The sequence below is a fragment of the Pseudomonas ceruminis genome, from assembly GCF_021602025.1.
Taxonomy (GTDB): domain Bacteria; phylum Pseudomonadota; class Gammaproteobacteria; order Pseudomonadales; family Pseudomonadaceae; genus Aquipseudomonas; species Aquipseudomonas ceruminis.
In genome coordinates, this window is record NZ_BQHW01000036.1 from 1 (window position 1) to 43,936 (window position 43,936).

Sequence of the window (43,936 nt, forward strand, 5' to 3'; positions counted from 1 at the left end):
CGATTACATCGAAATGTTCTATAACCCTAAACGCCGACACAGCAGTGCTATGCAGCTGTCTCCAATAGAGTATGAGAAACGCTATTTCCTGAGCTTGGAGAGTGTCTAGGAAACCAGGGGCGATTCAGTTGCACCCATTGATGAAATCTCTCCTGCTCCGCTAGCAACCAGCGCATATCAGATTTATCACTGCTTTCTAGGCTCTCGCCCCACGTCATCCCACCAAGAATGCTGAGTGTTATCAGGGATCAAGGCCCCTGCGACCTGTGGGGGATGTCCTCTACGCTGGACTGGTGGCTCCTTACGTCCGGGAGCAAGGGCATCTCATGATCTGGTCTCCTGAGCACCGTTACCGGTGGGCGGGTGGAGGCAGCATTGGCTGACGAGACCAGCGCCTGGAGATCCTGAGTCGGGTGAACACAGCGATGCGATGACCGGGGCATGCCTGACTGTCAGTCAGGTGCAGTCCATTCCTTGGTCTGCGGCACCATCATCTGCATGGCTGTTGCTGGTGACATCGGCGTTTGTCACGCCGATTGTCACGAGTGGAGTAGCCGCAAAGCCAAGAGCGATAAGGGCTGCAGCAGTGTCATGAGCGCCCGTCTCTTTCCAGTGAAAGAGACGGGCGCAGGTTGGCGCACGGGAAATGGCCAAGCGGATAGGTTGCTGCTAAGCAGATGGGTAGGGTGGTTGCCGCAGGGGCAACGATATTGAGTTGGCATCCATCACATGGGTAGTGATCGTACGAGCTGCCGGACGCGAATCGTACTTGCGGGAGAACCACCGCGGGAGCGGCGTGATCCTTAAGGCTCGGGTCACCTGGGGTGCTGTCATCGACAGCTCTTGCGATTCCCGATCTACGCCTGTGGACAATATTCGTCAAGCAGCGCGATATCAGGGGTTTAGCGCCTGTGGATAAAACTATCCCCCAGTGGACATCAGTGGTTTTCCGCAGACGTACGTTGTGCCGGCATTTTTCTTAGGTATGGTCCTTTCAATCGGGTCGGCTTTGCGGCCCCGTTTGAAAAGGCCCGCGAGGAGGAGCGTAATGCGGTGCTGTGGGTAACTTCACAGCGAGTTTGATGCGATGGTGCGGCGGGCTACCCGGTCCTCTTGGCACTGCGAAGGCTCGTGACGTTCTCGCCCATCTGCTTGGCAAACTCATGCGGCGTCACATGGTCCTCGCGGTTCGCCCCAGAAACCGGCTCCGCCAGTCATGATCATCCGGCGTTCTTCGAGGAACTCGGCCTTGCGGGTATAAGCGGCCCGCACGTTGTTGCGTTCCTTGTGGCTCATCTGCCGCTCGATAGCCGTCTCCGACCACTGCCCGGACTCAACCAGCGCACTGCACGACATGGCTCGGAACCCGTGACCGCAGACATCCACCTTGGTGTCGTGGCCTATCGTTCTGAGCGCGGCATTCACTGTGTTCTCGGACATCGGTTTCCACGGTTTGGCATCTCCCGCGAACACCAGTTCGAACTTGCCGGTGATCGCATGGATCTGCTCGAACAAGGCCACTGCCTGCGGCGATAAGGGTACAACGTGAATGTCCCCGGCCATCTTTGTGCCCCTCGTGGAAAGGGCACTCCGTCCAGCGCCGCGTGGGTGTCGGGTATCTCCCAGATGCTGCGCTTGAGGTCGAACTCGTTCCAACGGGCGAAGCGCAGTCCACTGGAGCGTACGAATACATCAACGACAGCATCACCGTGAGGCGCGTAAGCGGGCGACCTCTGTAGCCCTCGATCTATGCCAATAGCTCTAGGAGTCGCGATAGGGGTAGTGCGGGTCGGTGAGTTACCCGTGGTGTCTTGATTGAGCCATTGAGGTCGTGAGCCGGGTTCGCCGTGATAAGTCGCAGCCGTTTGGCTTCGCGCATGATGCTTTGCAGGTAGTTCTTGATCCTGAGCGCCACGTCGATGGTACCGCGCTTCGTCACGGCTTCCAGTGGCTGCATGAGGTCGTGGGTGTCTAATTCAACGATTGCTCTGGCACTGAGCAAAGGGAATACGTGAGTCTTCAGCCGGCTGGGTACAGTGTTGGCGTGGCCGGGCACCCAGTTGGGCACCATGCTGGCATGCCAGTCGAGCACGACACTTTCGAAGGTGCGACCGTTGATCACGGCTTCGGCATTGGCTTGCTGTTTGGACTGGATGGGGTCTATGCCGTTGGCAAGCTGCTGTTTGAGCCCGAAGCGCTTGCGGGGTGCCTCGGCCAATCCGGCTACCGGGTAGCTACCAAAGGCGGTCAGGCCTTAGCGTCCATCGGGTTTCTCCTACCTGAGCCCCCAGCCTTTGCGGCTGTTGGGTTGCAGGAGCAGGCAGAGGCATTAGCGCTGGCTTACCCTCGGAATCCGACGGAACGCCAAAACGAAAAAACCCGCCAGAAGGCGGGTTTTTCGGGGGTTCCAGAGATTATGAAAGCTTTCTATGGAACCTTGAATGGTGCCGGCACCAGGAATCGAACCCGGGACCTACTGATTACAAGTCAGTTGCTCTACCATCTGAGCTATACCGGCAATGGGGCGTCATTATAGCGATCGGTTGGCGCCTGTAAACCACTTCCTTTCGATTAAGCGAAAATGACCTAAGTCACCGGCCTAAAAGGAGAATTTTCCTACCAGCCGCGGTGGATGGTATTGACGCTTGGCTCGGTCTTGCCCGGATTGAAAAACAGCTTGTCGTTGTCGCAGCCGCGCTTGCGGCAGGGGCTTTCGACGCGCAGGGGCAGGCCGTTGTCGCCACCCAATTGCATGCCTGGGGTGTTCCAGTCCAGGGTGCTGGTGTGATGGGGCGCAGGGTCGCTGGCGCAGGCGGTCAGGGCCAGGGCAAAGGACAGCAGGGCAAGGGGCTTGGCTTGGTGCACGATGTCTAATTCCGTTAGTCCATGTCGGTTCTGGCGCAACGCCAGACGGTCGCGGGGCTGGCGGGCAGCGCGCGACGTAGCTTTTTAAGATTTGGGGGGCGGATGATACACCGTTAAGCCGGGTTCGCGGCGCATTCACTGGCATTGTGTTGACTGCGCAGCCCGGATTTAGGCGCCTCTGTAGGGTATTTCTGAAATTGAAACCAAATGCTTCATGTTCGATTAGTTTGGGAATTATCCTACGTGCGCTACCGAAGCTTCATTGTTGGCGGGGGAATGGCCCAAGGATAACGTTCCTGGGTCGCCAATTTCCTGGTGACCGGGTGTGAGAACCCGATTGTGAATGAGCGGTAGCCTATGGTGGCCGTACACGGGCAGGCTTCGGTCTGGCCGAGCTTCCTTATTCCCTCGGTTTCTCACCCCGTGTACGGCTGCCACCCAAATCCGTGAGAAAGATTCGGGTGGCATGCATCTCCATCGGAATAAGGATTCAATCATGAAGAAAATCGTTCCCGATCCACCCCGCCCCCTCATTTCCACCCCCTATTTCACCATCCACAGCGACATCTCTCCCCGCGACGCCATCGCCCACGCCTGCGAGCTCATGCGTGTGGTAGCCGAAACCCTCGATAACCACTGCCGTGACAACGCCGGCGTGCCCGGCCTCAACCTGCTGGCGAACGCTGCCCATGCGGCCGACTCGGCGTGCGTCCTGGCCGAACATGCAAAGCGCCGTTTGGAAGACGCTCAGGAAAAGGGGGCGCGGTCATGAGTGAAGCAAAGCCCATCACCACCGCCGGCATCGAAACGTTTCTTGAAGTCGGCAACCCGCCGCTGGGGCTGTTCCGCGTACAGGCCGGCATCCCTGTCGACCATGCCTATGAACAAGTGTCCGTGCTGCTGGGCTACATCAAGCACCTGGTGCGCGAAGGCGACATGGAGGATGACCACAAGCTACTCGGCGCTGCGGACTATCTCAGTGCCCTGGCCAAGGCATTGATGAACGATATTGAAATGGCCAAGAACAAAGCGCACTGAGTTAAAAGGCCCTTGTGGGAGCAGCAGTCTTGTTTGTCTGTGCAGGGCTCATCAACGACAAGCAGCTCCCACAACCACGCAGCGGCTGTACAGATCCAGCGGTGTTTGCCTAATCGAAATTTTGTTTATGCACAAGAGGCATTATCGCCGTGCGCGAAAGGCATGCCGCCGCTGCGTACCGCCTGTCTTTGCGCAAACGCCTGTTTTTACTGGGCTTGCAGCCCCTTTGGGAATAAGCGCCTGGGCTGAAATAGCGGTTGGCTCCAACCAGTCATCACAAGCTTGTTCACAGACTTATCCACAGGTTGTGCTGTGGCTAACGGTCGCGTTCGGCAAGCAGCAACAGGTTGCGTGGTGTAAGCGGGTAGTCGCAGAACGTGCCAACGCGTACCGCATAGCCTTGTTCCTGCAGGAACAGCGCACGGTCGAGCACCAGCCACAGCTCCAGTGGCCTGCGGAACAGGTTGCGTACCCGTTCGAGGTTGCGCACCTCGGCCAGGCGTTGCCAGCCGGCCGCCTCCAGGGCGTCCCAGTCTGGGTTTAAGGTCAGTTCCAGTTGGCGCTGGTCGGCCAGGTCACGGCAATACTGTTCGAAGGGTTTCTCCAGCCATGCCACCGGCAGGGAGGGGGTTGGCAGGTACTCATCGCACTGGCGCTGCTGGCGTTGCAGCAGGTCGAAACCCAGGCGCCTGGCCATGGACCGATCACGCTGGTGGCGGACCCGCGCGCCAGCCGTGACGGTTTCGCTCAATGGCAGGCCAAGGTCGATAATCGACAGCTGCAGCAGCGAGCGTTGCGCGGCGGCGGACATCGGCTGGTAGTGCTCGCCCTGGGTGCGGTTGTAGCAGCAGGGGGCCACGGCAAGGTGGCGGCAGCCTTGCTCGCTGGCTACGCGCAGCAAATGCACATGCAGGTCGCCGCAGGCGTGCAGGGCCACCACGCTTTTGTCGCGGTCGAGATGGCGGCGGCTGTCCGCAGCCATTACATCCTGGTGCACGTGGGTGGCGGGCAAGTGGTGGTGATCACTCAGCGCCTGGCCTGCGGCGACCAGGTTTGCGTCGTATTCCAGGCAAGTCAGGTGCTGGCCAGGTTGCAGAAGGCGGCGGCCGAGGTAGCCCTTGCCCGAACACCAGTCCAGCCAGTGGTGGGTCTGTGTGCGAAAGCTCAGGCGGCGGCTGAAGGCTTCGATCTGCTGCCATTTGCGGCCTGGTACGTTGACGTCGAGGCGGTGGCGGGCAGGTGCAAGGCCGGTGTCGGGCAGGTCGCCCAGGGCACTGAGCTGTTGGGCTTGCTGGGCCAGCTGGGGGAAGGGCGCGGGCAGGGTGTGCGGGGCAGGTTCAGCTTCGGCATCGGCCAGGGAGCACTGGCGCAGGTGGGCGGCGAGCTCGGGGTGTGCAGTTTCCCATTCCAGGCGCAGGGCAGTGAAGGGCCTGGGTTTCCACAGCGCCTGGTGCTCGATCAGGAACTGGTCGAGGGCTTGGAAGCGGTCGCTTATAGGGTGGCTGTGGAGGAACGTGGGCATGGGTTCAGCCAATGGGTCAGTGGGAGGGCCTTACCCGGCAAGGCGCTCCCACAGGTGTATCACTGCTCTGGTGGGAGCTTGCTTGCCGGCGATGGGTTCAACGGCCCTGGCAGGCGTCAACGCGCAACCAGCGCTCCAGCAGTTTGAAACCTTGCACCAGCACGAACGAGATCACCAGGTAGAACACCCCGGCGGCGAAGAAGATCTCCACCGGCAGGTAGGTCCGGGCGATGATGGTCCGCGCCATGCCGGTCAGTTCCAGCAGGGTGACGGTACTGGCCAGGGCGCTGGCCTTGAGCATCAGGATCACTTCGTTGCTGTAGGCCGGCAAGCCGATGCGGGTTGCCCGCGGCAGCATGATGTAGAACAGCGTCTTGCCGCGCGACATGCCCAGCGCCCGCGCAGCTTCGATCTCACCCTTGGGGATGGCCTGCAGCGCACCGCGCAGGATTTCGGCAATGTAGGCGGCGGTGTGCAGGGTCATGGTCAGCACCGTGCACCAGAACGGATCGCGCAGGTAGGGCCACAGGCTGCTCGAACGCACCACATCGAACTGCGCCAGGCCGTAGTAGACCAGGAACAACTGCACCAGCAGCGGCGTGCCGCGGAAGAAGAAGATGTAGCCGTAGGGCAGGGCGCGCACGTACCAGTGGCGCGACGAGCGGGCGATGCCCAGCGGGATGGCCAGGATCAACCCGGCGACGACCGCGATGGCGACCAGCTCCAGGGTCAGGGTGGCGCCCTGCGCCAGGCGCGGCAGCCACTTGATGATCACTTCCCAATTCATTGTTCGGCCCTCGCAAAGCCGCGAGCGGCGCGTTTTTCCATGAAGTGCATGCCGGTCATGGCCACGATGGTCAGGCTCAGGTAGATGCAGGCCGCGACCATGTAGAAGGTGAACGGCTGCTTGGTCACGGTCACGCCGATTTGCGCGTGGCGCATGATTTCTTCAAGGCCGATGACCGACACCAGCGCGGTGTCCTTCATCAGGATCATGAACAGGTTGCCAAGGCCGGGCAGGGCGATACGCCACATCTGCGGCAGGATCAGCCGGGTGAAGATCCGCCCCTTGGACAGGCCCAGGGCGGTGCCCGCTTCACGGTGGCCCTTGGGGATGGCGAGGATGGCGCCACGGAACACTTCGGTGGCGTAGGCGCCGAAGCACAAGCCCAGGGCGATAACGCCTGCGGCGAAGGCGCTAAGTTCCAGGCCGGGCATGTTCAGGGCGTCGCCAATCCGGTTCATCAGGTTGACGGTGCCAAAGTAGATCAGCAGCACCCAGAGCAATTCGGGTACGCCGCGCACCAGGGTGGAGTAGAAACCACCAAGCCACTGCAGCGGCTTGTAGGGCGATGTTTTCGCCAGGGCGCCAAGCAGCCCCAGTACCAGCCCCAGACAGAGGGCCGACAGCGCCAGTTTGACGGTCATCAGCGTGCCGGCCAAAAGGGCCGGACCGAATCCGTAAAGATCAATATTCATGGGTAGGTTTGTTCAAGGGACAGGCATCGCCATGGCGGCGATGCCTGTCGGGGCGAATCAATAGATGCTGAACGGGAAGTACTTGTCGTTGATCTTCTTGTAGGTGCCGTCGGCGACGATTTCCTTCAGCGCGGCGTTGAGCTTGTTGCGCAGCTCATCGTCACCCTTGCGTACAGCGATGCCGACCTTGTCGCTTTCGTTGACCGGCTCACCCTTGAACTCGAAGTTCTTGCCAGCGTCGGACTTCAGCCAGTCGTAGTTGGCGTACTTGTCGGCCAGGATGGCGTCGAGGCGGCCGGAGGTCAGGTCCAGGTAGGCGTTTTCCTGGCCGTCGTACAGGTTGACCTTGAACTCGCCGTCCATGCCGCCGTTGTCGTCCAGCCAGGTTGCAGCCTGGGTTGCGCGCTGGGTACCGATGGTCTTGCCTTTGAGCGAGGCGCGGTCGGTCTTGAAGTCGACGTTTTTCGGCGCGATGAACTGCTGCTTGTTGGAGTAGTACGGGTCGGTGAAGTCAACGGCCTGCTTGCGCTCGTCGGTGATCGACAGCGAAGAGATCAGGAAGTCGAACTTCTTGGCGTTCAGGGCGGGGATGATGCCGTCCCAGTCCGAGGTGACCACTTCGCACTCGACTTTCATCTTGGCGCACAGGGCGTCGCCGATGTCTTTGTCGAAGCCGACCACCTGGCCGCTGGCATCCTTGTTGTTGAACGGCGGGTAGGCCGCCTCGATGCCCATTTTCAGTTTTTCGGCTGCCATGGCATTGGCCGAGAAAACCAGGGTGGCGGCAGCGGCCAGGAGGAATTTCTTATAGGTCTGCATTCGTGTTGCTCCATTAGCGGTGGCTGGACATGAATTGCTTGCAACGCGCCGAGGTCGGGTTCTCGAAGACCTGCTGCGGCGATCCTTGCTCTTCAACCAGGCCCTGGTGCAGGAAGACCACTTCACTGGACACCTGGCGGGCAAAGTTCATCTCGTGCGTCACCAGCAGCATGGTACGGCCTTCTTCGGCCAGTGCGCGGATAACGTTAAGCACTTCCTGGACCATTTCCGGATCGAGCGCCGAGGTTGGCTCGTCGAACAGGATGACCTTGGGGCGCATGGCCAGGGTGCGGGCGATGGCAGCGCGTTGCTGCTGGCCACCGGAAAGCTGGGCGGGGTAGCTGTGGCGTTTTTCGTAGATGCCGACCTTGTTCAACAGCGCTTCGGCGGCTTCGATGGCTTCGGCCTTGCTCTGGCCAAGCACACGGCGCGGCGCCTCGATGATGTTGTCGAGCACCGACATGTGCGGCCACAGGTTGAAGTTCTGGAAGACGAAGCCGATTTCGCTGCGCAGGCGGTTGATCTGGCGGTTGTCGGCGGCAACCAGGTCGCCGTTCTTGGCGGCCTTGAGCTTGAGCGACTCACCGGCGACGATGATCTCGCCCTTGTGCGGGTTTTCCAGCAGGTTGATGCAGCGCAGCAGCGTGGACTTGCCGGAGCCGGACGATCCCAGAATGGAGATCACGTCACCATCGCGCGCAGTCAGCGAAATGCCCTTGAGAATTTCCTGGTCGCCGTAGCGTTTGTGCAGATTGCGGATTTCCAGCGCGGGCGTGGCCTGGGCCATGTGCGGTCCTCATGTGTTCGGGTGCGTTCCCAGCTGTTGGCGGCCTTCCTGGCGTGCGCCAAGCTAGCATAGCGGCATTATGGCGGCCAACAGGGGCGCGGGGGGCTCGGGGCAATGCCGGGGCAGTTTGTCGCATCGCTGCAGTGCAACGTCGCGCAGATGTCCGCGAAGGTCTCGCCCAGCTCCAGAGCCTTGATGAAAAAAGGCGCGATGGTGCCAGTTTTGGCCTGCGCTTGGAAGCTATTTTGCCCCTTTCGCGCATAAACGCCTGCCCGCAGCCAGCGCCTGCGCCGGGGGATTGTACCCAACCCTGGGGGCAACAGGTTCACCTGCAACGCGGCAGTTGACGGCCTTGGGGTTGTACCTCTGGGTTGCACTTTTATGCATTGCAGCGGTGCAAGGGTGTTACCGAGGAGCACCTTTGGTGCGTTTGTAAGTGGGTATTTCCGTAATCCAGACTTGGCATGTGGATTTGGCGAGCATTCGGTCAAAGTTTGGCCGAATGCCCGGCAAGCCGCGTGCCTTACGGGTCGCCAGGGTTATCTGACGAATGCATTCAGCATATGGCCCGCTTATTGCCGTCTGGAAACCGCCGATTGCAGCGGTGCCTAAACCAACCCCAGGCTCGCTTCGTCCAGCAATCGGGTGGTCCACTCCTTACAAAGGTAGTTTTATGAGCGGTAACAATTCCAATGACCTCGCTCAGGGGCTCAAACAACGGCATGTGACCATGCTGTCCATTGCTGGCGTCATCGGCGCCGGTCTGTTCGTCGGCTCCGGCCACGCCATCGCTGCTGCCGGCCCTGCCGTACTGCTGGCCTATGCCGCCGCCGGTACGCTGGTGGTGCTGGTGATGCGCATGCTTGGTGAGATGGCTATCGCCTCGCCAGACACCGGCTCGTTCTCCACCTATGCCGACCGCGCCATTGGCCGCTGGGCCGGTTTCACCATTGGTTGGTTGTACTGGTGGTTCTGGGTGCTGGTGATCCCGCTGGAGGCCAACGCGGCGGCTGCGATCCTGCATGCCTGGTTCCCCGCCGTCGATCTGTGGGCGTTCTCCCTGCTGATCACCCTGGCGCTGACCCTGACCAACCTGTGCAGCGTGAAAAACTACGGTGAGTTCGAGTTCTGGTTCGCGCTGCTCAAGGTGCTGGCAATCATCGGCTTCATCGTGGTCGGTTGCATCGCCATGTTTGGCCTGGTGCCAGGCAGCCAGGTCAGCGGGGCCAGCCACCTGTTCGATACCCAGGGCTTCATGCCCAACGGCCTGGGCGCTGTGCTGGCGGCCATGCTGACCACCATGTTCTCGTTCATGGGCACTGAAATCGTCACCATCGCTGCCGCCGAATCGAAAGACCCGGGCAAGCAGATCAGCCGCGCCACCAATTCGGTGATCTGGCGTATCTGCCTGTTCTACCTGGTGTCGATCTTCCTGGTGGTGGCCCTGGTGCCGTGGAACGATCCGGCGTTGGCCGAGACCGGTTCCTACCAGACCGTGCTGAGCCGCATCGGCGTGCCCAATGCCAAGCTGATCGTCGACATCGTCGTGCTGATCGCCGTGACCAGTTGCCTGAACTCGGCGCTGTACACCTCTTCGCGCATGCTGTTCTCGCTGAGCAAGCGTGGCGATGCGCCGGCTATCGCGCAGCGCACCACCAAGGCGTCGACCCCGCATGTGGCGGTACTGCTGTCGACTGCTGCAGCGTTCCTCTGCGTGTTCGCCAACTACGTGGCGCCGGCCCAGGTGTTCGAGTTCCTGCTGGCCAGCTCTGGCGCGATCGCGCTGCTGGTGTACCTGGTGATCGCCATTTCGCAGCTGCGCATGCGCAGCCAGCGGGAAGCCCGTGGTGAGAAGATCGCCTTCAAGATGTGGCTGTTCCCGGGGCTGACCTGGGCCACCATTGCCTTCATCGTTGCCGTGCTGGTGGTGATGGCGCTGCGTGAGGATCACCGCGCGGAGATCATTGCGACTGCGTTGCTGAGCGTGGGTGTTGTGGCGGCAGGCTTGCTGGTGCATCGCAAGCGTGGAGCTGCTGGGCGGGTGGCGCTGGATAACTGATCCGCGCTGGCTGCAATGAAAAGGCCGCGTCCTGGGTAGGGCGCGGCCTTTTTGTTTGTCTGTGCGGCCCTATCCTTGTTCGCGCTGGCGATAGGGCCGGTGAGCTTTAGCCGAACTGCTTCTGCTGTTGCTGCTGCTTGGCGACCAGCTCGGAAGCGGTGATATAGGCCTCCTGGAACTCGTCGCTTTCCAGCCAGGCCATGGTGGTGTCTTCGTCGGCGCCATCGAGCCAGGTGCGGTAGGCGTTGAACACCAGCACGATGTAGTCGGTGGCGTGCTCTTCCTTGTGGCCCTTGAGCACCAGTGCCAGCAGCGGGTCGACCAGGAACACCGAGATCATCGCAACCAGGCTGGTTTCCTGCGCCGCCTTCATCTTCACGAACAGCTCTTTATAGCTGTCCGACTCCATGGCCTTGTTGAACACCTGTTCGATGCTGGCGCTGTCGCCGGCGCTGGTCTTGACGGCCTGGCCGCTGCGCACCATGCGGTTTTGCTTGGCCTTGCTGGCAGCGCGTTTGGCGCGTTTCTGTTGCTTGGTAGGGGTGGCCATGGGCGAATCCTTGGGTGTGTCCGAAATTGCGCGTATTGAAGCGCAGTTGCCTGCGAAACCCAAGTGTTGCCTATAACCACTGACTGCCGGCGATGGGCTGCGCAGCAGCCCGCAGCCAGTCAACTGGCAAGCGCAGACCCTTCGTCTTCCTCGAAGTCACGCGAAGCGCGGCCGACCAGCATCGGGTCCGGCGCATGGGCCACACTGTGGTCCTTCCCCGGGTAATCCAGCGAATGCAGGAAATGCCGGATGCAATTGATCCGCGCCCGCTTCTTGTCATCGGACTTGATGACGGTCCACGGTGCGTCGGCCGTGTCGGTATGGAAGAACATCGCTTCTTTGGCGGCGGTGTAGTCGTCCCATTTGTCCAGCGACTTGATGTCGATGGGCGAGAGCTTCCAGTGCTTGAGCGGGTCGTCGCGACGGGAAATGAACCGGCGCAGCTGCTCTTCGCGGTTCACCGAGAACCAGTACTTGAACAGCAGGATGCCGCTGTTGCACAGCATGCGCTCCAGGTCCGGCGCCTGGCGCATGAATTCCAGGTACTGCAGTGGGGTGCAGAATTCCATCACCTTCTCGACCCCGGCGCGGTTGTACCAGGAGCGGTCGAAGAACACCATTTCACCGGCCGTGGGGAGGTGCTGGATGTAACGCTGGAAATACCACTGGCCCTTCTCCTGCTCGGACGGCTTTTCCAGCGCGACGATCCGCGAGCCACGCGGGTTCAGGTGCTCCATGAAGCGCTTGATGGTGCCACCCTTGCCCGCGGCGTCACGCCCCTCGAACAGGATCACCACGCGCTGGCCGGTGTCCTTGACCCAGCTTTGTACCTTCAGCAGCTCGATCTGCAGTGCATGCTTGGCCTTTTCGTATTCCTGGCGACGCATGCGGGTGCGGTAGGGGTAATTGGCCGGCAGGCGCGCCGAGGTGCTGTCTTCATTGCTGCCTTTTGGCGCGCTGGCCACTTCCAGTGCGGTTGGCTGCTGGCTGACCCGGGTAATGGAAGGTTCGGGTTTGCGTTGGCGCGGGCGGCGAGGGCGAGGTGTGGGTGCGGAGGTGGGCTCGCCGGAGGAGGGGAGCAGGGGGGAGGATTCTTCGCTCATGGTGGTCCTTGCCAGGTCGGTCTAATGTCCACCTGCAATTGTGAATCTGAGCGAGTGATAGCATGTTGATGCTAGTCAACGGCGAAGGGGCTGGCCGCTTACGCAGATGAATCTGCCGAGCTGGTGTAAAAAGCGCAGACAACAAAAAACCCGCACTGGGCGGGTTTCTTGTGTCGCTTCGGGTAACTTTGCAACCACCAGAAGCTGAAGGTGGTGCCCAGAGACGGAGTCGAACCGCCGACACGAGGATTTTCAATCCTCTGCTCTACCGACTGAGCTATCTGGGCGACGAGGTGAATTAAATAGATTTCCAGACCGCTCGTCAACGACTTTTTGAAAAAATTTTAAATTAATTCCGTCGCTTACGATTTTTGTGGTCATTCGGCCGGTGGAACGTAGCCTTCCGCCTGGGCGTAGTCTTCGCCGGCAAAAAACTTGTCCATCTCGCCCTGGAGGAACTTGCGGTCCTCGGCGTTCATCATGTTCAGGCGCTTCTCGTTGATCAGCATGGTCTGGTGCTTCTGCCAGTCGGCCCAGGCTTGCTGCGAGATATGTTCGTAAATGTCCTGGCCCTTGGCGCCAGGGTACGGCGGGCGCTCAAGGCCTGGCAGTTGTTCTTTGTACTTGCGGCACATCACGGTGCGGGTCATCGGGCGTCTCCTGCAATCAGTTCGTCGGCCGCGCGTTTGAGCAGCTTCTTGACCGGGGCGGCGAGGCCCAGGCGCGGCGGGGTGGCCAGGTTATACCAGAGCCAGTCAGGCTCGGCCACGTGCTGGCCAACGGGGTCGACGCGCACCAGCCACGGCTCGATTGCCAGCTGGAAGTGGCTGAACGTGTGGGTCAGGCCGTCTAGCGCACGGCTGTCGGCCAGGCGCAGGCCATGCTGATACGCCAGGTCATCGAGCTGTTCGATGGCGTCCAGCTCCGGCAGGCTCCACAGGCCACCCCACAGGCCGCTGGAGGGGCGGCGATAAAGCAGGATGGCGCCTTCGTGGTTGGCCAGCAGCGGCATCAGCGTGCGCCGCTGCGGCAGAGCTTTGCGCGGTTTGGGCTCGGGGTAGCGGGTTTCTTCGCCGTGCAGGTGCGCTTCGCAGCCGCGCTGCAAGGGGCAGATCAGGCAACTGGGCTTGCTGCGGGTGCACAGCGTGGCGCCCATGTCCATCATGGCCTGGGTGTAGTGATTGGCGCGTTGCTGGGGGGTAAAGCGCTCGGCGGTGGCCCATAGCGCATTGGCCACCTTGGGTTCGCCGGGGTAGCCGGCCTGGGCGGTGAAGCGTGCCAGCACGCGCTTGACGTTACCGTCCAGGATCGGTGCCCGGATGCCCATGCTGATGCTGGCGATGGCGCCGGCGGTGGAGCGGCCGATGCCCGGCAGCTCGGTGAGCTGCTCGACACTGCGCGGGAATTCGCCGCCGTACTGCTCGACCACGATCTTCGCCGCCTTTTGCAGGTTACGCGCCCGGGTGTAGTAGCCCAGGCCGGTCCACAGGTGCAGCACCTCGTCTTCGGGCGCTTCAGCCAGGGCCTGCACGGTGGGCAAAGCCTGCATGAAGCGGTCGAAGTAGTTGAGCACGGTGCTGACTTGGGTCTGTTGCAGCATGATTTCCGACACCCACACCCGGTAAGGGTTGATGCCCTGTTGCCAGGGCAGGTCGTGCCGGCCGTGCTGGTCGTACCAATCCAGCACGGCGCTGGAGAACTGCGCAGGGGTCATCGCTTGAACAGCCCCTTGAGCGCGTCTTTGAGTTCTGGGCTCACTTTGTCTCCGAGTTTTTCGTTGAGCTTTTCATCGATCTTGTCTTTCAGGCGGTTGCCAGCCAGTTTGGCTGCGACCTTGCCCAGGCCGTCCTGGTCCAGGCGGCAGGCCTTGGCGCCCAGTTCCAGCGGGCCCCGGCAGCGCAGCGGCACTTCGACGCCCACGTAGCGCTCGTTGACCTGGCAGGCGGGGTCCGGCATGGCGCGCTGGTCGCCCTCGACGATCACGCCAACGTTGTAGTCCATGCCCAGCACGCGCAGGTCGAGGTCGCCATGGCCGTTGACGGTCAGGCCCGGGATGCGCGCCTTGAGGTCGGGGTTGCTGGCGACGCCATTGCGTATCACCAGGCTGCCGCGCAGCTCTTCGAACGGCGTGTCCTTGCCGCGCGGCTCGCCGCTGAGCGACTTGCGGTTGAGGGTGGCGATGGCCTGGCAGAGTTGCTGTTCCAGGTTGGCGTTGACCAGCACACCGTCGTTGATGGTGAAGTTTGCGCTGCCGTTGAGGGTGTCGACCAGTGCCTTCTGGCTGTTGCCGGTCGCCGTCAGGTTGCTGGCCAAGGTCAGCAGGCCCTTGACGGGCGGGGTCTGCTCTTTGCCTTCGGCCTTGATGAAGCGTTCCACCGGCACCCGGTTGATCCGGGTGCTGACGCCCAACTGCGGCACGGCAGGGCGCACGTCGACCGTGCCCTTGGCCTCGAAGCTGCCGTTGTAGAGCCCGCCGCGCAGGGTCTGCAGGGTCACCAGGCCGCCTTGGCCGGTGGCCTGCAACTGGGCATCGCTGATGGGCAGCTTGTCCAGGGTCAGCGAGCCGAATGCCAGGTCGGCCTGCAGGTCAAGAACACGCAGGCGGTCGACCGGCAGCAGTTTGTCATTGCTCCAGGCGACCTGGGTCGGCGCGTTGGGCAGCGGGGAGCTGCCGGCACCGGCCACGGCGCTGGCTTCCTGTTGCGTGACCTCGCTTTGACGCGCCGCCGTGGCACCCTTGGCTTCTTCGCTTTTGGCCGGCAGGTAGCGATCGGCGTCGAACTTGTCGCCTTTGAGCTGCACGCGCAGGGCCTGTTTGGCGAAATCTTCAACGGCCACGCGCCCGCTGAAGGTGCTGTCATCCAGTTTTACCGCCAGGTCTGCCAGCGTCAGGCTGTTGGGTGTGCCCTGCAGGCGGCTGACCAGCTCCAGCTTGCTGAAGGCGGCCGGGTCAGTGGTGGCCGGCAGCGGGTGGCCAATGCCGTCGAGGAAGGTGCGCAGGTCGAACTGGGCAATGGACAGGCCGCCACTGAGTTGCGGCGCCTTGTCCAGCTCGCGCAGGTTCAGCTCACCCAGGGCGCGCAGTTGGTTGGCCGATATTTTCAGGCCGCTCCAAGAGGCGACGTTGGCGGCCATGTCGACCAGCAGTTGGCCTTGGGCGGCGAAGGTCATGGTCTTGCCGGCCAGCGGTTCACCCGAGGTTTCGCCCGACAGGCGCATGTCTTCGAAGTTGTAGCGTTTGAGCTTGCGATCGAAGCGCAGCTCGCCGGTGAGCTCGGTGCGAGCCTTGAGGTTAGGCTGGCTGGCACTGAGGAAGGCGCTGGCCTTGAGCGGGATGTTCGCGCCTTCATGGACCGGGCCGGTGCTCAGCTGGATGCTTTCGGCACTGTAGCTCTTGCCGCTCTGGGCATCGGTGTACTGCACCCGGGCGTTGTTCACGGTCAGGCTGTCGATGTCGAGCTTGACCGCCCGCTCGCTGCCGCTGTCGGCCGGTTTGCCTGGCTGCTCGGCAGTTTTCGGCGCATTGGCGGTGGCACCGTCCTGCGTGGGCAGCGGCTTGCCGATGTCTTCCCAGTTGCCGTGGCCTTGCTGATCGCGGGCCAGGGTCAGGTTCAGCCCCTCGACGCGCACATCGCTCATCTGCACTTCGCGGCGCAGCAACGGCAGCACGCGCACCGACAGGCCGAGCATCTGCAGGTCGGCGAACGGCTCGGTGGGTTTGGTCAGCGTGGCGATGCTGGCTTCATGAAGCTCCAGGCCCAGCCAGGGGAACAGGCTCCAGCCGATGTCACCGTTGAGGGTCAGCTCGACGTGGGCCTTGTCGCGTGCCAACTGGCGGATTTCATCTTTATAGTCGTTGGGATCGAAGAGGTGGGTCAGGGCAAAGCCCAGCGCCACAATGATCAGCAGCAACCCGAGAAGCCCCAGTCCCAGGATTTTGCCGAACGCTTTCATGGGCGAGTCCTTGTGGTCCGATTTTGAAATTCAAGCGGCTGAGTATAGCGCCGCAGCGGTAGGCCCTGAGTATCAGACAAGAGATACAGAGCATTTCCTACTAATTGATCAGGTGTTGCGCCTTTCGACAATGGTGGTTCGTGCGGTTCCTTTTGTGCCGGCTTGTTCGGGAGCAAACCCGCTTCCACACCCAGGGCGCCGCGCTGGGCACGGGACGATGCCCGTTCAGCTGCGCAAAAAATAACGATATCAGATTGCTTTCTCGCAAGAAGCTAACTGCTACTCTTTCGCCGCTTTCGGAGCGTCCGCGGCCCATTGTCGCGGGGCGTTGCCCTGAAAGGCGACCTAGAAAAGGATCGAATCCATGAGCAGCAGTATCACGACAGGCGCGGCCGTCAGCCCACCGGGCTTCCTGTCCAAGGAGCGCATCATCGCTCGCCCGGGTTTCAACCGTTGGTTGGTCCCCCCCGCCGCGCTGGCCATTCACCTGTGCATTGGCATGGCGTACGGTTTTTCGGTGTTCTGGCTGCCGCTGTCACAGGCCCTTGGTATCACGGCCCCGGTCTCCTGCGGTGCAGACATAGGGTTCATCGCCCGCCTGTTCAGCGCCGAGTGCGACTGGCCGATTTCCATGCTGAGCTGGATCTACACCCTGTTCTTCGTATTCCTCGGTTGCTCGGCTGCAGTGCTGGGCGGCTGGCTTGAGCACGCCGGCCCCCGCAAGGCAGGCCTGGTGTCGGCCCTGTGCTGGTGTGGCGGCATGTTGATTTCGGCGCTTGGTGTAAAGACGCACCAGCTGTGGCTGATGTGGCTGGGCTCTGGCGTGATCGGCGGCATTGGCCTGGGCCTGGGGTACATCTCGCCGGTTTCGACTCTGATCAAGTGGTTCCCGGACAAGCGCGGCATGGCCACCGGCATGGCAATCATGGGCTTTGGCGGCGGCGCGATGGTAGGGGCGCCCTTGGCTGCCACGTTGATGGGGCACTTCGCCAACGCGCAGGAAGTCGGTGTGTGGCAGAGCTTCGTCGTCATGGCCGCCATCTACTTCGTGTTTATGGTTGCAGGCGCTTTGGCGTATCGCGTGCCGCCCACCGGCTGGAAGCCAGAAGGCTGGACTGCACCGGTGAAAAAAGCCAGCGCCATGGTCACCGACCGCCACGTGCATGTCAGCGTGGCCTGGAAAACCCCGCAGTTCGCGCTGATCTGGCTGGTGCTGTGCCTTAATGTGTCAGCCGGCATCGGCATCCTGGGCATGGCCTCGCCGCTGCTGCAGGAGGTGTTCGCCGGCAAGCTGCTGGGCAACGAGCTGAGCTTCAGCCAGCTCAACGCCGCGCAACTGGCGCAAATTGCGGCGATTGCCGCAGGCTTCACCGGGCTGCTGAGCCTGTTCAACATCGGTGGGCGGTTCTTCTGGGCGTCGTTCTCGGACTACATCGGCCGCAAGAATACCTATTTCGCCTTCTTCGCCTTGGGCGTGGGCCTCTACAGCCTGGTGCCGAGCATGGGCCACCTGGGCAATGCGGCGCTGTTCGTGGCGGCGTTCTGCATCATTCTGTCCATGTACGGCGGGGGTTTTGCCACAGTGCCGGCCTACCTGGCCGACCTGTTTGGCACGCAGATGGTCGGGGCCATCCATGGCCGCCTGCTGACCGCCTGGGCTGCCGCTGGTGTGCTGGGGCCGGTGTTGATCACCTACCTGCGCGAATACCAGTTGGCGGCGGGCGTGGAGCGCGCCGCAGCCTATGACATGACCCTGTACATCCTCGCCGGCCTGCTGGTGCTGGGCTTTATCTGCAACATGCTGGTACGCCCGGTGGCCGACAAGCACTTCATGAGCGATGCCGAGCTGGCGGCCGAGCGTGCCTTGAGCCACGACAAAGGCGCAGATGGCACGCGTTCGCTGCAGTGGCATGCCGCGCCGGGTAGCCTGCCGCTGGTGCTGATTGCCTGGGCGGTGGTGGTGGTTCCACTGGCGTGAGGCGTGTGGGTTACCTTGCAGAAGACGGCCGCGCTGTTCCATTGAGGTGCCTGACGGGGGCTGCCAAGCAGCCCTTGCATTGCCATATGTCATCCGCGTTTCAAGCTGGCGCGTTCTGGGCCTATAATGGAGCCCTTTTCGCCCAATGATTTTGCGGAGCTGGTGATGGTCGAACGTAAGGCTTCCGTCGAGCGCAATACCCTGGAAACCCAGGTCAAGTGCTCGATCAACCTCGATGGCAGTGGCAAGGCCCGATTCGATATCGGCGTGCCTTTCCTTGAACACATGCTCGACCAGATCGCCCGACATGGGCTGATCGATCTGGATATCGAGTGCAAGGGTGACCTGCATATCGACGATCACCATACCGTCGAAGACGTCGGTATCACCCTGGGCCAGGCATTCGCCCAGGCCATCGGCGACAAGAAAGGCATCTTCCGCTACGGCCATGCCTACGTGCCGCTGGACGAAGCGCTGTCGCGCGTGGTCATCGACTTCTCCGGCCGCCCAGGCCTGCAGATGCATGTGCCGTACACCCGCGCCACTGTGGGCGGCTTCGATGTCGACCTGTTCCAGGAGTTCTTCCAGGGCTTCGTCAACCATGCCCTGGTGACCCTGCACATCGACAACCTGCGTGGCCACAACACCCACCACCAGATCGAAACCGTGTTCAAAGCCTTCGGCCGCGCCCTGCGCATGGCCGTGACCCAGGACGAGCGCATGGCCGGGCAGATGCCTTCCACCAAGGGATGCCTGTAAATGCAGACGGTAGCCGTAATCGACTATGGCATGGGCAACCTGCACTCGGTGGCCAAGGCGCTCGAGCATGTCGGCGCCGGCAAGGTGCTGGTCACCAGCGACGCTGCGGTCATCCGCGAGGCTGACCGCGTGGTGTTCCCCGGCGTTGGCGCCATTCGCGACTGCATGGCCGAGATCCGCCGCCTGGGCTTCGACAGCCTGGTACGTGAAGTCAGCCAGGACCGCCCCTTCCTGGGTATCTGTGTCGGCATGCAGGCGCTGCTCGACCACAGCGAAGAGAACGACGGCGTCGATTGCATCGGCCTGTTCCCTGGCCAGGTGCGCTTCTTCGGTAAAGACCTGCGTGAAGACGGCGAGCACCTGAAAGTGCCGCACATGGGCTGGAACGAAGTCAGCCAGACCATCGACCACCCGCTGTGGCACGACATCCCGGACCGTGCGCGCTTCTATTTCGTGCACAGCTACTACATCAATGCCGGCAAGCCGGGCCAGGTGGTCGGTCGCGGCCACTATGGCGTCGACTTTGCCGCCGCGCTGGCTGACGGTTCGCGCTTTGCGGTGCAGTTCCACCCGGAGAAGAGCCATACCCATGGCCTGCAGTTGCTGCAGAACTTCGTCGCCTGGGACGGGCGCTGGTAAATGAGCAGGTCGAAGACCAAGGCCCCGATCATCACCCTGGCCCCTGAGCAGGAGCGCGAAGCGCTCGATACGCTCAAGCGCTTTCTCGAAGACCGTTTCGAGTTGCAGTTGGGGTCGTTCGAGGTGGCCGAGGTCCTCGAGCTGTTCAGCAAAGAAATTGCACCCCACTACTACAACAGGGCGATTGCCGATGTTCAGCTGCACCTCAAGGAGCGGTTCGAGAGCATCGAAAGCGACCTGTGGGCACTCGAGAAGCCCTGAAACTCAACAATTAGACAGGTTCCCAAGATGCTGATTATCCCCGCTATCGATCTGAAGGACGGTGCCTGCGTGCGCCTGCGCCAGGGCCGCATGGAAGACTCCACGGTATTTTCCGACGACCCGGTGAGCATGGCCGCCAAGTGGGTCGAGGGTGGCTGCCGTCGCCTGCATCTGGTCGACCTCAATGGCGCCTTCGAAGGCCAGCCGGTCAACGGCGAAGTGGTCACCGCCATCGCCAAGCGTTACCCGAACCTGCCGATCCAGATCGGCGGTGGCATCCGTTCGCTGGAAACCATCGAGCACTACGTCAAGGCTGGTGTGAGCTACGTGATCATCGGCACCAAGGCGGTCAAGCAGCCTGAATTCGTTGCCCAAGCGTGCAAGGCGTTCCCGGGCAAGGTCATCGTCGGCCTGGACGCCAAGGACGGCTTCGTCGCCACCGACGGCTGGGCAGAAGTGAGCTCGGTGCAGGTGATCGACCTGGCCAAGCGTTTCGAGGCCGATGGCGTCTCGGCGATCGTCTACACCGACATCGCCAAGGACGGCATGATGCAAGGCTGCAACGTGCCCTTCACCAAGGCGCTGGCCGAAGCCACGCGCATTCCGGTGATCGCGTCGGGCGGCATCCACAACCTGGGTGACATCAAGGCCCTGCTGGACGCCAAGGCCCCTGGCATCATTGGCGCCATCACTGGCCGTGCCATCTACGAAGGCACCCTGGATGTCGCCGAGGCCCAGGCCTTCTGCGACAACTATCAAGGCTGAGGACTGAACCATGGCACTGGCCAAGCGCATCATCCCTTGCCTGGACGTGGACAACGGCCGGGTGGTCAAGGGCGTCAAGTTCGAGAACATCCGTGATGCCGGCGACCCGGTGGAAATCGCCCGTCGCTACAACGAGCAAGGTGCCGACGAAATCACCTTCCTCGACATCACCGCCAGCGTCGATGGCCGCGATACCACCCTGCATACCGTCGAGCGCATGGCCAGCCAAGTGTTCATCCCGCTGACCGTGGGGGGTGGTGTGCGCACTGTGCAGGACATCCGCAACCTGCTCAATGCCGGTGCAGACAAGGTCTCGATCAACACAGCGGCCGTGTTCAACCCGGAGTTCGTGGGTGAGGCAGCAGACCGTTTTGGTTCGCAGTGCATCGTTGTCGCCATCGATGCCAAGAAAGTGTCCGGGCCAGGTGAAACGCCGCGCTGGGAAATCTTCACGCATGGCGGGCGCAAACCGACCGGGCTGGATGCGGTTGAGTGGGCGAAGAAGATGGAAGGCCTGGGTGCCGGCGAAATCCTGCTGACCAGCATGGACCAGGACGGCATGAAGAACGGTTTCGACCTGGGTGTGACCCGCGCCATCAGCGATGCACTGGGGATTCCAGTGATTGCTTCGGGGGGTGTGGGTAACCTGCAGCACCTGGCGGACGGCATTCTGGAAGGGCACGCCAGCGCGGTGCTGGCAGCGAGCATCTTCCACTTTGGTGAGTACACGGTGCCGGAAGCCAAGGCCTACATGGCTTCGCGCGGAATCGTCGTTCGCTGACAGATTGCCGGGAGGGCTTTGCCCTCCATTCGCAGCACAAGGCTGCTCCTACAGGGATACGCATTCCCCTGTAGGAGCAGCCTTGTGCTGCGAATGGCCCGCAAAGCGGGCCCTCGGGCATCACCCGTGGTTCTTGCCGAGCAGTGCGTGATAAAGCTCGGTATCCCCAAGTATCCCCACCACCCTGTCGTTATCCTGCAACACCAGCTTGTTGCCGGTCTGATAACGAATCTGCAGCGCCTCGCGCATGCCGATGTCGGCGTGCACCACGGTCGGCCTGCGCTCCAGCAGCTCCACATCCTGCCCTGGCGCCCAGTTCTGCATGTCCAGCCCGTTCTGGCCCTGGCGTGCACGCTTGAGCGCGCCACCTTCGCCCAGGTCCAGCCACGAATCGATACCCGGGTCCAGGCACACCGAGCCATTGACCCGCTTGCAGTTGTCCACGCTGCGCATCAGGCTGCGCCCGCACAGCACGTTCAACGGGTTGGTATGGGCAACGAAGGTGCGCACGTACTCGTCCGCCGGGTTGAGCACGATCTCTTCGGGCTTGCTGTACTGGATGATCCGCCCATCCTTCATGATCGCAATGCGGCTACCCAGCTTCAGTGCTTCGTCCAGGTCGTGGCTGACGAACACGATGGTCTTGCTCAGCTTGTTCTGCAGCGCCAGCAACTCGTCCTGTAGGCCCTGGCGGATCAGCGGGTCGAGGGCAGAGAACGGCTCGTCCATCAGCAGGATATCGGCGTCCATCGCCAGCGCTCGGGCCAGGCCCACGCGCTGCTGCATGCCGCCGGAGAGTTCGTCCGGTTTCTTGTTGCGCCATTGGGTCAGGCCCACCAGCTCAAGCTTTTCGTCGACCAGCTTGCGCCGTTCCTTCTCGGGGCGGCCCTGCATTTCCAGGCCAAAGCTGATGTTCTCGCGCACGGTCAGCCAGGGCATCAGGGCGAACTTCTGGAACACCATGGCAATGCGCTTGGTGCGCATCATCTTCAGCTCTGCCGGGGTGCAGTGGGCGATGTCGATGTGCTTGCCTTCATGCTCGACGAACAGCTTGCCGCGGCTGACGGTGTTGAGGCCGTTGATGCAGCGCAGCAGGCTCGACTTGCCGGAGCCGGACAAGCCCATCAGCACACAGATCTCACCCTTGTTGATGTCCAGGTTGGCCTTTTCGACACCCACCACCAGGCCGGTCTGCTTGAGGATCTGCTCGCGGGTCTGGCCTTGGTCCAGCAGCGCCAGCGCCTCGCGCGGCTTGTTGGAGAAGATGACGTCGACGTCTTCGAAACGAATGATGCTCATGCCTCACCCCTTACCGTAACTTCCGGTTGCTTGCAGATTCGGTCGAGCATGATCGCCAGCAGCACGATCGCCAGGCCCGCTTCGAAGCCCAGGGAAATATCAGCGGTGTTCAGTGCGTTGACCACAGGTTTACCCAGCCCGTCAGCGCCTACCAGCGCTGCGATCACCACCATCGACAGCGACAGCATGATGCATTGGGTCACGCCGGCAGCGATGCTGGGCATCGCGTGCGGCAGTTCGATGCGTGTCAGCAACTGGCGTCGCGAGCAACCGAAGGCCTTGCCGGCATCCAGCAGCTCCTGCGGCACGTCGCAGATGCCCAGGTAGGTGAGGCGAATCGGCGCGGCAATGGCGAACACCACCGTGGAGATCAGCCCCGGCACCACACCCAGGCCGAACAGGGTCAGGGTAGGGATCAGATAAACGAAGGTCGGCACCGTCTGCATCAGGTCGAGTACCGGGCGCATGGCGGTATAGAACATCGGTTTGTGCGCGGCAACGATGCCCAGCGGTACGCCGATGGCCACGCACACCACCGTGGCGAACGTGACTTGCGCCAGGGTTTCCATGGTTTCCTGCCAGTACCCCAGGTTGAGGATCAACAGGAACGACAGGGCCACGAACACGGTCAGCGCCCACTTGCGCTGGATCAGGTGCGCCAGGGCGGCGAACAGGGCGATGAGGACGAACGGGTTGAACCAGGTCAAGGCACTGGTGACGCCATGGATCATGAATTCCAGGCCTTGGGCGATGGCGTCGAAGTAAGCGGCGCCGTTCTGGGTCAACCATTCGACGAATGAGGCGATGTACTGCCCCAGGGGTATTTTCTGATCGATAAGCATGATAGCGAGCTTCCACCTGCAAAGATTGAAATCAGTCCGGGGCGGGCACGGTCCCGCCCCGCGGTGTTGCTATTGCGTCTTGCGTTATTGCGTCAGTTTGGCCTTGGCCGCCTCCAGGCCGGGTTTGCCGTCCACAGTGGTCACCCCGGCGAGCCAGGCGTCCAGCTTGCCTGGGTTGTCCTTGAGCCACTTGTGCGCGGCCGCCTCGGGTTTCATCTTGTCGTCCAGGACGTAGCCCATCATGGTGCTTTCATCCTTGAGCTCGAACGTGAGGTTCTTCAGCAGTTGGCCTACGTTGCTGCATTCCTGCGCGTAGCCTTTGCGGGTATTGGTCAACACAGTGGCCTTGCCGAATTCGGGGCCGAAGAAATCGTCCCCACCGGTCAGGTACTGCATCTTGAAGCGGGTGTTCATCGGGTGCGGCTCCCAGCCAAGGAACACGATCGCCTCGCCGCGCTTCTGCGCACGCTCGACCTGCGACAGCATGCCGGCCTCGCTGGACTGGACGATCTTGAAGCCGGCGTCCTTCAGGCCGAAGGCGTTCTTGTCGATCATGTTCTGGATGGTGCGGTTGCCATCGTTGCCTGGCTCGATGCCGTAGATCTTGGCGTCTAGCTCCTGCTTGAACTTGGGAATGTCGGCAAAGTCCTTCAGGCCCTTGTCATACAGCGCCTGGGGTACTGCCAGGGTGTACTTGGCGTTTTCCAGGTTGGCGCGCACGGTTTCGACAGTGCCGGCGTCGCGGTACTGCTTGATGTCGTTTTCCATGGTCGGCATCCAGTTGCCGAGAAACACATCCAGGTCCTTGCCGGTGGCCAGCGACTTGTAGGTCACCGGTACCGAGATCATGGTGGTGTGGGTCTTGTAACCCAGGGCTTCGAGCACAACGCTGGTGGTCGCGGTGGTGACGGTGATGTCTGTCCAGCCGACATCGGAGAAACGCACCGTGTGACACTGCTCGGGTTCTGCAGCCTGGGCCAGTAACGGTGCCGATAGCAACGCGACCAGCAACAGCGAGGGTGAACCTTTCATGGATGGACTCCTGTGATTTTATCTTCGGGTTCGCGAGGGCTGCCGGGCGTTCTCAGGGTCCGGTCAGCCAGGCCTGCAGAGGGCAGGTTGCGAGGCCGTGCAATACGAGTCGCTTTCGATAATCCTCCAGCGCCGGGCAATCGCCTACTGGTGGGGTCGTAACCAGTACGGAACGGGTCGCATCCAGTACGGGCGATGTCGCATATGAGTTTTTCCACTGCCACAGCCGCATTTTTGCGTCACCCGGCCGCTCGAAAGCGGCGCGCTGACGGCCCGAAAAGGCGCGGCGCTGCTGGACAAAAGTACGTCGGTTGCAGACGGCGAGGGGGTGCGTAAAAGCCCGATGATGCGTGCATTCGTGGCGGCTCGCAGCTTCAGCCTAGCAGTTGCCCCGCCCTGCGCATGGCGCGCAGAGACAAGCCCAGCAAGAGGTGAAGCGATAATGGCCATCAGCGTGTTCGACCTGTTCAAGATCGGTGTCGGGCCCTCCAGCTCCCACACCGTTGGCCCCATGCGTGCCGGCGCCCTGTTCGTCCAGGGCCTGCGTGAACGCGGTGAACTGGAGCAGGTGAAACGGATCGAGGTGCGGCTGTATGGTTCGTTGTCGGCGACCGGCATTGGCCATGGCACCGACAATGCCACCCTCATGGGCCTGATGGGCGAATGGCCGGATACCATCGACCCGACCCAGATCGTCCCGCGTATTGCCGACCTGCGCGAAACCGACACCTTGCTGCTGGACAGCCGCCTGCCCATCGAATTCGTCTGGGCCCGCGACATGCGCCTGCTGGACGAGAACCTGCCCTACCACCCCAACGCCATGACCCTGGTTGCCGAAGGCGAGCAGGGTGAGCTGCACCGCGACACCTATTACTCGGTGGGCGGTGGCTTTGTGGTCGATGCAGCCCAGGCGGCCAGCGGTGTGCTGGATGCCGACCAGACGGTGCTGCCGTACGATTTCAACAGCGCCGCCGAACTGCTGCGCCTGTGCAAGCAAAACGACCTCAGCGTGTCGCAATTGATGATGGCCAACGAGAAGGTCTGGCGCAGCGAGGACGAGATTCGCGCCGGCCTGCACAAGCTTTGGCAAGCCATGCAGGAATGCGTCAACAACGGCCTCAAGTACGAAGGCACGCTGCCCGGCGGGCTGAATGTGCGCCGCCGCGCCGCCAAGTTGCACCGCAGCCTGCAGGAGATCGGCAAACCCAACGTGATCGGCTCGACCATGAGCGCCATGGAGTGGGTCAACCTGTTCGCCCTGGCGGTCAACGAAGAGAACGCTGCCGGTGGGCGCATGGTCACCGCGCCCACCAATGGCGCGGCCGGCATCATCCCGGCGGTGCTGCATTACTACATGCGGTTCAGCGATGCGGTGGACGAGTCCAGCGTGGTCGACTTCTTCCTCGGCGCTGCGGCCGTGGGCATCTTGTGCAAGAAGAACGCATCGATTTCCGGTGCCGAGGTAGGGTGCCAGGGCGAAGTCGGTTCGGCGTGCGCCATGGCTGCGGCGGGCCTGGCCGAGGTGCTGGGGGCAACGCCAGCACAGGTGGAAAACGCCGCCGAGATCGCCCTGGAGCACAACCTTGGCCTGACCTGCGACCCGGTCGGCGGCCTGGTGCAGGTGCCGTGTATCGAGCGCAACGCCATTGCCGCAGTGAAGGCCATCAACGCGGTGCAGATGGCGCTGCGTGGCGACGGCGAACACTTCATTTCCCTCGACCAGGTGATCCGCACCATGCGCGACACCGGGGCAGACATGCACGACAAGTACAAAGAGACCTCCCGCGGTGGCCTGGCGGTCAGCGTCATCGAATGCTGACACCCTGAACGGGCCCTAACGCTGGCTTGCCGGCGCTAGGGCCATTGCATTCATTAGGGGGCACTCCATTTCAATGGAGCCCTGTTTTGGAGCATTGCCGGTCGTCGGATGTCGCGATCAGGGTGGGCGTTGTCGGTGACACTCAAGAGTGTCGTTTCTGGGTAACCTGCGCCGCGCTTGTCACCTATTTGCTCAGCCGTTACAGGCAAAGGCGCTGGCCCGCCGGTTTGCGATTTTTAATCCACGCAGCTGCAGAGCCCGAATTGCTGAAAGAAGGCGTCGTTTTTGGGTTTTTTTGGATGGCCGTTCAAATTCAGGCACGGCCCTTGCGTTGAGATTGGCAAAGCCCCTGCACATGAACTGGGGCCATAACAAAAAACAGTGCCCGCCTGAGGCACACCTGCATTGTGTGAGGAGAAATCGCGATGACGTCGTACACCTCCGGGAATCCAACCCAGAACCGCACAGCACCCCAGTCCATCGGGTTTCTTCTACTGGACAACTTCACGCTGATTTCGCTGGCATCGGCGGTAGAACCGCTGCGCATGGCCAACCAGCTGTCCGGCCGCGAGCTGTATCGCTGGCACACACTGACGATTGACGGCGGCCAGGTCTGGGCCAGTGATGGCCTGCAGATTACCCCGGACGCCGCCATCACCCATGCGCCGCCCATAGACACCGTGATCGTCTGCGGTGGCGTGGGCATCCAGCGTTCGGTCACCCGTGAACACGTCACTTGGCTGCAGGCCCAGGCGCGCCAGTCGCGTCGCCTGGGGGCGGTGTGTACTGGCAGTTGGGCGCTGGCCTGCGCCGGCCTGCTCGACGGCTTCGATTGCAGCGTGCACTGGGAATGCCTGGCGGCGATGCAGGAAGCCTTCCCGCGGGTCAACATGAGCACGCGCCTGTTCACCCTCGACCGTAACCGCTTCACCAGCTCCGGCGGCACCGCACCCCTGGACATGATGCTGCACCTGATCAGCCGCGACCATGGCCGCGAGCTGTCGGCGGCAATTTCGGAGATGTTCGTCTACGAGCGTATTCGCAACGAGCAGGACCACCAGCGGGTACCGCTCAAGCACATGCTGGGCACCAACCAGCCTAAGTTGCAGGAAATCGTCGCGCTGATGGAGGCCAACCTCGAAGAGCCGATCGACCTGGACGAACTGGCGGTGTACGTGTCGGTGTCGCGACGCCAGCTCGAACGGCTGTTCCAGAAGTACCTGCATTGCTCGCCGTCGCGGTACTACCTGAAGCTGCGCCTGATTCGTGCGCGGCAGCTGCTGAAGCAGACGCCGATGTCGATCATCGAAGTGGCGTCGGTGTGTGGCTTTGTGTCCACGCCGCACTTCTCCAAGTGCTACCGCGAGTACTTCGGCATTCCGCCGCGTGACGAGCGTGTGGGCTCCAATACTGCCCAGCAGGTGGCCATGATGCCGATCCCGCAGGCCATGACCCTGTCGCCGCACAGTGGGCCAATGGCGGCCCTGAGCCAGGCGCGCAACGAGTCGACCTTTGCCAGCGTAAGGCTCTGACACCGCGCCGGGCGCTTCGCGGGCACGCCCGCTCCCACAGGTACTGCAAAGCCCTTGAGCTTTGTGTAATCACTGTGGGAGCTGGCTTGCCGGCGATAGGGTCAGTACAGGAAAAATGAATCAGGCCCGCGTGTTGAAACTCGCCAGCGCTGGCAACAACTGCTTGTCGATGGCCTGGCGCACCGCCGGCAGAATCGTCGCACTCCCGGTATACATCTGCTCGACCATACCCTTGAGCGCCCGCGCATTAGGCTCGGTCAGCCCACGCACCACCGCTTCGCAAGCCTGCTCGGCGCTGGCGCCGGCGGGTATCTCGAAACCGCGCGCGCGCAGGTGGCCTGCCAGGTCGTCCTGATCAATCAAATCCGCATGCATCATGGCTGTTGTCCTTATCTGCTGCTGTGATCGTCAGCCGATTCTGTGACCAACCCTGCGCACCGGCAAGGACAGATTGTCGCCATGGCTGCTTTGGCTAAGAACAGGTCGTTTCCGGCTAAATCCCGGTTCCGGGAAGGCAGCACACTGGACTCATTCACGGTACCGGAGGGTTTGGTCACCCTCTTTCTCGCACAGTGGATGTTGCTCGCTCTTGGCCCCGGATGCTCACGGCTTTCCGGGGTTATTTTTTGAGGCCTATCACACGGCCGATGAACGCTGGGGCCTCCAGGTCCTGCTGCTCGTCCACCAGCCCTTGCAGCAGTGCCACACTGCGTTCGCCGAAAGGTGCCGAGTTCGGCCCTGCCAGGTCCACATGCAGCAACATCTGCTCGCTGGCCGCCAGCGCCTCGTCGAACCCCGCACGGTGAAGGCTGTGATAAACGTGCAGGCGCTTGCGGTCGAAACCAATGATCTGGGTGTGCACCCACACCTCAGTGCCGAGCTTCACTTCGTGCAGGTAATTGATGTGCGCCTCGAGCGTGAACAATGACTGCCCGCTCTGGCCACGGCTGTCGGCATCCAGGCCGATGCGCTCCATCAGTGCATCGGTGGCATAGCTGAAGATCAGCAGGTAATAGGCATCACGCAGGTGCCCGTTGTAGTCCACCCAGTCCTCCTGGACTGGGGTACGGTAGGTGATCAATGCGGGCATCGGCTTCTCCTCAATCACCAAAGGCCATGCCATGGCTGGCTTTGCTCTGCTTCACCGCTTCCAGCACCGCCAGCAGGGTGTCGTCACGGTAGCGCTCCAGGGCGGCGATGCTGCGATCACCCAGTTGCTCCGAGGTGCCGTCCACCACGTCGTCGATCAACTTGTCGGTCAGTTCCGGCGCTGGCAGGTATGTCCAGGGCAGCTTCAGGGCCGGGCCGAACTGGGACATGAAGTGGCGCATGCCAGCGTCACCCCCGGCCAGGGTGTAGGTCAGGAAGGTGCCCATGAATGACCAGCGCAGGCCGGCACCGAAGCGGATGGCATCGTCGATTTCACCGGTGGTCGCCACGCCGTCGTTGACCAGGTGCAGGGCCTCGCGCCACAGCGCTTCGAGCAGGCGGTCGGCGATGAAGCCGGGCACTTCTTTGCGCACATGCAGCGGGCGCATACCCAGAGCGGTGTAGATGGTCTTCGCCGCCTCGATGGCTTCAGGCGCGGTACGGTTGCCACCGACGATCTCGACCAGCGGCAGCAGGTACACCGGGTTGAACGGGTGGCCCACCACGCAGCGCTCGGGGTGGGTGGACGACTCGTAGAACTCGCTGGGCAGCAGGCCTGAAGTGCTGGAGCCGATGATGGCGTCGGGCTTGGCGGCAGCGCTGATCCGGGCATGCAGGTCGAGCTTGAGGTCCAGGCGCTCGGGCGCGCTTTCCTGGATGAAATCGGCGTCGCGCACGCAGGCTTCAATGGTACTGACGAACGTCAAACGGTCCTGTGCCGCACCTGGCGCCAGGCCTTGTTTCTCCAAGGCTGGCCAGGCATTGGCAATGCGCTTGCGCAGTGCCTGTTCGGCACCCGGTGCTGGGTCCCAGGCCACCACGTCCAGGCCATGGGCCAGGGCGCGGGCGACCCAGCCGCTGCCGATCACGCCGCTACCCAGGGCGGCGAAGGTCTTGATCTCGGTAATGAAGGGCATATCGGTCTCCTGAAAGGGTCAGCGGCGCTTGAGGTTCATTTTTTCCCGGCCTTCTGCCGGGGTCAGCACACGGCCACCCATGCGGGTGATGATTTCGGTCGCGCGCTCCACCAACTGGCCGTTGCTGGCCAGCACACCCCGGTCCAGATACAGGTTGTCTTCCAGGCCGACGCGCACGTTGCCGCCCAGCAGCACGGCTTGGGCCGCCATTGGCATCTGCATGCGGCCGATGCCGAAGCCGGCCCAGGTGACGTTGGCCGGCAGGTTGTCGACCATCGCTTTCATGGTGGTGGTGTCGGCTGGCGCGCCCCACGGGATGCCCAGGCACAGCTGGAACAGGGGGTCGTCGAGCAGGCCTTCCTTCATCATTTGCTTGGCGAACCACAGGTGGCCGGTGTCGAAGATTTCCAGCTCGGCCTTCACGCCAAGCTCGGTGATACGTTTGGCGCCGGCGCGCAACTGCGCCGGCGTGGAAACGTAAATGGCGTTGCCGTCGCCAAAGTTGAGGGTGCCGCAATCGAGCGTGCAGATTTCCGGCAGCAGGGCTTCGACGTGGGCCAGGCGCTCTAGCGGGCCGATCAGGTCGGTGCCGGGGCCGAACGCCATAGGCGACTCGCCTGGGCCGATTTCCAGGTCGCCGCCCATGCCGGCGGTGAGGTTGACGATGATGTCCACATCGGCTTCGCGGATGCGTTCCATGACTTCGCGGTACAGCGCCACGTCACGGCTGAAACGGCCGGTTTGCGGGTCGCGGACGTGGCAGTGGACCACGGTGGCGCCGGCCTTGGCGGCCTCGACGGCGGATTCGGCGATTTGCTTGGGGGTAACGGGGACCAGGTGGCTCTTGGCGACTGTGTCGCCGGCGCCGGTGAGGGCGCAGGTGATGATGACGTCGTGGTTCATGGTTGGGTTCCTTTTCAGGTGTGTGGTAGCCCAATCGCCGGCAAGCCGGCTCCCACAAGGTTCGCGGTGAACCCTGGTGGGCGGTAACTCTGGGGGAGCCGGTTTGCGGGCGATCGGGCCCTGTCAGTTGGCGGTGAGCTTGAGGTTGTCCGCCGCAGGCTTGCCATCGAAGGTGGTCACACCTTCAAGCCAGCGCGCCTTGTCTTCGGGGTGATCCTTGAGCCACTGGCGGGCCGACTCCAGGGCGTCCTTGTGGTCAAGCAGCGGTTGCATCATGCGGCTCTCGTCCTCGGCGCTGAAGTTCAGGTTGGCCAGCAGGCGGTGGGCATTGGGGCAGCGTTCGGCGTAGTCCGGTGCGGTTACCGTCCATACCGTGGCGCGGCCTTCGTCGGGGCCAAGGGCATCCTGGCTGTCGCCCAGGTACACCATGTCGATGTTCACGTTCATCGGGTGCGGCGCCCAGCCGAAGAACACCACCGCCTCCTTGCGCCGCACGGCGCGGTCGACGGCGGCAAGCATGCCGGCCTCGCTGGACTCCACCAACTGGAACTTGCCGAGGCCGAACTGGTTCTTGGCGATCATTGCCTTGATCTGGGTATTGGCGCCCGAGCCGGGCTCGATGCCATAGATCTTGCCGCCCAGCTCTTTCTCGAACCTGTGAATGTCGGCGAAACTTTTCAGGCCCTTGTCGGCCAGGTATTTGGGAACGGCCAGGGTTGCTCGCGCGTCTTCCAGGCTCGGTTTGTCGAGCACTTTGACCTGCTTGGCATCGACGAACGGGGTGATGGTCTGGGTCATGATCGGGTTCCAGTAACCCAGGAACATGTCCAGGCGTTTGTCGCGAATGCCGGCGAAGATGATCTGCTGCGAGGCGCTGGTCTGCTTGGTCTGGTAACCCAGGCCGTCAAGCAGCACCTGGGCCATGGCGCTGGTCGCCATGACATCAGTCCAGTTGACGACACCCAGGCGCACGTTCTTGCAGGCCGCAGGCTCGGCGGCGAAAAGCGGGGTAGCGGCGATGCTGCTCAAAGCAAGGGTCAACAGGCTGCGGCGGATAAAGCTGTGCATGGTGGCTCTCCATCGGCAGTACATTTTGTTATTGAGGGCGGCCTCTGCGGGCCGTGTGAATACGCTACGCTGACGCCGCAGTGATGATGCGCACGCTGGCGACGGGAACTTGCACCCAGGCGACCAGATTATTTGCGAGGGGCAAATGGCCGAAACGATTGCATTTCTACTCATGCCGGGCTTTTCAGCCATGGGCTTCATTTCGGCGCTTGAGCCACTGCGGGTTGCCAACCGCTTCGGTGGCCCGCTCTATCGCTGGCAGGTGCTGAGCCTCGACGGCGGGGCGGTGCAGGCAAGCAACGGCATGTCGGTTAATGCCGATGCTGCGCTCGGTGCAGGTGATCCGGCAGCCATCCTGTTGGTGGTGGCGGGCTTCGAGCCCCTGGCCCATGTCCGCCAGGCGTTGCCCAAGGCACTGCGTCGCCTGGACCACGAGGGGGTGATCCTGGGGGGGATCGACACGGGCGCCATGGTGCTGGCCGAAGCCGGCTTGCTCGACGGTTACCGGGCCACGTTGCATTGGGAGGCGCTGGAGGCCTTCAAAGAGCGTTACCCGCGCCTGCACGCAACCCAGGAGCTGTTCGAGATCGATCGCCAGCGCATTACCTGTGCCGGTGGCACGGCTTCCATTGACCTGATGTTGTTTCTGATCGCACAAACCCACGGCAGTGAACTGGCAGTGCAAGTCTCAGAGCAATTCGTGCTTGGCCGCATCCGCCAGCGCCAGGACCACCAACGCATGGAAATCGGCGCCCGTTACGGCATCTCCAACAAGAAGCTGGTACAGGTGATTGGCGAGATGGAAAAGCACATCGAGCCGCCGCTCAGTACGTTGGCGCTGGCGGAAAAGATCAAGGTGACTCGGCGCCAACTGGAACGGCTATTTCGCCTGCACCTGGATGAAACGCCGAGCAGCTTCTACCTGGCTGTGCGGCTGGACAAAGCGCGCCAGTTGCTGGCGCAGACCGACATGAGCATCACCCAGGTCAGCCTGGCCTGTGGTTTCGAGCTGCCCTCGTATTTCGCCCGGCGCTACAAGCTGCGCTTTGGTAAGTGTCCACGTGAAGAACGGCGTTTGGTAAAGCAGGCTTAGGCGCCCGGTTCACAGCTCTTTTTTCAATACCGCAATCAGTTTTTCGCGATGCTCGCTTTCTACCTGAGCACGTAGAAGGCTGAAGCCCACCGAGTCGAAGCGGGCACCCAGGTGATCGAACATCAGGTTCAGTCTTTTGGTGGGTGCAATGGGATCGGTAACGCAATGAACGAAAAACAGGATGGCGACTGGGACGTTGTCTTCTTCGCAATCCATGACAATGCTCAAGTGCGAGGAGGCGTTGAACACGCTTATGTTGCGCAGGCCGGGATCGCTCCCCGGTGCGGTATTGGCCTGGTCAACCGCCCTGAAGAAGGGGCCTTGTTCGCGCGGTGGGGGCAGAAACCCGTCGTAAACGTCTTTGAGCGCGGCGCGGCTGGACTCATACGTCAATGTTCTTTTCGTATGTTCGTACAGTGTAAAACGTAAAAAACCAAGGCTTTCGAGGACAACCCCGAACCACGCTTGAGCGGCTGTTTCCATCGAGTAGCGGTCGCTTGCCTTTTGCAAGGCGTAACGCATGCACAGTTGCAAGTCCTCGAACGTGTCCACTGTCAGCCACGGCGCAGGTGCAACTTTCAAGGGTACGTCAAAGAGTTGGGGGGAGAGTGTTGTTGTATCCGTGGGGGAGGGGCTGTCCGTGCTCATCTTCAACTGTTCCCTGGAAACGTTCGAGCATCAAGGCCGGGCCTGGAAACTTACCCAATGCCCGGCCTTTGCTATTTAGATGGCAAGGAAGTCGGCAATATCGTTGGCCAGCTTGTCTTCCACAATCTTGCGCGCGCTGTCGAAGTGACGAACGCTGAACGTACCCTGTTGCGAAGCACGGTAGACGCGCGTCGAAGACTTGTCGATCACCCGGGTCAGGGCGCCATCGCGGTCGATTTGCGAGTCATAGCTGGCCTGGAAGCTGGTCATGTGCATGGCCGGCAGACCTTGTGGGGTCATTTCGCACTGGGCAACCACGAAGTTGCTGGATTTGCCGGATTCGCTGTGGCTGTGCTTTTCCAGGTGGGCGCGGATTTCCGGCTTTTCCACCACGATTTGCATGGTGCGCTTGGCACAGGCCGAACGGCGAGGGTCGCGGTTGACGCTGATGGTGAGCACTTTGGTTATCAGGTTGGCCAGGGTCAGGTTGTCTTCATCGATGGCTTCTTCTGCGTGTGCTGCACCGGTGAGGGTCCAGCCAAACTTGCTCAGGCCATCGTTGTAGAAGTTGTACCACTCGCGCTGCTGAGTTTCTTTGTCGAACTTCTTGTTGGCAATTTCGGTCATCAAGCGCATGCCGGCCAGGATATCTTCTGCAATGTGGCCAGGTACGTCATCGGCAAAAATACAGATGGTCTGGCCCGTGGCGGCAACGCGCTCTTTACCTTCCTGGCGGATCTTTTCAATTTCGTTTTTGATATCGGTCATTTCAATTGACTCCTGGTAGTGAAGACACAAGGGGACCTCGTTATCGAGGCTGCCCGCTCACTATCGGGAATTTACGTTCACCGTATCAGCAGTCTGTATTTCCTCAGGCGTAGCCGGTTTCCTCGTAAGTACTTTTTGCACCGCCGCTTTTATCAATCTTCCGGTGCAGGTTCTTCGTCGCTCTGCGGGCCAAGGCTGCGCAGGTATTCCGACCGCTCATCGCTGTGTTGCGCAATGCAGGTATTCCAGGCGGTTGGGAACGCCGCGCTACCGGGTTTCTCTGTGTAGGTTTCGACTTTGCAGTCGGCATCGCGCAGTTGGGTCCAGAGCTTTTGAGCCGCAGCCAGACGCGCGCTGACGTCCGCCACCTTGTTCGCCTCACCGGGATATTGATCGCGCAGGCGCTGGATCAGGTCGTCGTAAGTGGCCTTGAGCTCGCGATCGGCAGTCTGCTGGTTGAAGGTTGCGCAGGCTGCGGCTTGCTGGTCGGTGTCGACGTTGTCGCAAGGCGTGCTGTCTTCCTCGCTGGCCTGGGCGCCCAGTGCCACGACCATCAATACCATCCATGCCGTTGATTTCATCGTTTTTCTCCTTAGCAGGCGGACGAATCGCAGGGATTCTCGCTCAGCGAAGGGCAATGCGGTAGCTCTGCGATGAAATGTTCATCAAACGCCTGCGAGCGACCTTAACGCGACTGGCTCGCATCTGTGCGGCCCCTGTGCCAGAGCCTGATATCGCCCATTGACGCTTTCGGCAAACCCCCTGTCGTTTTTGCATCGGGGCGCCTCGGGCCGCAGGCATATGCTGGCCCCAAAGCGCCGGCAGAAGGTTTGGCGCGACCCAACTCAATAAAAGGGGACAGCCTGATGAGCCCAGCCGAATTACACGCCGACAGCATCGTCATCGATGGCCTGATCATCGCCAAATGGAACCGCGAGCTGTTCGAAGACATGCGCAAAGGCGGCCTGACCGCAGCCAATTGCACGGTGTCGGTCTGGGAAGGGTTCAAAGCGACGGTCGACCAGATCGCCGCCAGCCAGAAGCTGATCCGCGACAACAGCGACCTGGTGATGCCCGTGCGCACCACCGCCGACATCCGCAAGGCCAAGGAGCTGGGCAAGACCGGCATCCTCTTCGGCTTCCAGAACGCCCACGCCTTCGAAGACCAGATCGCCTACGTCGACGTGTTCAAGCAGCTGGGCGTTGGCATCGTGCAGATGTGCTACAACACCCAGAACCTGGTTGGCACCGGTTGCTACGAGCGTGACGGTGGCCTGTCCGGTTTCGGCCGTGAGATCGTCGCCGAGATGAACCGCGTGGGCATCATGTGCGACCTGTCCCACGTCGGCTCCAAGACCTCCGAAGAAGTCATCCTCGAATCGAAAAAACCGGTGTGCTACTCCCACTGCCTGCCTTCAGGCCTGAAGGAGCACCCGCGCAACAAGTCCGACGAAGAACTGAAGTTCATCGCCGACCACGGCGGTTTTGTCGGCGTGACCATGTTTGCGCCATTCCTGGCCAAGGGCATCGATTCGACCATCGACGACTACGCCGAAGCCATCGAGTACACCATGAACATTGTCGGTGAAGACGCCATCGGCATTGGCACCGACTTCACCCAGGGCCACGGCCAGGACTTCTTCGAGTACCTGACCCACGACAAGGGCTACGCCCGTCGCCTGACCAACTTCGGCAAGATCATCAACCCGCTGGGCATTCGCACCGTCGGCGAGTTCCCCAACCTCACCGAGACCTTGCTCAAGCGCGGCCACTCCGAGCGTGTGGTGCGCAAGATCATGGGCGAGAACTGGGTAAACGTCCTCAAGGACGTCTGGGGCGAGTAAGCCGCTCTCCAAGCCTGAAAGCCCCTGCCAGCAACGCCGGGGCATCCACATAAAAAATTTTATGGAGTTGAGTTTCCATGGCCAAGATCGCCCCGCAATTGCCAATCGAAGTCGACAGCGAGACCGGTGTCTGGACCAGCGATGCCTTGCCGATGCTGTATGTACCGCGGCATTTCTTCGTCAACAACCACATCGGCATCGAGGAAGTGCTGGGCGCCGACGCCTACGCCGAGATCCTCTACAAGGCCGGCTACAAATCCGCCTGGCACTGGTGTGAAAAAGAAGCCGAGTGCCATGGCCTGGAAGGCGTGGCGGTGTTCGAGCATTACATGAAACGCCTGTCCCAGCGTGGCTGGGGCCTGTTCGAAATTCAGGACATCGACCTGGATAAAGGCACCTGCAGCGTCAAGCTCAAGCACTCGGCGTTCGTGTACGTGTACGGCAAGGTCGGCCGCAAGGTCGACTACATGTTCACCGGCTGGTTCGCCGGCGCAATGGACCAGATTCTCGCTGCCCGCGGCAGCTCGATCCGCACCGTGGCCGAGCAGGTCTACGGCGGGTCGGAAGAAGGCCACGAAGATGGCCTGTTCGTCGTCAAGCCGTTGTAAGCCGGAGAGAGCGTCATGGCATTCGAAGCAATGTTCCAGCCGATCCAGATCGGCAAACTGACCGTCCGCAACCGCGTGCTCAGCACCGCGCACGCCGAGGTTTACGCCACTGACGGCGGCATGACGACCGACCGCTACGTGAAGTACTACGAGGAGAAGGCCAAGGGCGGTATCGGCCTGGCGATCTGCGGTGGCTCGTCGGTGGTGGCCATCGACAGCCCGCAGGAATGGTGGGCGTCGGTCAACCTGTCGACCGACCGTATCATCCCGTACTTCCAGAACCTGGCCGACGCCATGCACAAGCATGGCGCCAAGATCATGATCCAGATTACCCACATGGGCCGTCGCTCACGTTGGGACGGCTTCAACTGGCCGACCCTGATGTCGCCGTCGGGTATCCGCGAACCGGTACACCGCGCCACCTGCAAGACCATCGAGGTAGAGGAAATCTGGCGTGTGATCGGCAACTACGCGCAGGCCGCGCGGCGGGCCAAGGAAGGCGGCCTGGACGGCGTCGAGCTGTCGGCCGTGCACCAGCACATGATCGACCAGTTCTGGAGCCCGCGCGTCAACAAGCGTACCGACGAATGGGGCGGCACCTTCGAAGGCCGCATGAAGTTCGGCCTGGAAGTGCTCAAGGCCGTGCGTGCCGAAGTGGGTGACGACTTCTGTGTGGGCATGCGTATCTGTGGTGATGAGTTCCACCCCGATGGCCTGAGCCACGAGGACATGAAACAGATCGCCGCCTACTACGATGCCACCGGCATGATCGATTTCATTGGCGTGGTCGGCTCCGGTTGCGATACCCACAACACCCTGGCCAACGTCATCCCCAACATGAGTTACCCGCCGGAGCCATTCCTGCACCTGGCAGCCGGCATCAAGGAAGTGGTGAAGGTGCCGGTGCTGCATGCGCAGAACATCAAGGACCCGAACCAGGCTACGCGCATCCTTGAAGGCGGCTATGTGGACATGGTCGGCATGACCCGCGCGCACATGGCCGACCCGCACCTGATCGCCAAGATCAAGATGGGTCAGATCGACCAGATCAAGCAGTGCGTGGGTGCCAACTACTGCATCGACCGCCAGTACCAGGGCCTGGATGTACTGTGCATCCAGAACGCCGCGACCTCCCGTGAATACATGGGCGTGCCGCACATCATCGAAAAGACCACCGGTGCCAAGCGTAAAGTGGTCGTGGTGGGTGCTGGCCCTGCCGGCATGGAAGCTGCTCGCGTGGCGGCTGAGCGTGGCCACGAGGTCACCCTGTTCGAGAAGAAAGACCAGATCGGCGGGCAGATCACCATTGCCGCCAAGGCGCCGCAGCGTGACCAGATCGCCGGTATCACCCGCTGGTATCAGCTGGAACTTGCGCGGTTGAAGGTCGACGTGCGCCTGGGTACTGCGGCCGACGTGGACACCATCCAGGACCTGCGCCCGGACATCATCGTGCTGGCGGTGGGCGGCCATCCGTTCGTCGAGCAGAACGAACACTGGGGCGCCGCTGAAGGGTTGGTGGTCAGCAGTTGGGACGTACTCGACGGCAAGGTTGCGCCGGGCAAGAACGTGCTGGTGTACGACACCATCTGCGAGTTCACTGGCATGTCGGCGGCAGACTTCCTCGCCGACAAGGGCAGCCAGGTCGAGATCGTCACCGACGACATCAAGCCCGGGGTGGCCATGGGCGGTACGACCTTCCCGACCTACTACCGCAGCATGTACCCCAAAGAAGTGATCATGACCGGCGACATGATGCTGGAAAAGGTCTACCGCGAAGGCGACAAGATGGTGGCGGTGCTTGAGAACGAGTACACCGGTGCCAAGGAAGAACGGGTGGTCGACCAGGTAGTGATCGAGAACGGTGTACGGCCTGACGAGCAGTTGTACTACGCGCTCAAGGAAGGCTCGCGCAACAAAGGCCAGATCGACGTGGAGGCGCTGTTTGCCATCAAGCCGCAGCCGATCCTCAGCCAGCCGGGCGAGGGCTACCTGCTGTACCGCATCGGCGACTGCGTGGCCCAGCGCAACGTGCATGCGGCGATCTACGACGCCTTGCGCCTGTGCAAGGATTTCTGATCCAGCGCGCCTAAACGCTGTGGGAGCCTCCCATGTTGAACACCCTTCTACCCATTCTGCTGTTCGCTGCCCTTGGCCTGGCGGTGCTCGGCGCCCTGCGCCGGGTGCGTATGTGGCGGCGGGGCCGACCATCGAAGGTCGACCTGATCGGCGGCCTGCTGGCCATGCCCCGGCGCTACCTGGTGGACCTGCACCATGTGGTCGAGCGCGACAAGTACATGTCCAAGACCCACGTGGCCACTGCAGGCGGCTTCGTGCTGTCGGCCGTGCTGGCCATCCTGGTGCATGGCTTCGGCCTGCAGAGCAAGATCCTCAGCTATGCCTTGCTGGTGGCCACCGTGATCATGTTCAGCGGCGCCATCTTCGTGTTCAAACGCCGGCTCAACCCACCTTCGCGCCTGTCCAAAGGCCCTTGGATGCGCCTGCCGAAAAGCCTGTTGGTGTTCGCGGCAAGTTTCTTCATTGCCACCTTGCCGGTTGCCGGCATCCTGCCTGCCAACACGGGTGGCTGGGTGATGGTCGCGGTACTTGGCCTGGGCGTGCTGTGGGGCGTGTCGGAGCTGTTCTTCGGCATGACCTGGGGTGGCCCGATGAAACACGCCTTCGCCGGTGCCCTGCACCTGGCTTGGCACCGCCGCGCCGAACGCTTCGGCGGCGGGCGCTCCACCGGCCTCAAGCCGCTGGACCTGGAAGACCCGAACGCACCGCTGGGCGTGGAAAAGCCGGTGGACTTCACCTGGAACCAGTTGCTCGGCTTCGACGCCTGCGTGCAGTGCGGTAAATGTGAAGCCATGTGCCCGGCGTTCGCCGCCGGACAACCGCTTAACCCGAAAAAGCTTATCCAGGACATGGTCATCGGCCTGGCCGGTGGTACCGATGCGCAGTTCGCGGGCAGCCCCTACCCGGGCAAGCCGATCGGCGAGCACGGCGGCAACCCGCACCAGCCGATCGTCAATGGCCTGGTCGATGCCGAAACCCTCTGGTCGTGCACCACCTGCCGCGCCTGCGTCGAGGAATGTCCGATGATGATCGAGCATGTCGATGCCATCGTCGACATGCGCCGCCACCTGACCCTGGAAAAAGGCGCGACCCCGAACAAGGGCGCGGAGGTGCTGGACAACCTGATTGCCACCGACAACCCCGGCGGCTTCAACCCCGGTGGCCGCATGAACTGGGCGGCGGACCTCAACCTGAAGCTGCTGAAGGAGGTGAAAACCACCGAGGTGCTGTTCTGGGTTGGCGATGGAGCCTTCGATATGCGCAACCAGCGCACCCTGCGGGCGTTCGTCAAAGTGCTGAAGGCATCGGGCGTTGATTTCGCCGTGCTTGGGCTGGAGGAACGCGACAGCGGCGATGTGGCCCGTCGCCTGGGTGACGAGGCGACCTTCCAGCAACTGGCCAAGCGCAACATCCAGACCTTGGCCCAGTACAGGTTCCAGCGCATCGTCACCTGCGACCCCCACAGCTTCCATGTGCTGAAGAACGAGTACGGTGCGTTGGGCGGCGATTACCAGGTGCAGCACCACAGCACCTACATCGCTGAACTGATTGCAGCCAACAAGCTCAACCTGGGCCAGCACAAGGGTGGCAGCGTGACCTACCACGACCCGTGCTACCTGGGCCGTTACAACGGTGAGTACGAAGCCCCGCGCGAAGTGCTCAGGGCGCTGGGTATCGAGGTGCGCGAGATGCAGCGCTCGGGCTTCCGGTCGCGTTGCTGCGGCGGTGGCGGCGGTGCGCCGATCACCGACATCCCGGGCAAGCAGCGTATCCCCGACATGCGCATGGACGACATCCGCGAGACCGAGGCCGAACTGGTGGCTGTGGGCTGCCCGCAGTGCACCGCGATGCTCGAAGGTGTGGTCGAACCGCGCCCACAGATCAAGGACCTCGCCGAGCTGGTCGCCGAGGTGCTGATCGAAGAGGAAACGCCCGCGGCCCCAAAGTCGCCAACGGTTAAACGTGAACCTGCGGAGGTGCACTGATGAGCGACATCATCCGCCGCGACCCACGCGCCGAGTGGATCGCCCGTAACCGTCTGCACCCGCTGCATGCAGCGATGCAGACACAACAAACGAGCTGGATGGGGCCCAACGGCATCATCCGCAAGAACCCGCATGCCATCGCTGCTGGCTTCATCGGTCCCAATGGCCTCAAGCGTATCGACCGCAGCGGCGCCCAGCAGGGCACCGGGGTCGGCGGGCGGCGTAGCGCGGCGGCCCAGGTGCAGTTGCCGCTGCACCAGGTGCCTGTTCCAGCGTTCTACATTGCCGTGGTGCCGGACCTGGTCGGTGGCCGCCTGAGCAGCCACGACCGCGACCTGCTCGGCCTGGCCCACAGCCTGGCCGGCAGCGACGGTGCGGTGTTGGCCGTGGTGTTCGGCGAACACAAGGAAAGCAACTTTTCCACAGCCGGCGTCGACCGCCTGCTGGTCATCGAAGGCGAGGCGTTCGAAGGTTATGCACCGGAGCAACGGGTGCAGGGTCTGCGAGCTGTGGATAACCAGTTCACCCCGCGCCATTGGCTGTTGCCCGATAGCCGCACCGGTGGCGGCGAACTGGGCCGCCGCCTCGGCGCGGCGCTGGGTGAGCGCCCGGCGACGCGGGTCTGGCAGGTCAAGGATGGCCAATGCATTGGTCGGGCCGGTGCCGGCCAGCAGGACCTGCAGCGTAGCGTACCGCGTTTGATTTTGGGCGCGGCGGAATGCGCGGAACCGGTCAGCGAAACCCGGCACGAAGCGCAGGCGGTGGAGTTGTCCACAGACGTTGCGCGCAGCCTGTCGCGGATCGAGGACCTCGGCTCGGTGGCCGTGGACCCGGCGACCATCGCCATGGCCGAGGCCGAGTTCATCGTCTCGGGTGGCAACGGGGTCAAGGACTGGGCGCTTTACCACAAGGCCACTGCGGCCCTGGGGGCTACCGAAGGCGCCTCGCGGGTAGCGGTGGACGACGGCTTCATGCCACGTAACCGCCAAGTGGGTGCGACCGGTACCTGGGTCACGGCGCGGGTGTACGTGGCTGTGGGTATCTCTGGCGCGATCCAGCACCTGCAAGGTATCGGCGCCTGCGACAAGGTAGTGGCGATCAACATGGACCCAGGCTGCGACATGATCAAACGGGCTGACCTGTCGGTGATTGGCGACAGTTCGGCGATTCTCCAGGCACTGATCGAGGCTGTGGACAACTTCCGCAGCGGCGGCCAGCGCGACGCGGCATAAGGGCACGAGCATGAGTACGAAAGTCATCAGCCTGGTTTCCATCGGTGCCCACCCCAGCTCCGGTCGCGCCCGTCGCGCCGAGCAGGATGCGCGGGCGGTGGAGCTGGGTTTGCAGCTGGCTGGGGATAACTTGCAAGTAGTGCATGCCGGTGACCCCCGGGAAGAAGCATTGCGCGCCTACCTGGGCATGGGCCTGGATCACCTGGATGTGCTGGAGCAGCCCGCCGGTGCTGATGTGCTGGGCGTGCTGGGGGATTACCTGCGCGATGCCGGGGCGCAGCTGGTGCTGACCGGCAGCCAGGCCGAGACGGGTGAAGGGTCGGGCATGTTGCCGTTCCTGCTGGCCGAAAAACTTGGCTGGCCGTTGATCGTGGGGTTGGCCGAGGTGGAGTCGATCGAGAACGGCACCGCCCAGGTATTGCAGGCCTTGCCGCGTGGTCAGCGGCGCCGGCTGAAAGTGCGCCTGCCGTTGCTGGCGACTGTGGATAACGCTGCGCCGAAACCGCGCCAGAGCGCATTCGGGCCGGCGCGCCGGGGTGTGCTGGCGGCGCGCAATGTGGCGATAGTCGAGGATGATCTGCTGGCCGAAGCCGAGTTGCAGCCTGCACGTCCACGGCCCAAGCGGCTCAAGGTGATCAAGGCCAAGAGCGGTGCGGACCGGATGAAGGCCGCCACGGCCAAGGCCAGTGGTGGCGGCGGCAAGGTGCTGAAGGATGTGTCTCCACAGGAAGGCGCCGAGGCCATCCTCAAGTTGCTGGTGGAAGAGGGCGTGCTGCGCTAAAGCCTTACGCACTCGCTGTGTGGGAGCGGGCTTGCCCCGCGAACACAGGCGCCGCAGTGCATGGCACCGGCTGCGCCGGTGTTCGCGGGGCAAGCCCGCTCCCACAATGACCCCCCTGCTGCATGCACATTCTGCCTGTGCATAAGTCCATCCTGTTGCCCACGGAATCTGTTCGCCAAGGTGTGGATAAAGTGTTGGTGCATGGCTGGAGGGCCTATCTAGCGTGGCTTTCAGGGTTTTGATCATAAATTAATCAGCTCTGACTCGGGTCATCAACTACCGATGGGCGTGGCTGTACCTGGTTTTGCCCACAATCGCTGTTAGCCGGTCTGTGGATAACATGTACGAAGTCCACTACAGCTCAAGAAACACGGGCCTTTGCCTGAGTTGATCATTTAATGATCAATAGCCACCTAGTATTTTTGTCAGGTGGCTTCTTGTTCATTTACCGCTAAGGTGTCCACACTTGTCCCTCCTGTGGATAGATCAATGGGTGAATTCCTGTCGGACACTGATAGGCTGGGCTGCGCCCCGCGTGCTTATCTACCTTATGGATTTACGCGAAACAGTTCGCGAACGAGATTGGCATTTTGCGGCCAGCCCCATGATTCGGTTACAGGCCTTTACCACCTGGGTAATGGGCGTAGGGCCTACAGCCCCGTACTCCACAGATTTCTCTCGCCTGATTCACTAAGCCCTTTTGGTAAGGGCGGAATCAATCCCTATGCCTACTGCGGTGATAACCCGGTGAACCGGGTCGACCTCAGCGGGCAGTTCTGGTTAAGCAACCTGATCAGTGGAGCCAGCATGGCCAGTAGTACGGTCACCGTGCTCGGAGCAGTTGCGCGAACATCCAGGGATGTGGTCAATCGTCTTCGTGGCGCTCCTACCGCTGGCGTGAGAACTCGGCTTTCCAATGTAGGTTATTTCTACTCAGGCTTAGCGGGGGTGGCGTCAACAGCCTTTCGAGGCGTAGAGGGG

General features: G+C 62.1%; 42 protein-coding genes, 2 tRNA genes and 1 pseudogene. 20 read left to right on the forward strand and 25 right to left on the reverse strand.

Annotation, left to right across the window (positions count from 1 at the left end; genetic code table 11):
• Positions 1-109: IS3 family transposase (locus L6D80_RS27060; RefSeq protein ID WP_135199453.1), on the forward strand; the 109-nt coding region annotated here is incomplete at its 5' end.
• 991 nt (positions 110-1,100) lie between these two features.
• Here the strand turns inward: L6D80_RS27060 and L6D80_RS27065 are convergent.
• From L6D80_RS27065 to L6D80_RS27075, 3 genes and pseudogenes are all read right to left on the reverse strand, one after another.
• Positions 1,101-2,326 (reverse strand): annotated as a pseudogene (locus tag L6D80_RS27065) (tyrosine-type recombinase/integrase); the annotation flags it as partial.
• Positions 2,327-2,442: 116 nt separating this feature from the next.
• Positions 2,443-2,518, reverse strand: a tRNA-Thr gene (locus L6D80_RS27070).
• Positions 2,519-2,616: 98 nt separating this feature from the next.
• Positions 2,617-2,865, reverse strand: coding sequence for a hypothetical protein (locus tag L6D80_RS27075; RefSeq protein ID WP_176517014.1), 249 nt, complete (start codon positions 2,863-2,865; stop codon positions 2,617-2,619).
• Positions 2,866-3,361: 496 nt separating this feature from the next.
• Between L6D80_RS27075 and L6D80_RS27080 the strand changes: the two genes are divergently transcribed.
• Positions 3,362-3,637, forward strand: a complete 276-nt coding sequence (locus L6D80_RS27080; RefSeq protein WP_054903431.1) for a hypothetical protein — start codon at positions 3,362-3,364, stop codon at positions 3,635-3,637.
• A complete protein-coding gene (locus L6D80_RS27085) occupies positions 3,634-3,903 on the forward strand; it encodes a DUF3077 domain-containing protein (protein WP_176517022.1) in 270 nt (89 codons plus the stop codon). The genes L6D80_RS27080 and L6D80_RS27085 overlap by 4 nt, the downstream gene beginning before the upstream one ends.
• Positions 3,904-4,219: 316 nt before the next feature.
• On the opposite strand, the gene L6D80_RS27090 is transcribed toward L6D80_RS27085, so the two are convergent.
• The 5 genes from L6D80_RS27090 to L6D80_RS27110 form a co-directional block, all read right to left on the reverse strand.
• The gene (locus L6D80_RS27090) at positions 4,220-5,425 is read right to left on the reverse strand and encodes a methyltransferase (protein ID WP_054903429.1); all 1,206 of its coding nucleotides are present in this window, start codon (positions 5,423-5,425) and stop codon (positions 4,220-4,222) included.
• Between the two features lie 97 nt (positions 5,426-5,522).
• Entirely contained in the window at positions 5,523-6,212 is a 690-nt protein-coding gene (locus tag L6D80_RS27095; RefSeq protein ID WP_054903428.1) for an ABC transporter permease, read from the reverse strand.
• The gene (locus tag L6D80_RS27100; protein WP_054903427.1) at positions 6,209-6,904 is read right to left on the reverse strand and encodes an ABC transporter permease; all 696 of its coding nucleotides are present in this window, start codon (positions 6,902-6,904) and stop codon (positions 6,209-6,211) included. Before L6D80_RS27100 ends, L6D80_RS27095 begins: the two co-directional genes overlap by 4 nt.
• 57 nt (positions 6,905-6,961) lie before the next feature.
• A complete protein-coding gene (locus tag L6D80_RS27105; RefSeq protein ID WP_054903426.1) occupies positions 6,962-7,723 on the reverse strand; it encodes an ABC transporter substrate-binding protein in 762 nt (253 codons plus the stop codon).
• Positions 7,724-7,736: 13 nt separating this feature from the next.
• Positions 7,737-8,510, reverse strand: coding sequence for an ABC transporter ATP-binding protein (locus tag L6D80_RS27110; protein WP_054903425.1), 774 nt, complete (start codon positions 8,508-8,510; stop codon positions 7,737-7,739).
• A gap of 673 nt (positions 8,511-9,183) precedes the next feature.
• Between L6D80_RS27110 and gabP the strand changes: the two genes are divergently transcribed.
• Positions 9,184-10,569: a GABA permease gene (gene gabP, locus L6D80_RS27115; protein WP_054903424.1), complete on the forward strand. Its 1,386-nt coding sequence runs from the start codon at positions 9,184-9,186 to the stop codon at positions 10,567-10,569.
• Between the two features lie 106 nt (positions 10,570-10,675).
• Here gabP and L6D80_RS27120 read toward each other — a convergent pair whose 3' ends face one another.
• The 6 genes from L6D80_RS27120 to L6D80_RS27145 form a co-directional block, all read right to left on the reverse strand.
• On the reverse strand, positions 10,676-11,119 hold the full coding sequence (locus L6D80_RS27120) for a hypothetical protein (protein ID WP_054903423.1): 444 nt from the start codon (positions 11,117-11,119) through the stop codon (positions 10,676-10,678).
• 119 nt (positions 11,120-11,238) lie between these two features.
• A complete protein-coding gene (gene ppk2, locus L6D80_RS27125; protein WP_054903422.1) occupies positions 11,239-12,222 on the reverse strand; it encodes a polyphosphate kinase 2 in 984 nt (327 codons plus the stop codon).
• Between the two features lie 211 nt (positions 12,223-12,433).
• Positions 12,434-12,509, reverse strand: a tRNA-Phe gene (locus L6D80_RS27130).
• Positions 12,510-12,599: 90 nt separating this feature from the next.
• Positions 12,600-12,872, reverse strand: a complete 273-nt coding sequence (locus L6D80_RS27135) for an oxidative damage protection protein (RefSeq protein WP_054903421.1) — start codon at positions 12,870-12,872, stop codon at positions 12,600-12,602.
• The gene (mutY, locus tag L6D80_RS27140; RefSeq protein WP_176512972.1) at positions 12,869-13,936 is read right to left on the reverse strand and encodes an A/G-specific adenine glycosylase; all 1,068 of its coding nucleotides are present in this window, start codon (positions 13,934-13,936) and stop codon (positions 12,869-12,871) included. Before mutY ends, L6D80_RS27135 begins: the two co-directional genes overlap by 4 nt.
• A complete protein-coding gene (locus L6D80_RS27145) occupies positions 13,933-16,176 on the reverse strand; it encodes an AsmA family protein (RefSeq protein WP_176512970.1) in 2,244 nt (747 codons plus the stop codon). The genes mutY and L6D80_RS27145 overlap by 4 nt, the downstream gene beginning before the upstream one ends.
• Before the next feature lie 364 nt (positions 16,177-16,540).
• Here L6D80_RS27145 and L6D80_RS27150 point away from each other — a divergent pair, with 364 nt between their 5' ends.
• The 6 genes from L6D80_RS27150 to hisF all read left to right on the forward strand — a co-directional run bounded on the left by L6D80_RS27150 (position 16,541) and on the right by hisF (position 21,359).
• Complete coding sequence (locus tag L6D80_RS27150) at positions 16,541-18,154, forward strand: OFA family MFS transporter (RefSeq protein WP_176512969.1); 1,614 nt, start codon at positions 16,541-16,543, stop codon at positions 18,152-18,154.
• A 165-nt stretch (positions 18,155-18,319) separates the two neighbouring features.
• Complete coding sequence (gene hisB, locus L6D80_RS27155; RefSeq protein ID WP_012316676.1) at positions 18,320-18,913, forward strand: imidazoleglycerol-phosphate dehydratase HisB; 594 nt, start codon at positions 18,320-18,322, stop codon at positions 18,911-18,913.
• Positions 18,914-19,552, forward strand: a complete 639-nt coding sequence (hisH, locus tag L6D80_RS27160) for an imidazole glycerol phosphate synthase subunit HisH (RefSeq protein WP_054903417.1) — start codon at positions 18,914-18,916, stop codon at positions 19,550-19,552. It begins immediately after the preceding gene.
• Entirely contained in the window at positions 19,553-19,813 is a 261-nt protein-coding gene (locus L6D80_RS27165; protein WP_054903416.1) for a DUF2164 domain-containing protein, read from the forward strand.
• Positions 19,814-19,840: 27 nt separating this feature from the next.
• The gene (gene hisA / locus L6D80_RS27170; RefSeq protein WP_054903415.1) at positions 19,841-20,578 is read left to right on the forward strand and encodes a 1-(5-phosphoribosyl)-5-[(5-phosphoribosylamino)methylideneamino]imidazole-4-carboxamide isomerase; all 738 of its coding nucleotides are present in this window, start codon (positions 19,841-19,843) and stop codon (positions 20,576-20,578) included.
• A gap of 10 nt (positions 20,579-20,588) precedes the next feature.
• Complete coding sequence (hisF, locus tag L6D80_RS27175) at positions 20,589-21,359, forward strand: imidazole glycerol phosphate synthase subunit HisF (RefSeq protein ID WP_008091498.1); 771 nt, start codon at positions 20,589-20,591, stop codon at positions 21,357-21,359.
• Between the two features lie 120 nt (positions 21,360-21,479).
• Here hisF and choV read toward each other — a convergent pair whose 3' ends face one another.
• From choV to L6D80_RS27190, 3 genes are all read right to left on the reverse strand, one after another.
• Positions 21,480-22,658 carry a choline ABC transporter ATP-binding protein gene (choV, locus tag L6D80_RS27180; protein WP_054903414.1) on the reverse strand — a complete coding sequence of 393 codons (1,179 nt, stop codon included), beginning with the start codon at positions 22,656-22,658 and terminating at the stop codon, positions 21,480-21,482.
• Positions 22,655-23,503 (reverse strand): choline ABC transporter permease subunit, encoded by an 849-nt coding sequence (choW, locus tag L6D80_RS27185; protein WP_176512976.1) that lies wholly within the window; start codon positions 23,501-23,503, stop codon positions 22,655-22,657. The genes choV and choW overlap by 4 nt, the downstream gene beginning before the upstream one ends.
• A gap of 81 nt (positions 23,504-23,584) precedes the next feature.
• Complete coding sequence (locus tag L6D80_RS27190; RefSeq protein ID WP_054903412.1) at positions 23,585-24,532, reverse strand: choline ABC transporter substrate-binding protein; 948 nt, start codon at positions 24,530-24,532, stop codon at positions 23,585-23,587.
• A 442-nt stretch (positions 24,533-24,974) separates the two neighbouring features.
• Here L6D80_RS27190 and L6D80_RS27195 point away from each other — a divergent pair, with 442 nt between their 5' ends.
• Entirely contained in the window at positions 24,975-26,351 is a 1,377-nt protein-coding gene (locus L6D80_RS27195) for an L-serine ammonia-lyase (protein ID WP_176512967.1), read from the forward strand.
• 425 nt (positions 26,352-26,776) lie between these two features.
• Positions 26,777-27,883, forward strand: coding sequence for a choline metabolism transcriptional regulator GbdR (gene gbdR / locus L6D80_RS27200; protein ID WP_054903410.1), 1,107 nt, complete (start codon positions 26,777-26,779; stop codon positions 27,881-27,883).
• A gap of 120 nt (positions 27,884-28,003) precedes the next feature.
• Here the strand turns inward: gbdR and L6D80_RS27205 are convergent, their stop codons facing one another.
• From L6D80_RS27205 to choX, 5 genes are all read right to left on the reverse strand, one after another.
• Positions 28,004-28,261 (reverse strand): hypothetical protein, encoded by a 258-nt coding sequence (locus L6D80_RS27205; RefSeq protein ID WP_054903409.1) that lies wholly within the window; start codon positions 28,259-28,261, stop codon positions 28,004-28,006.
• A 241-nt stretch (positions 28,262-28,502) separates the two neighbouring features.
• On the reverse strand, positions 28,503-28,973 hold the full coding sequence (locus L6D80_RS27210) for a thioesterase family protein (protein ID WP_176512965.1): 471 nt from the start codon (positions 28,971-28,973) through the stop codon (positions 28,503-28,505).
• 10 nt (positions 28,974-28,983) lie between these two features.
• The gene (locus L6D80_RS27215) at positions 28,984-29,949 is read right to left on the reverse strand and encodes an L-carnitine dehydrogenase (protein ID WP_054903407.1); all 966 of its coding nucleotides are present in this window, start codon (positions 29,947-29,949) and stop codon (positions 28,984-28,986) included.
• A gap of 18 nt (positions 29,950-29,967) precedes the next feature.
• Complete coding sequence (cdhC, locus tag L6D80_RS27220; protein ID WP_054903406.1) at positions 29,968-30,852, reverse strand: 3-dehydrocarnitine:acetyl-CoA trimethylamine transferase CdhC; 885 nt, start codon at positions 30,850-30,852, stop codon at positions 29,968-29,970.
• Between the two features lie 123 nt (positions 30,853-30,975).
• A complete protein-coding gene (gene choX, locus L6D80_RS27225; protein WP_054903405.1) occupies positions 30,976-31,920 on the reverse strand; it encodes a choline ABC transporter substrate-binding protein in 945 nt (314 codons plus the stop codon).
• Between the two features lie 145 nt (positions 31,921-32,065).
• On the opposite strand from choX, the gene L6D80_RS27230 reads away from it, so the two are divergent.
• Complete coding sequence (locus L6D80_RS27230; protein WP_054903404.1) at positions 32,066-33,013, forward strand: GlxA family transcriptional regulator; 948 nt, start codon at positions 32,066-32,068, stop codon at positions 33,011-33,013.
• 9 nt (positions 33,014-33,022) lie between these two features.
• Here the strand turns inward: L6D80_RS27230 and L6D80_RS27235 are convergent, their stop codons facing one another.
• The 3 genes from L6D80_RS27235 to L6D80_RS27245 form a co-directional block, all read right to left on the reverse strand.
• A complete protein-coding gene (locus tag L6D80_RS27235; RefSeq protein ID WP_176512963.1) occupies positions 33,023-33,661 on the reverse strand; it encodes a hypothetical protein in 639 nt (212 codons plus the stop codon).
• Positions 33,662-33,736: 75 nt separating this feature from the next.
• Complete coding sequence (locus tag L6D80_RS27240; RefSeq protein ID WP_176512961.1) at positions 33,737-34,429, reverse strand: hypothetical protein; 693 nt, start codon at positions 34,427-34,429, stop codon at positions 33,737-33,739.
• Between the two features lie 152 nt (positions 34,430-34,581).
• Complete coding sequence (locus L6D80_RS27245) at positions 34,582-35,010, reverse strand: lysozyme inhibitor LprI family protein (protein ID WP_176512959.1); 429 nt, start codon at positions 35,008-35,010, stop codon at positions 34,582-34,584.
• Between the two features lie 285 nt (positions 35,011-35,295).
• On the opposite strand from L6D80_RS27245, the gene L6D80_RS27250 reads away from it, so the two are divergent.
• From L6D80_RS27250 to L6D80_RS27280, 7 genes are all read left to right on the forward strand, one after another.
• The gene (locus L6D80_RS27250; protein ID WP_016497618.1) at positions 35,296-36,273 is read left to right on the forward strand and encodes a dipeptidase; all 978 of its coding nucleotides are present in this window, start codon (positions 35,296-35,298) and stop codon (positions 36,271-36,273) included.
• Positions 36,274-36,350: 77 nt separating this feature from the next.
• On the forward strand, positions 36,351-36,881 hold the full coding sequence (locus L6D80_RS27255) for a DUF5943 domain-containing protein (protein WP_054903399.1): 531 nt from the start codon (positions 36,351-36,353) through the stop codon (positions 36,879-36,881).
• Between the two features lie 15 nt (positions 36,882-36,896).
• On the forward strand, positions 36,897-38,957 hold the full coding sequence (gene dgcA, locus L6D80_RS27260) for a dimethylglycine demethylation protein DgcA (protein WP_176512958.1): 2,061 nt from the start codon (positions 36,897-36,899) through the stop codon (positions 38,955-38,957).
• Positions 38,958-38,989: 32 nt separating this feature from the next.
• On the forward strand, positions 38,990-40,942 hold the full coding sequence (dgcB, locus tag L6D80_RS27265) for a dimethylglycine demethylation protein DgcB (RefSeq protein WP_176516993.1): 1,953 nt from the start codon (positions 38,990-38,992) through the stop codon (positions 40,940-40,942).
• Entirely contained in the window at positions 40,942-42,174 is a 1,233-nt protein-coding gene (gene etfA, locus L6D80_RS27270) for an electron transfer flavoprotein subunit alpha (protein WP_176516995.1), read from the forward strand. Before dgcB ends, etfA begins: the two co-directional genes overlap by 1 nt.
• A gap of 10 nt (positions 42,175-42,184) precedes the next feature.
• Positions 42,185-42,955, forward strand: coding sequence for an electron transfer flavoprotein subunit beta (gene etfB, locus L6D80_RS27275; RefSeq protein ID WP_054903636.1), 771 nt, complete (start codon positions 42,185-42,187; stop codon positions 42,953-42,955).
• 489 nt (positions 42,956-43,444) lie between these two features.
• Positions 43,445-43,936 (forward strand): RHS repeat-associated core domain-containing protein (locus tag L6D80_RS27280; RefSeq protein ID WP_176516848.1); only part of this gene is annotated, 492 nt, incomplete at its 3' end.

Bases quoted from the DNA above. Each gene is read 5' to 3' on its own strand.
- L6D80_RS27165 (WP_054903416.1), top strand. From the start codon at position 19,553: ATGAGCAGGTCGAAGACCAAGGCCCCGATCATCACCCTGGCCCCTGAG.
- hisH (WP_054903417.1), top strand. From the start codon at position 18,914: ATGCAGACGGTAGCCGTAATCGACTATGGCATGGGCAACCTGCACTCG.
- L6D80_RS27145 (WP_176512970.1), bottom strand. From the start codon at position 16,176: ATGAAAGCGTTCGGCAAAATCCTGGGACTGGGGCTTCTCGGGTTGCTG.
- L6D80_RS27230 (WP_054903404.1), top strand. From the start codon at position 32,066: ATGGCCGAAACGATTGCATTTCTACTCATGCCGGGCTTTTCAGCCATG.
- L6D80_RS27195 (WP_176512967.1), top strand. From the start codon at position 24,975: ATGGCCATCAGCGTGTTCGACCTGTTCAAGATCGGTGTCGGGCCCTCC.
- L6D80_RS27100 (WP_054903427.1), bottom strand. From the start codon at position 6,904: ATGAATATTGATCTTTACGGATTCGGTCCGGCCCTTTTGGCCGGCACG.
- etfA (WP_176516995.1), top strand. From the start codon at position 40,942: ATGAGCGACATCATCCGCCGCGACCCACGCGCCGAGTGGATCGCCCGT.
- L6D80_RS27090 (WP_054903429.1), bottom strand. From the start codon at position 5,425: ATGCCCACGTTCCTCCACAGCCACCCTATAAGCGACCGCTTCCAAGCC.
- L6D80_RS27085 (WP_176517022.1), top strand. From the start codon at position 3,634: ATGAGTGAAGCAAAGCCCATCACCACCGCCGGCATCGAAACGTTTCTT.
- hisA (WP_054903415.1), top strand. From the start codon at position 19,841: ATGCTGATTATCCCCGCTATCGATCTGAAGGACGGTGCCTGCGTGCGC.
- ppk2 (WP_054903422.1), bottom strand. From the start codon at position 12,222: ATGAGCGAAGAATCCTCCCCCCTGCTCCCCTCCTCCGGCGAGCCCACC.
- etfB (WP_054903636.1), top strand. From the start codon at position 42,185: ATGAGTACGAAAGTCATCAGCCTGGTTTCCATCGGTGCCCACCCCAGC.
- L6D80_RS27210 (WP_176512965.1), bottom strand. From the start codon at position 28,973: ATGCCCGCATTGATCACCTACCGTACCCCAGTCCAGGAGGACTGGGTG.
- L6D80_RS27120 (WP_054903423.1), bottom strand. From the start codon at position 11,119: ATGGCCACCCCTACCAAGCAACAGAAACGCGCCAAACGCGCTGCCAGC.
- dgcA (WP_176512958.1), top strand. From the start codon at position 36,897: ATGGCATTCGAAGCAATGTTCCAGCCGATCCAGATCGGCAAACTGACC.
- L6D80_RS27215 (WP_054903407.1), bottom strand. From the start codon at position 29,949: ATGCCCTTCATTACCGAGATCAAGACCTTCGCCGCCCTGGGTAGCGGC.
- mutY (WP_176512972.1), bottom strand. From the start codon at position 13,936: ATGACCCCTGCGCAGTTCTCCAGCGCCGTGCTGGATTGGTACGACCAG.
- dgcB (WP_176516993.1), top strand. From the start codon at position 38,990: ATGTTGAACACCCTTCTACCCATTCTGCTGTTCGCTGCCCTTGGCCTG.
- L6D80_RS27235 (WP_176512963.1), bottom strand. From the start codon at position 33,661: ATGAGCACGGACAGCCCCTCCCCCACGGATACAACAACACTCTCCCCC.
- L6D80_RS27190 (WP_054903412.1), bottom strand. From the start codon at position 24,532: ATGAAAGGTTCACCCTCGCTGTTGCTGGTCGCGTTGCTATCGGCACCG.
- L6D80_RS27255 (WP_054903399.1), top strand. From the start codon at position 36,351: ATGGCCAAGATCGCCCCGCAATTGCCAATCGAAGTCGACAGCGAGACC.
- L6D80_RS27150 (WP_176512969.1), top strand. From the start codon at position 16,541: ATGAGCAGCAGTATCACGACAGGCGCGGCCGTCAGCCCACCGGGCTTC.
- L6D80_RS27080 (WP_054903431.1), top strand. From the start codon at position 3,362: ATGAAGAAAATCGTTCCCGATCCACCCCGCCCCCTCATTTCCACCCCC.
- gbdR (WP_054903410.1), top strand. From the start codon at position 26,777: ATGACGTCGTACACCTCCGGGAATCCAACCCAGAACCGCACAGCACCC.
- choV (WP_054903414.1), bottom strand. From the start codon at position 22,658: ATGAGCATCATTCGTTTCGAAGACGTCGACGTCATCTTCTCCAACAAG.
- L6D80_RS27250 (WP_016497618.1), top strand. From the start codon at position 35,296: ATGAGCCCAGCCGAATTACACGCCGACAGCATCGTCATCGATGGCCTG.
- hisF (WP_008091498.1), top strand. From the start codon at position 20,589: ATGGCACTGGCCAAGCGCATCATCCCTTGCCTGGACGTGGACAACGGC.
- gabP (WP_054903424.1), top strand. From the start codon at position 9,184: ATGAGCGGTAACAATTCCAATGACCTCGCTCAGGGGCTCAAACAACGG.
- L6D80_RS27245 (WP_176512959.1), bottom strand. From the start codon at position 35,010: ATGAAATCAACGGCATGGATGGTATTGATGGTCGTGGCACTGGGCGCC.
- hisB (WP_012316676.1), top strand. From the start codon at position 18,320: ATGGTCGAACGTAAGGCTTCCGTCGAGCGCAATACCCTGGAAACCCAG.
- L6D80_RS27135 (WP_054903421.1), bottom strand. From the start codon at position 12,872: ATGACCCGCACCGTGATGTGCCGCAAGTACAAAGAACAACTGCCAGGC.
- L6D80_RS27205 (WP_054903409.1), bottom strand. From the start codon at position 28,261: ATGATGCATGCGGATTTGATTGATCAGGACGACCTGGCAGGCCACCTG.
- cdhC (WP_054903406.1), bottom strand. From the start codon at position 30,852: ATGAACCACGACGTCATCATCACCTGCGCCCTCACCGGCGCCGGCGAC.
- L6D80_RS27105 (WP_054903426.1), bottom strand. From the start codon at position 7,723: ATGCAGACCTATAAGAAATTCCTCCTGGCCGCTGCCGCCACCCTGGTT.
- L6D80_RS27110 (WP_054903425.1), bottom strand. From the start codon at position 8,510: ATGGCCCAGGCCACGCCCGCGCTGGAAATCCGCAATCTGCACAAACGC.
- choX (WP_054903405.1), bottom strand. From the start codon at position 31,920: ATGCACAGCTTTATCCGCCGCAGCCTGTTGACCCTTGCTTTGAGCAGC.
- L6D80_RS27095 (WP_054903428.1), bottom strand. From the start codon at position 6,212: ATGAATTGGGAAGTGATCATCAAGTGGCTGCCGCGCCTGGCGCAGGGC.
- L6D80_RS27240 (WP_176512961.1), bottom strand. From the start codon at position 34,429: ATGACCGATATCAAAAACGAAATTGAAAAGATCCGCCAGGAAGGTAAA.